The 57,671-nt window shown below is 34.5% G+C and carries 47 protein-coding genes and 1 other RNA gene (1 of these 48 running past the window's edge); 30 read left to right on the plus strand and 18 right to left on the minus strand.

What is annotated here, in order from left to right; all coding sequences use genetic code 11:
• On the minus strand, window positions 1-3,173 hold a 3,173-nt coding region (locus H7F21_RS07180), incomplete at its 3' end, for an Ig-like domain-containing protein (protein ID WP_221892453.1).
• A gap of 325 nt (window positions 3,174-3,498) precedes the next feature.
• On the opposite strand from H7F21_RS07180, the gene H7F21_RS07185 reads away from it, so the two are divergent.
• The 4 genes from H7F21_RS07185 to H7F21_RS07200 all read left to right on the plus strand — a co-directional run bounded on the left by H7F21_RS07185 (window position 3,499) and on the right by H7F21_RS07200 (window position 7,584).
• Window positions 3,499-3,984, plus strand: a complete 486-nt coding sequence (locus H7F21_RS07185) for a SixA phosphatase family protein (RefSeq protein WP_185788597.1) — start codon at window positions 3,499-3,501, stop codon at window positions 3,982-3,984.
• Complete coding sequence (ppk1, locus tag H7F21_RS07190; RefSeq protein ID WP_185788598.1) at window positions 3,984-6,038, plus strand: polyphosphate kinase 1; 2,055 nt, start codon at window positions 3,984-3,986, stop codon at window positions 6,036-6,038. The genes H7F21_RS07185 and ppk1 overlap by 1 nt, the downstream gene beginning before the upstream one ends.
• Before the next feature lies 1 nt (window position 6,039).
• Window positions 6,040-6,951 (plus strand): Ppx/GppA phosphatase family protein, encoded by a 912-nt coding sequence (locus H7F21_RS07195; RefSeq protein WP_185788599.1) that lies wholly within the window; start codon window positions 6,040-6,042, stop codon window positions 6,949-6,951.
• Between the two features lie 102 nt (window positions 6,952-7,053).
• Window positions 7,054-7,584 carry a porin family protein gene (locus H7F21_RS07200; RefSeq protein ID WP_185788600.1) on the plus strand — a complete coding sequence of 177 codons (531 nt, stop codon included), beginning with the start codon at window positions 7,054-7,056 and terminating at the stop codon, window positions 7,582-7,584.
• A gap of 56 nt (window positions 7,585-7,640) precedes the next feature.
• Here H7F21_RS07200 and H7F21_RS07205 read toward each other — a convergent pair whose 3' ends face one another.
• The 3 genes from H7F21_RS07205 to H7F21_RS07215 form a co-directional block, all read right to left on the minus strand.
• Window positions 7,641-8,222 (minus strand): MiaE family protein, encoded by a 582-nt coding sequence (locus tag H7F21_RS07205; protein ID WP_185788601.1) that lies wholly within the window; start codon window positions 8,220-8,222, stop codon window positions 7,641-7,643.
• Window positions 8,223-8,229: 7 nt separating this feature from the next.
• Window positions 8,230-8,808, minus strand: a complete 579-nt coding sequence (locus tag H7F21_RS07210; protein ID WP_185788602.1) for a hypothetical protein — start codon at window positions 8,806-8,808, stop codon at window positions 8,230-8,232.
• Between the two features lie 93 nt (window positions 8,809-8,901).
• Window positions 8,902-10,629 (minus strand): DNA polymerase III subunit gamma/tau, encoded by a 1,728-nt coding sequence (locus H7F21_RS07215; protein ID WP_185788603.1) that lies wholly within the window; start codon window positions 10,627-10,629, stop codon window positions 8,902-8,904.
• Window positions 10,630-10,729: 100 nt separating this feature from the next.
• Between H7F21_RS07215 and rnpB the strand changes: the two genes are divergently transcribed.
• Window positions 10,730-11,046, plus strand: an RNA gene (gene rnpB / locus H7F21_RS07220) — RNase P RNA component class A.
• A 166-nt stretch (window positions 11,047-11,212) separates the two neighbouring features.
• Here rnpB and H7F21_RS07225 read toward each other — a convergent pair.
• From H7F21_RS07225 to H7F21_RS07240, 4 genes are all read right to left on the minus strand, one after another.
• Window positions 11,213-12,670, minus strand: a complete 1,458-nt coding sequence (locus H7F21_RS07225) for a T9SS type A sorting domain-containing protein (protein WP_185788604.1) — start codon at window positions 12,668-12,670, stop codon at window positions 11,213-11,215.
• 65 nt (window positions 12,671-12,735) lie between these two features.
• Window positions 12,736-13,269: an RsmD family RNA methyltransferase gene (locus H7F21_RS07230; RefSeq protein WP_185788605.1), complete on the minus strand. Its 534-nt coding sequence runs from the start codon at window positions 13,267-13,269 to the stop codon at window positions 12,736-12,738.
• On the minus strand, window positions 13,269-14,084 hold the full coding sequence (locus H7F21_RS07235; RefSeq protein WP_185788606.1) for a DUF3822 family protein: 816 nt from the start codon (window positions 14,082-14,084) through the stop codon (window positions 13,269-13,271). The genes H7F21_RS07230 and H7F21_RS07235 overlap by 1 nt, the downstream gene beginning before the upstream one ends.
• 2 nt (window positions 14,085-14,086) lie before the next feature.
• Entirely contained in the window at window positions 14,087-14,812 is a 726-nt protein-coding gene (locus H7F21_RS07240; protein WP_185788607.1) for a hypothetical protein, read from the minus strand.
• 156 nt (window positions 14,813-14,968) lie between these two features.
• On the opposite strand from H7F21_RS07240, the gene H7F21_RS07245 reads away from it, so the two are divergent.
• The 6 genes from H7F21_RS07245 to H7F21_RS07270 are packed head-to-tail and all read left to right on the plus strand — an operon-like array spanning window position 14,969 to window position 20,127.
• Window positions 14,969-16,411, plus strand: a complete 1,443-nt coding sequence (locus tag H7F21_RS07245) for an ATP-dependent DNA helicase (RefSeq protein ID WP_185788608.1) — start codon at window positions 14,969-14,971, stop codon at window positions 16,409-16,411.
• A 4-nt stretch (window positions 16,412-16,415) separates the two neighbouring features.
• Entirely contained in the window at window positions 16,416-16,991 is a 576-nt protein-coding gene (locus H7F21_RS07250) for a DUF4126 domain-containing protein (protein WP_185788609.1), read from the plus strand.
• Between the two features lie 48 nt (window positions 16,992-17,039).
• Entirely contained in the window at window positions 17,040-17,753 is a 714-nt protein-coding gene (gene kdsB / locus H7F21_RS07255; RefSeq protein ID WP_185789203.1) for a 3-deoxy-manno-octulosonate cytidylyltransferase, read from the plus strand.
• Window positions 17,744-18,454, plus strand: coding sequence for an HAD family hydrolase (locus H7F21_RS07260; protein WP_185788610.1), 711 nt, complete (start codon window positions 17,744-17,746; stop codon window positions 18,452-18,454). The genes kdsB and H7F21_RS07260 overlap by 10 nt, the downstream gene beginning before the upstream one ends.
• Window positions 18,455-18,494: 40 nt before the next feature.
• Entirely contained in the window at window positions 18,495-19,577 is a 1,083-nt protein-coding gene (locus tag H7F21_RS07265) for an iron-containing alcohol dehydrogenase family protein (RefSeq protein WP_185789204.1), read from the plus strand.
• A gap of 1 nt (window position 19,578) precedes the next feature.
• Entirely contained in the window at window positions 19,579-20,127 is a 549-nt protein-coding gene (locus H7F21_RS07270) for a 1-acyl-sn-glycerol-3-phosphate acyltransferase (protein ID WP_185788611.1), read from the plus strand.
• Here the strand turns inward: H7F21_RS07270 and H7F21_RS07275 are convergent, their stop codons facing one another.
• The 5 genes from H7F21_RS07275 to H7F21_RS07295 all read right to left on the minus strand — a co-directional run bounded on the left by H7F21_RS07275 (window position 20,128) and on the right by H7F21_RS07295 (window position 22,891).
• Entirely contained in the window at window positions 20,128-20,541 is a 414-nt protein-coding gene (locus H7F21_RS07275; protein WP_185788612.1) for a DUF3052 family protein, read from the minus strand.
• Between the two features lie 127 nt (window positions 20,542-20,668).
• A complete protein-coding gene (locus H7F21_RS07280) occupies window positions 20,669-21,145 on the minus strand; it encodes a nuclear transport factor 2 family protein (protein ID WP_185788613.1) in 477 nt (158 codons plus the stop codon).
• A gap of 164 nt (window positions 21,146-21,309) precedes the next feature.
• Window positions 21,310-22,281, minus strand: a complete 972-nt coding sequence (locus H7F21_RS07285) for a sodium-dependent bicarbonate transport family permease (protein ID WP_185788614.1) — start codon at window positions 22,279-22,281, stop codon at window positions 21,310-21,312.
• Between the two features lie 43 nt (window positions 22,282-22,324).
• Window positions 22,325-22,636, minus strand: a complete 312-nt coding sequence (locus tag H7F21_RS07290) for a hypothetical protein (RefSeq protein WP_185788615.1) — start codon at window positions 22,634-22,636, stop codon at window positions 22,325-22,327.
• Window positions 22,637-22,669: 33 nt separating this feature from the next.
• Window positions 22,670-22,891 (minus strand): hypothetical protein, encoded by a 222-nt coding sequence (locus H7F21_RS07295; protein WP_185788616.1) that lies wholly within the window; start codon window positions 22,889-22,891, stop codon window positions 22,670-22,672.
• Window positions 22,892-23,000: 109 nt separating this feature from the next.
• Between H7F21_RS07295 and H7F21_RS07300 the strand changes: the two genes are divergently transcribed.
• Window positions 23,001-23,924 (plus strand): LysR family transcriptional regulator, encoded by a 924-nt coding sequence (locus H7F21_RS07300; protein ID WP_185788617.1) that lies wholly within the window; start codon window positions 23,001-23,003, stop codon window positions 23,922-23,924.
• Here the strand turns inward: H7F21_RS07300 and H7F21_RS07305 are convergent.
• Together H7F21_RS07305 and H7F21_RS07310 are read right to left on the minus strand one after the other, a co-directional pair.
• Complete coding sequence (locus H7F21_RS07305) at window positions 23,921-25,015, minus strand: heparan-alpha-glucosaminide N-acetyltransferase domain-containing protein (RefSeq protein WP_185788618.1); 1,095 nt, start codon at window positions 25,013-25,015, stop codon at window positions 23,921-23,923. The two genes, H7F21_RS07300 and H7F21_RS07305, sit on opposite strands and share 4 nt — an antisense overlap.
• 148 nt (window positions 25,016-25,163) lie before the next feature.
• Complete coding sequence (locus tag H7F21_RS07310) at window positions 25,164-25,589, minus strand: carboxypeptidase-like regulatory domain-containing protein (RefSeq protein ID WP_185788619.1); 426 nt, start codon at window positions 25,587-25,589, stop codon at window positions 25,164-25,166.
• A 200-nt stretch (window positions 25,590-25,789) separates the two neighbouring features.
• On the opposite strand from H7F21_RS07310, the gene H7F21_RS07315 reads away from it, so the two are divergent.
• From H7F21_RS07315 to H7F21_RS07325, 3 genes are read left to right on the plus strand one after another with little or no spacing between them, the layout of a single operon-like run.
• Entirely contained in the window at window positions 25,790-27,175 is a 1,386-nt protein-coding gene (locus H7F21_RS07315) for an alanine/glycine:cation symporter family protein (RefSeq protein WP_185788620.1), read from the plus strand.
• Window positions 27,165-27,416 (plus strand): DUF4212 domain-containing protein, encoded by a 252-nt coding sequence (locus tag H7F21_RS07320; protein ID WP_185788621.1) that lies wholly within the window; start codon window positions 27,165-27,167, stop codon window positions 27,414-27,416. Before H7F21_RS07315 ends, H7F21_RS07320 begins: the two co-directional genes overlap by 11 nt.
• Before the next feature lie 19 nt (window positions 27,417-27,435).
• Window positions 27,436-29,136, plus strand: a complete 1,701-nt coding sequence (locus tag H7F21_RS07325; RefSeq protein ID WP_185789205.1) for a sodium:solute symporter family protein — start codon at window positions 27,436-27,438, stop codon at window positions 29,134-29,136.
• Between the two features lie 243 nt (window positions 29,137-29,379).
• On the opposite strand, the gene H7F21_RS07330 is transcribed toward H7F21_RS07325, so the two are convergent.
• Both H7F21_RS07330 and H7F21_RS07335 read right to left on the minus strand, forming a co-directional pair.
• On the minus strand, window positions 29,380-31,545 hold the full coding sequence (locus H7F21_RS07330) for a hypothetical protein (protein ID WP_185788622.1): 2,166 nt from the start codon (window positions 31,543-31,545) through the stop codon (window positions 29,380-29,382).
• A gap of 4 nt (window positions 31,546-31,549) precedes the next feature.
• Window positions 31,550-33,478, minus strand: a complete 1,929-nt coding sequence (locus H7F21_RS07335; RefSeq protein ID WP_221892454.1) for a transglutaminase-like domain-containing protein — start codon at window positions 33,476-33,478, stop codon at window positions 31,550-31,552.
• 178 nt (window positions 33,479-33,656) lie between these two features.
• Here H7F21_RS07335 and acs point away from each other — a divergent pair, with 178 nt between their 5' ends.
• The 15 genes from acs (at window position 33,657) to H7F21_RS07410 (ending at window position 56,418) form a co-directional block, all read left to right on the plus strand.
• Entirely contained in the window at window positions 33,657-35,567 is a 1,911-nt protein-coding gene (gene acs, locus H7F21_RS07340; protein WP_185788623.1) for an acetate--CoA ligase, read from the plus strand.
• An 819-nt stretch (window positions 35,568-36,386) separates the two neighbouring features.
• Window positions 36,387-37,043, plus strand: a complete 657-nt coding sequence (locus H7F21_RS07345) for an HAD family hydrolase (protein ID WP_185788624.1) — start codon at window positions 36,387-36,389, stop codon at window positions 37,041-37,043.
• 11 nt (window positions 37,044-37,054) lie between these two features.
• The gene (locus H7F21_RS07350; RefSeq protein ID WP_185788625.1) at window positions 37,055-38,149 is read left to right on the plus strand and encodes an adenylate/guanylate cyclase domain-containing protein; all 1,095 of its coding nucleotides are present in this window, start codon (window positions 37,055-37,057) and stop codon (window positions 38,147-38,149) included.
• A gap of 352 nt (window positions 38,150-38,501) precedes the next feature.
• Window positions 38,502-41,213 carry a tetratricopeptide repeat protein gene (locus H7F21_RS07355; RefSeq protein WP_185788626.1) on the plus strand — a complete coding sequence of 904 codons (2,712 nt, stop codon included), beginning with the start codon at window positions 38,502-38,504 and terminating at the stop codon, window positions 41,211-41,213.
• The gene (locus H7F21_RS07360) at window positions 41,210-41,821 is read left to right on the plus strand and encodes a hypothetical protein (protein ID WP_185788627.1); all 612 of its coding nucleotides are present in this window, start codon (window positions 41,210-41,212) and stop codon (window positions 41,819-41,821) included. The genes H7F21_RS07355 and H7F21_RS07360 overlap by 4 nt, the downstream gene beginning before the upstream one ends.
• Window positions 41,822-42,070: 249 nt before the next feature.
• Window positions 42,071-44,476 (plus strand): hypothetical protein, encoded by a 2,406-nt coding sequence (locus H7F21_RS07365; protein ID WP_185788628.1) that lies wholly within the window; start codon window positions 42,071-42,073, stop codon window positions 44,474-44,476.
• Window positions 44,477-44,515: 39 nt separating this feature from the next.
• Window positions 44,516-46,240, plus strand: coding sequence for a hypothetical protein (locus H7F21_RS07370; RefSeq protein ID WP_185788629.1), 1,725 nt, complete (start codon window positions 44,516-44,518; stop codon window positions 46,238-46,240).
• Window positions 46,241-46,618: 378 nt separating this feature from the next.
• On the plus strand, window positions 46,619-47,728 hold the full coding sequence (locus H7F21_RS07375) for a hypothetical protein (RefSeq protein ID WP_185788630.1): 1,110 nt from the start codon (window positions 46,619-46,621) through the stop codon (window positions 47,726-47,728).
• 366 nt (window positions 47,729-48,094) lie between these two features.
• Window positions 48,095-51,280 (plus strand): type ISP restriction/modification enzyme, encoded by a 3,186-nt coding sequence (locus H7F21_RS07380; protein WP_185788631.1) that lies wholly within the window; start codon window positions 48,095-48,097, stop codon window positions 51,278-51,280.
• A 7-nt stretch (window positions 51,281-51,287) separates the two neighbouring features.
• Window positions 51,288-52,187, plus strand: a complete 900-nt coding sequence (locus H7F21_RS07385) for a phospholipase D-like domain-containing protein (protein WP_185788632.1) — start codon at window positions 51,288-51,290, stop codon at window positions 52,185-52,187.
• 7 nt (window positions 52,188-52,194) lie between these two features.
• Window positions 52,195-52,389: a hypothetical protein gene (locus H7F21_RS07390; protein WP_185788633.1), complete on the plus strand. Its 195-nt coding sequence runs from the start codon at window positions 52,195-52,197 to the stop codon at window positions 52,387-52,389.
• Complete coding sequence (locus tag H7F21_RS07395; RefSeq protein ID WP_185788634.1) at window positions 52,386-54,257, plus strand: AAA family ATPase; 1,872 nt, start codon at window positions 52,386-52,388, stop codon at window positions 54,255-54,257. Before H7F21_RS07390 ends, H7F21_RS07395 begins: the two co-directional genes overlap by 4 nt.
• Entirely contained in the window at window positions 54,244-55,248 is a 1,005-nt protein-coding gene (locus tag H7F21_RS07400; protein ID WP_185788635.1) for a hypothetical protein, read from the plus strand. The genes H7F21_RS07395 and H7F21_RS07400 overlap by 14 nt, the downstream gene beginning before the upstream one ends.
• Window positions 55,248-56,084 (plus strand): GIY-YIG nuclease family protein, encoded by an 837-nt coding sequence (locus H7F21_RS07405; RefSeq protein WP_185788636.1) that lies wholly within the window; start codon window positions 55,248-55,250, stop codon window positions 56,082-56,084. The genes H7F21_RS07400 and H7F21_RS07405 overlap by 1 nt, the downstream gene beginning before the upstream one ends.
• Window positions 56,085-56,277: 193 nt before the next feature.
• Complete coding sequence (locus H7F21_RS07410; protein ID WP_185788637.1) at window positions 56,278-56,418, plus strand: hypothetical protein; 141 nt, start codon at window positions 56,278-56,280, stop codon at window positions 56,416-56,418.
• Between the two features lie 830 nt (window positions 56,419-57,248).
• Here H7F21_RS07410 and H7F21_RS07415 read toward each other — a convergent pair.
• Window positions 57,249-57,671, minus strand: the final stretch of a protein-coding gene (locus H7F21_RS07415) for a TonB-dependent receptor (protein WP_185788638.1). It continues 2,070 nt past the right edge of the window; the window shows 423 of its 2,493 coding nt (coding positions 2,071-2,493); its start codon lies beyond the right edge, outside the window; the stop codon is at window positions 57,249-57,251.

Consider the following 57,671-nt stretch of genomic DNA (forward strand, 5'->3'; position numbering starts at 1 on the left):
TCTCCCTCGAAGTCCTCGTCGTTGGTAAGCAAGTTACCAGAGACCGCTAGATCCACGAAGGTATTGTTGATGTCATCTATGGCATCTGTACAATTGGCAAGAATTTCTGTCGAAATTGAAGTTGAACAGCCATTGGCATCTAAAACAATAATCGTGTAGTTTCCAGCAAATAAACCAGTAAATGTTCCAATTGTTTCAAAATTAGATCCATTATCAATTGAATAGGAGTAAGGTGCAGTTCCACCCGTGCTTTCAATAGTTATAGACCCTTGATCTTGACAAACGATATTAGTTTGAGCAGTAATCAATGCTGAGACAACAGAATCAGGTTCTGAAATAGTAATAGTTTTCAAAACAGGATCACAAACTGATCCATCTAATGTTACACTTACGGTATAGTCACCAGCAATAACATTAGAAATAGAACTTGATGTTACACCAGCATCAGTCTGACCATTAGACCAGGTAAATGTAAATGTAGCCGTAGGATTGATTAAAGAACTAGCAGAAACTGAAGTTGAACCAGATGCGTCACCATAGCAAAGAACATTAGTAGTTGCTCCAGTTATTAAGGACGTATCACAGTCATTTGTGCAGTTAATTTGAACACTTTGTGTTGCTTCACACCCATTAGCATCATTTACGGTCACCGTATGATTACCAATAGGTAAATTGTTGGCTATTGCAGTGGTTTGACCTCCTGCTGAAGCACTCCATTCAAAAGTGTATGGCCCGACGCCTCCAGAAGGATTGGCAGTTGCCGATCCATTTGTACAACCTTCAATAGAAGTTGCATCTATTTTATCAATTAAAACTACAATAGGTTCGGGTTGAGATATCGTAAAGTTGACAGATACAGTACAGTCATTAGCATCAAGTATAGTGAAAGTATAATCACCAGCCACTAAATCAGTAAAGAAGCGTTCTGATTGCGTTGTTGTACCACCATCTAAAGAATAACGATATGGAGCAGTACCACCTTCCCCTTGGTATTTTATACTACCAGTACTCTCACCATGGCATTTAACGCTTTTATTATAAATAAAATCTGCACTAAGTGGATGACTTGGTTGAGTTATTGTAATTTCCTTACTGGTTTCACAGCCATTACCATCCGTAACTGATATTGTATATGTTCCAGCATTTACATTTGTTAAATTTTGACTTGTAGAACCATCGCTCCAAGCGTAAGTATAGTGCTGGGTTCCACCTTCTACATTGATAAAAACATCGCCAGTATTTTCGCCATAACAGGATACGTTAGTTATGGAATCTACAGTTATAATTAACGGGTTCGGTTGGGTTATTTCTACATCTACTGTAGATGTACACTGATTATTATCTATTATGGTCACTGTATAGGTACCTGCTGTAAATGGAGGAGGAAAAAAACCACTAGATTGTGTTGTTACTCCACCGTCTATGGAATACAAATATGGTGGTGTGCCACCAGAGCCAGCGACCTTAAAATCACCAGAATCATTGCCATGACAGTCTACATTTTTTACCCATTCCAAATGTACAGATAACTCTTCGTCTGGTTGGTCAACTTCAAATTCTTCTTTAACGGTACAACCATTAGCATCTGTAACAGTCACTGAGTACATACCAGCAAAAACTCCTGTTAAATTTGGGCTTGTAGAAGAATTACTCCATAAATAAGTATAGGGACCGGTACCGCCAGAAACTGTAAGGTCTATTCCGCCAGAATCTTCAAGTTTACACAAAGCATCAGTAATCGTTGCTGTAAGTTCTAAATCTTCAATGGTAATAGGATTACCACTGAATTCATTAATGCACTCAGAGTAAACGCTTCTTACACTAAGATTATATATGCCTTCTGGTCGAGAAAATATTGGTGAACTTTGAAAAGTACCATTATTAAGCTGATATTCAAATTCTGGACCTAAAGGGCTTGTTACTTCTATAATGTAATTATCACTAGTAGAATCACAGCTAATATCTATTTCAGGGTCCGAGGGTAAATTAACAAAGGTCATTGTCACTGTGGCCTCATCACAGACAGACTCGTTTGGAGCAGGTAAACATACACGATAATCAAAAGTGACATCACCAGTAAAATTGTCTTGAGGAATATAGCTATATGTACCATCTTGATTTAGTTCAAAATATTGACCAGCAGGTGTTGGACCTGAAATTACTTCATAAGTAGAATTTTCTGGAACATTGTTTGTTAACATTAAATCACCAAAATATTTCTCATTTATGCAGTTAGTCTGCATTTTGTCGATGGCATACTTTTGGAGCAAGAAAAATTTACCATCACCATGATCTCTTGTTGATGCATTAAATTCAATTCTTGATATTCTAGAACCAACAGGCACTATATCACTTAAATAAAATAAAGCAATACCTATAGTACCATTGTTTTCTACAACTCTATTCGTTCTCCAATAATCTGTACCTGGGTTAGGTGGTCCAAATTGAGGACCAGAGAGTGCTCCACCATTTGGCCTAACAAAAGTTTGACCTAATAACTGTTCAGGGCCTCCGCCTGCAGGCGTTCCATACATAGCAACATGATAACAATTATTAACGTTTCGCTCTGTAACAGCCAATATTCCGCCTTCATTAGATGGAATTGCAGGATCATAAAAAATACTTTGCTTTTGGGCGTCGGTAGTTTCAACCGCATCAAAATCTAAACAGATATTTCGTCCATTAGGATTTGCTGTGAAGTAATGGTTTAAGTTTTTATCTTGGAAAGCCTCTAAGGCGTCAGAATTCCAAAATGGACTACCATCGCCAGCATTATTATTATTATTATTATTATTTCCATTTCCTACACCCGTATTACCACCATTGCCATATGCATAAGCATTACCATTGGCATTGGTATTACTTCCATTTCTAATTGTAACTCCGTTTTTTAAAATTTTATTAGGTCCATGACCATCTGGTCCTAACCTTGTCAATTCATAATCCGATGGCACAACAAAAGTGCTGTAAACCTGACCATTAATTGTAATGGACTTAATGGTCGCCGGACTTGTTTGGTTAGGTTGGGTAACTTCTTCCCATTCAAATGTAACACCAGTTTGAATTGAGGGCGCTTGCTGAGCAAACATTAAACTTGGTAAAACGACAAAAAAGGCCATATATATAGCCTTAGTTATGTTTACAACAGAAATACAATTGTATTTGTTTTTCATATTCCACATAATAACTTATAATGTCTGTATTGCTGCTTTTATAAAACTGCTGCAATAACTACATAATTAGATGTAGTAATGCATTATTTAGCTTTTAAACAACAAAACTCTTATTGCTTTTATAAAAATAGAGGGAGATACTAGTAATGTAAATTTAAGCGGATTAATATATTTTTGATTTGGGGTCATTTACATTAATTTTACAAAAACAAAAGAACTTATAACCTAAATCATAAGCAAACATTAGAGTTGAACCGGCAAAATAGTCGTTAAAACGGAGATATACAACATTTTGTCGAAAAAAAATGCATTTAATCGATATTACATGAAGATACTTACACTTGTTAGACATGGTAAATCCTCTTGGGAATTTGATGTTTCTGATGACAAAAGGCCTCTCAAATCCAGAGGTCGGTCAGATGCGAAACTAGTTGCTAATCAATTTATTAATAATAATCAATTACCACAAATGGTGTTTTCGAGCCCAGCAAAAAGAGCCCTTGAAACTTGTAAGATTTTTACTCAGACCATTGGATTCTCAGAAAATTCTGTTATAATCGAAGACGATTTGTATGATTTTGGAGGAGAAAATGTTATTAAGTTTGTTAAAAGTCTTTCTAACGAGATTGATGATGTTATGATTTTTGGTCATAACCATGCTTTTACATCCATTGCTAATATATTTGGAGACACCTATATCGATAATCTTCCAACCAGTGGTTTGGTAAGACTTAATTTTGAAATTAACAAGTGGGAAGACTTAGAAAAAGGTAGAACCGAGTATATTATTGTACCAAAGGAACTTAGATAATGACTAAAGATAAAAATACTTATATAAATAGAGAATTAAGTTGGTTACAGTTTAATGCTCGCGTACTCCAGGAGGCGGCAGACGAAAATGTTCCACTAATAGAAAGGCTTCGATTTCTGGGTATATTTTCCAATAATTTAGACGAATTTTTTAAAGTTAGATATGCTACTGTAAAACGTATTGATCAAGCTGGTAAAGGTGGCAAGAGCGAACTAGGAGGTATAAAGGCGGGTGAGCTGTTGGAAGATATAACTAAGATTGTTATAGAACAACAATCCGAAAGTTTAAAAATATTAAAGTCCATAAATAGAGAACTGGAGAACGAAAAAATTCATGTTATTGATGAGACAGAAATTGATGAGCAACACCATGATTTTATTAAAAATTATTTCTATCAAGAAGTAAGCCCGGCATTGGTTGTTATTGTATTAAGTGAAGATGTCGAAATCCCAAGTCTTAAAGACAGTGCAGCATATTTGGCAGTAAAAATGTCCCATGCTACCAATCAAGATCAATTTGCACTAATTGAAATTTCTAGGGCTATGGATAGGTTTGTAGTTCTGCCAAGCAAAGGTGATTCAAACTATATTATTATGCTTGACGACTTACTTCGTTATTGCCTGAATGACATCTTTAACATTTTTAATTATGATAGTATTTCTGCTCATATGATTAAAATTACTAGGGATGGAGAACTTGATTTCGATAGTGATTTTAGTAAGAGCTTCATAGATAAATTGTCTGACAGTGTCAAGGACAGACAAGTTGGAGAACCTGTTCGTTTCGTTTATGATAAAAGTATTAATGAGGATACATTGACCTTTCTTATGGCTCGTATGGAGATCGATTCAAAAGATAGTATCATACCAGGTGGACGCTACCACAATCGTAGGGATTATATGGATTTCCCAAGTTTAGGTCGTAACGATTTGTTATACAATAAGATTAAGCCATTACCAGTTAAGGGGTTAAGTTTTGAGCAGAGTATTTTTAAGACTATTGCCAAAAAAGACTACTTGGTCTACACACCTTACCATACATTTTCGTATATCGTGAAATTTCTAAGGGAAGCAGCCTTAGACCCCAAGGTCAAAACAATTAAAATTACCATATATAGGTTGGCCCAGATTTCGCACGTTGCCAGTTCATTGATCAATGCGGCTAAAAATGGCAAGAAAGTTACTGTTTCTATTGAACTTAGAGCACGCTTTGATGAAGAGGCTAATATTAACTATGCCGAGCAAATGCAAGATGCGGGCGTGAACATGTTGTTTGGTGTTACTGGCCTAAAAGTACATTGTAAAATGTGTGTTATTGAACGCGATGAGGACAATAAATTGGTACGTTATGGTTTTATAAGTACAGGAAATTTCAATGAATCCACGGCAAAAGTCTATACTGATTTTACGTTACTAACTGCTAATTCAAAAATCCTGAAAGATGTTAATAAGGTGTTCGGTTTTTTTGAAGTCAACTATAAAATATACAGATATAAGCATATTATTACTTCACCTCACTACACCAAATCCAAGTTATTTGCGCTTATTGATGACGAAATTAATAATGCAAAGCAGGGTAAGCCAGCTTATATAAAGTTAAAAATGAATAGCATTAGTAGTTATAAGATGGTAGACAAACTTTATGAAGCGAGTAGAGCTGGTGTTAAAATACAAATGATCGTTAGAGGTTTATGCTGTTTAGTTCCTGGAGTTGAAGGTATGAGTGAAAATATTGAAATAATAAGTATTATCGATAAATTCCTAGAGCATACTAGACTATTCATATTTTGTAATAATGATGATTCAAAAATTTATATTTCTTCAGCCGATTGGATGACAAGGAATATTGATAATAGGGTAGAGGTAAGTTGCCCGATTTATGACAAGGATATTAAACGAGAATTGCAGCATTTGTATGATATTTGCTGGAACGACAACGTAAAAGCGCGTTGGATAAATGAAACCCAAGATAATAGGTATCGTAGAAATGATTTGCCAAAAGTTAGAGCACAGTTCGATACCTATAACTATTACTTAAACAATCTGGAGGGATAGTATGCTGAAGATACAGAAATATGCTGCCATAGATATAGGTTCTAATGCCGTAAGGTTATTAATTTCCAACATTATTGAGCAAGATGATAAACCTGTGGTTTTTAAAAAGAATTCCTTGGTTCGAGTACCAATTCGATTGGGTGCCGATGTTTTTCTAAATGGAGAAATATCAGAATACAACCAACTGCGTATGGTAGATACGATGCAGGCGTTTAGTTTACTCATGAAATCTCATGGTGTTGTTCGTTATAAGGCTTGTGCTACATCTGCAATGCGTGAGGCAAAAAATAGTAGCCCTCTCACAGATAAAATATTGGAAAGCTGTGGAATTAATATCGATATTATAGATGGTGAAGAAGAAGCTGCCATTATAGCCGAAACGGATTTGCATTTATTTATTGATTCTAACAAAACTTATCTTTATGTTGATGTAGGAGGCGGAAGTACTGAGTTTTCCATTATTCATAATGGTAAGAAGATTAAATCAAAGTCTTTTAGGATAGGAACCGTAAGATTATTGAATGATATTGTCAAAAATGAAACTTGGGTTGAATTGGAGCACTGGATTAAGGAGAATACAAAAGACTATTATAAAATAGAACTTATAGGCTCAGGTGGTAATATTAATAAGATTTTTAAAATTTCAGGTAAAGATGTTGGCAAACCCTTAACCTATTTTTACCTAACTACTTATTATAAGATGTTACAGAATTACTCTTATGAAGAGCGTATTACTGAATTAAATCTTAATCAAGATAGGGCAGATGTTATTATTCCAGCGACGAGGATTTACCTTTCTGCAATGAAGTGGAGCGGAGCTAAGGATATTTTTGTACCAAAAATAGGACTGTCTGATGGTATTATTAAAAGCATATATTATGAAACAGTTTCTAGTGTTGAAGTTGAAGAATAAATTCAGAATTTCACCATTAAACGCCTTTTTCTCTATTAAAATCCATAATTTTATTTAAAAATTATAATTTAAAATTATATTCGCTTTTTCAAATTTATGATTATGAAGAAATTATTACTTGTATCGGTTTTAATGTTTTTTACAACTATATCTTTTTCACAAGATGTGAGATATGGGGTTAGGGTAGCAATAAATAACTCTAACTTAAAATTTGACCCAGATGTTGATTTTGAAAATGATACCCGAAACGGTTTTGCATTTGCTGGTTTTGTAGATTTTGGATTCTCAGAAGAGCTGTCCTTAAGAACAGAATTACAATGGTCTGCAGAAGGTGGAAAAGATGAAAGTATAAGAGCAGATTATATACATATGCCTCTGCTTTTAAAACTTTCTACATCAGACCGTTTCTCTCTTATGGCTGGACCACAAGCATCTTTAAAGACTTGGAAAGACACAGATGGGTTTGCAACGTTTGCTTTTTCTGGGGTTATTGGTGCAGAATATATGATAACTAGCGAGCTATTTATTGATGCCAGATTTGCATATGGTTTTACAAATATTCTAGACGAAGACTTGACAGATGTTGAGGCCAAAAACCATGTTTTACAAGTGGGCTTTGGAATAAAAATTTAATAAACGTTCTATAAACAAAATCGAGAAGCTTCAGCAATTATTAGTTGGAGCTTTTTTTATCCGTGAATGGTTTCTTTATTACCTAAACCTTTCATGATGTCGGCTTCATAGTTAAGGAGTTCTTTCCATTTGTTATCCACCTCTTCTCGATCTCCATATTTTCTTGCAAAATTCAGGAACATGGTATAGTGGCTAGCTTCGCTAATCATTAGTTTTCTATAGAATTTTGCTAGCTTTTTATCTTCTAATTCTTCAGATAGTAAACGAAAACGTTCGCAGCTTCTTGCTTCAATTAAAGCGGCGTACAAAAGTCTGTGAACCAATTGTGTTGTTCTGCTGCCACCTTTAGGGAAAAACTTTAGTAAGGCAATGACATAGTCATCTTTACGGTCACGACCAAGCGTCCAGCCTTTTTCCAATATTAAGTCATGAACCATTTTAAAGTGGCTCATTTCTTCATTCACCAAGTCTATCATTTCCTCTACCAATTCCGTGTATTCTGGAAAACTTACAATTAGGGAAATAGCCGTGCTTGCTGCTTTTTGTTCACAATAAGCATGGTCAGTTAAGATGTCTTCAATATTTTTTTCAACAATATTTACCCATCTTGGATCTGTTGGTAATTTAAGTCCTAACATTTATATTTTATTTGATGTAAACAACATTAATCTGTCCTGTATCATCAATAATTAGTTGATGTAAGGAGCGTTTATTTGTATTTGGTATCTCATACATAACATCAATCACAATATTAGTATTGGATAGCTCATTGTTATTTATTTGTATCGATTTGAGAACAGCCAATTCATTAAAATTATGAAGAGGAGAGTCCGAAGTACTATGAGGTTTAAAATTCAATAATGTATTGGCTCTGTCCTTATCAAAGCTTTCTTTATAAATTAACTTATCGTTTTTTTCAACAAGAATATCATACTTGTAGTATCTATAGTACGTTTGATAGTTAATGGTGTCTTTTACTTTTGTAAAGCGTACACTATTTTCCATATCAGTATATGTCCTAATCTTAATATGATAACCGTTACTCAGTAGCGTATCAACTTCCCGCTCTACATAACTTTCAGGTTCATAGACATCTATTTCAATAGTGACTTTTTTATTAAATTCCTCAATATCCTCAGTTAATGCCTGATACTGTGTTTTCCTGCCTTCACAGCTCGTGAAGACTATAATTAGAATAATAAATAGCCCTAGTAATCTTTTCATCTGTTTATTTTTATTGTTTTTTAATGGTCAGATGGAATTCGCCTATAATCAACTCGCTTGTTATAAAGAGTTGTTATGGCTCATTTCATAAGCTTATATATCTAATCCAAAAGTTTTTTTAAGTAATTCAATATTTGGATTTTTTTCTTTTAATTTTTCATATTTCTCCTGAGGTGTAAAAGCATATTTTTTTGCTATCTCTTCATTAACGGTAATTTCCAAGTGTAAATCGTAATTTTTAAGTGTTTTACGTAGATAGGCTAATAAGGGAAATTGTGAACGTTCTAATTCAATTTTATTAGTGTTGTTGGAATAGGTTAGATGAATGGTAGTCTCATTTAGTTTTGGTTCATCCATTTGTAAAATAGACGCTAAAATCTTTTCACCCTTTTTATCCATAGAAGCCGCATAGGCATTCCATGCTTCAGTAAGCGCTTCTTGTTTTACAGGTTCCTTTGGTAAGTCTTCCTCATCAATAATAACATCCAACTGACGAATTTGATGTTCTTTTTTTTCCCTAATGCTTTTTAACGATAAGCCAGATGTTGTTTTTTTGGCGCTGTCGATAGAAATTTTTGGAATAACCTTAGGCTCTGCAACGGCTGTAAGTACTTCTTCATTTGTACTATGCTGCACTTCAGTTTTGTTGATGTCTTGAGCAACTTTCCGTTCTTGCTTTGGCTTTTGAACAGGAATAGGTGTTATACCCTTGACTTTAAAATACGATGGTGGAATTATGAAGTGCTTATTGTTTTTTTTTTCTCCATCATAAGTGATAGAGGCCAATTGCATCAATGTAAGTTCAACCAGTAAACGCTGATTCTTACTGGTTTTATATTTTAAATCACAATCATTGGCTAGTTGTATGCCTTTCATTAAAAAGGCATTAGAAGTTTTAAGGCACTGTTCAACATACTTTTGCTTAGTTTCTTCACCAACTTCTAGCAGCTCTATAGTTGCTTGATTCTTACAAACCATTAAATCCCTAAAGTGAGAGGCCAAACCAGCTATGTAATGATGTCCATCAAAACCTTTAGATAAAATAGAATTAAATTGTACTAGCAACTCTGGAATCCTGTTGTCAAGAATTAAATCTGTACTTTCAAAATAAGTTTCGTAATCCAGTACGTTGAGATTTTCAGTAACGGCTTGTCTAGTCAGGTTCTTTCCGGAAAAGCTTACTACGCGATCAAAGATGGATAGTGCATCACGCATGGCGCCATCAGCCTTTTGAGCAATGATATGTAGCGCATCATCCTCTGCATTAATACCTTGCTCTTGAGCAATATACTTTAAGTATTCTTTGGCATCAGTAACTGTAATACGCTTAAAATCAAATATTTGACAACGCGATAAAATCGTTGGAATTATTTTATGTTTCTCTGTAGTAGCAAGAATGAAAATACAATGTTTTGGCGGCTCTTCTAAGGTCTTTAAAAAGGCGTTAAAAGCGGCTTGTGATAACATGTGTACCTCGTCAATAATATAGACTTTGTATTTACCCACCTGAGGCGGAATCCTAACCTGATCGGTTAAGTTTCTAATATCATCTACTGAGTTATTGGAAGCAGCATCAAGCTCAAAAATATTAAAGGCAAAATCTTCGTCTTCGCTAGTGTTGCCATCACTATTAATCATCTTTGCCAAGATACGAGCACAAGTGGTTTTACCAACACCACGCGGACCTGTAAAAAGCAATGCTTGGGCTAAGTGGTTATTTTCGATGGCGTTCAGTAATGTATTTGTAATAGCCTGCTGACCTACAACATCCTTAAAGGTCTGAGGTCTGTATTTACGAGCCGATACTACAAAATGTTCCATAAAAAACAACTGAATTACAAATTTAAGAATAACCTCTAAATAGCCCTTTATGAAGCTTAAAAATTAATAGTAGTTATTAACAATTTGATTACTTTTGCGCCAAGCAGATCGCCTTATCGATTCTAAGTATATTTAGGATAGGAAAGTCCGAACACCATAGTGTAACATAGTGGCTAACAGCCACCAGTCGTAAGGCTAGGAAAAGTGCAACAGAAAGTATGTACAGGTCATGCTGTAGTGAAATCAGGTAAACTCTATGTGGTGCAATGTCATGTAAACTAGTGCTTGAGCGTGCACGCGCGATGCTAGAGGGTAGGCAGCTAAAATTTATTGGTAACAATAAATGTAGATAAATGATAAGGGCTCTTTTCTTCAAAGAAAAGTGTACAGAATTCGGCTTATAGATTTGCTTAGTTATACGAGCTTCATGGAAACATGGAGCTTTGTTTTTATTTATTATTTTCAAAAAAAACTAAAAGCATTGCCGCCATAATTCTTGGTATGCAAATACTGTTCTAGTGCACTTAAATCCATATACTTCTCTTTTGAATAAAGCATAAGAATTTTTGTTAATGACTCAACTTTAGTGCTGGCTTTTTTTAATGATTTTCTTGAACGAAAACGTAGAACGAAGCGTTGATATTTTTAGGATGTAAATACCATCTGCCAAATCATTTATAGAGAGTGCTTCAAAATTTGAACTAAATGTTTTGACTAGCTGGCCTGTTGAGTGTATAACATCCACTTTAGCAATAGTTTGATGGTTAGAAAAGTGAATTCGTCCAGAAGTAGGGTTAGGATATATAGAAAACCCTTCTACTGCATAATCATTGGTTTCTAAATTAGTATCTAATTCAAAAATGTAGGCTGCCCCAGCTTTTTCCTCGTCATTCATATTGTTTTCGTCAGTATCATTATACGGTGAGCCGGCGAAAATGACTTCATTACTTATGCTTACAGAATTACCAAACCAATAATAATTATCTGGGTCGCTATTCGTTATACTTTGTTCTAATTCCCATAATGATGTAGAACTATTCAGTACATATGTTCTAACGGAACCTGCTTGAGGAATAGTGCTGCCATCGGTATCGCTATAAGAATGCCTGTAAGCACCAATTATTAAGCGGTTATTTTCAGCGTCCATACTTTGTCCAAAGCCAGAAGGGCCACTAATTGTTTGACTATAATCATATTGAAATGTGGTAGTATTGTACGTGTAAACATATACTTTTTGTGATTCTACAGAGGCGATGAATAGAAAGTCATTAAAAAAGAAAACTTTTTTCCCGAAACGCTGACTCGCACTTAAATCTGGTGATAGTATTTTCTGTATTTGCACCCATTGTCCAGAGTTTGGAGCTTTTTCAAAAATATATGCAGCCCCAGAGTTGTTGATGCCGTTTTCATCAAAATCAAAAGTACCAACAACAATACGGTTGTTATTTATATCTACAGCTGCATCTGATGTAAGTCCATCTGTAGTTGTAATTTCTTGTAAGAAATCCCAAGTGTTCGTGTTGGTATTGTATTCAATTATGTTGACATTTCCCAAATCGGAACCAACAACTAATACATTATTATCTAATCCTGTTTCTAAACCAAAGTTCCCATTTTGCCTTGGAGCATTAGCAAATAATTCTGCTTGTTCTGTCCAAATTCCATTGACATTTTTTTTATAAATATACACCGAGCCTATATCGAAGAGCGATGAGTTATTTGTTGAGTAATCACTAATTACCAGAGTGTTATTATCAATAATAATTCTTCTTCCGAATTCATCAAATGGTTCGGTTTCGTTACGTTGTAGTTTGTAGCTTTCCATCCAAGTACCACCTATTTGATCGAAGACATAAACTGCTCCTGTTGGTCTGTTTCTATAGGCTCCTGAAATAATTTGATTGTCATTAATAACTCCACTAAAGCCAAAATAATCGTCGTCTGCTCTATCGCTAGCAACTATTTTGTGGGTTTCTTGCCATGTCTGGCTAAATCCAAAAACTGTAAAAAGTGAGATTGATAAATGTAAATAGAGCTTCATTATTTATATTTTTGGTCAAAAATAGGAGAGTGGATTTAAAACTTCTACTGTTTCTAGAATTTTAACTATTCAAAAAAACTAAAAGCATTACCGCCATAATTCTTAGTATGCGAATACCGTTCCATATCACTCAAATCGGTATGTTTGGAATGCTCAACAATAACCAATCCATCGTCTTCTAACAATTCATTTTTAAATATGAGGTCAGGTATTTTTGCAAATAATTCGCCATCAAAGTTATAAGGTGGATCCGCAAAGATGATGCTGTGTTTTTGTTTAGAATGTTGTAAAAATTTAAATACATCACTTTTAATGGTGTGTATAGGCATGTTAAAGGACTCTGCTGTCTCATTAATAAATTTGATACAGCCATAATTGTCATCAACTGCTGTAATTTGCTCAGTACCACGAGAAGCAAATTCATAGCTTATGTTGCCGGTTCCTGCAAACAAATCTAGTACAGAGATATCATCGAAATAATATTGGTTATTGAGGATGTTGAACAAGGCCTCTTTCGCCATATCGGTAGTTGGCCTTACAGGTAGTTTCTTAGGCGCCAATATTTTTCTGCCCTTATGAGAACCAGAAATTATACGCATTAAAAGGAATTTAGTATTAAATAGTAATGATGTAACTCATAGCGTTTTTGATCGGTAACAACATCCGAAAACTTATAATTGTAATTGGATTCTACAATACTCACATGTCTGACATAAGTGTAAAGAATGTTGAAGAGTTTATCATCCTTATCTATTAAACCGCTTAGAATCACTGGCATTGATTCTACATCGAGCTGTAGTTGCTCAAAAACAAATAATACATAATAGATGAAATCTTCTTTACTGTGGTATTCAAAACTATTGAACAGCTGGAGTTTCCCATTATGAACTACTAGTACCTCCAATGTCATTTTATTGACATTAATAAAGATCTTGGATTTATCAGATGCTTGATCTTCCCCTAATATGGTTTCGATTAGAAGTGTAGAGGAGTGTTTATAGACAAATTCACCAAAGGTGTCAAAAATGTAATTATTGATGTTTACATAAGGTATATAGACATTAACACTATTGTTGATGCTAATTTCATCATGTGTGATATAATCGGTTTTTAAAATTTTAGCATTGAATTTTAGGTAATCTACTTTTTGCCTCTCATCGTATAAACTCTTAGGGACAACCGTAGATAATTCATTCTGGTGGGTCACCGTAACCGTGCGAAATTCATCAGAAAAAACCGCACTCGCGCTTAGTTCTGTCTTAAGGCGATGTAAGGCATCAAAAGGAGTAAGCTTACTTTGAAAATCAATTTTATTTAAATATTCAATAGTATTAGTGCTCCTATTTAGAATGCAAAAAGAAAGCCCATTCAAACTTACTTGAATGGACAATTCTTTGTTAGTATTTTGTTTCAAAATTATTCCTTGGTTGAAAGGTCTTTACCCCAATTTCCGCTCGTGTTTACTTCTTCCATAGATCCAATTTTAACAGTAGGACCCTTAACACCAGCTATTGAGAAAACTTGCTTTTCTTTGTCAATGAGATATTTTTCTTGACCATCTAATACGATAGCCTTATCAACACTAGCTTCGAATACTGGGATATCGTCTAGCTTGCCAGCTTGTAATTTGAACTGAGCACCATCTTTACCAACACCAACATCGGCCATACTTTTAAAACGATTGTCTCCTTTAAAGATAGAATCTTTAACTGTGTAATAACTTAGTGTATCAATAAGTGTAATGGTCTTCATGGTTTCAACACCACCGAAAGCACGGGTTCTTTCTTCATCTAAAATTAGTGTATCGCGTCTTTGCGTAATTGGTACTTTGCCATTTTCTACAAAATTAATCAGCTTGTTAAAGTCTCCCGCATATTCACCATTAACTTCTTTATATGCTAATTGCGAATCTCTAATATCCACTAATCGATCGATAACAACTTTATAGCGCTCAACTTTAAGTTTGTTGAATTTAATTTCTTCATATACGGACATGAAAGTCATATAGCCCAAGAAAATAATTAATATCCAAAGTAAAATGTTGATAATGGGTTTTAATTTTTTGGGAACAAATTTGTCAATTAACCAAACAATACCAATGGTTAATAAAATAATAACTACAATCGCTATAATTACTTTCATATTCGGAGTATATTAATTAAGGTCTCACGCAAATCTACAATTTTTTTTTGTTCGTAAAAACTATCTAAATAAAAATCACATAAAATTGCAGATGCGATCACTATAATTCATCCTAGAACTTAGAATAATGGTATATTGTTCCATATTTTTATACGTATGATACCCAATGCTTCTGCATTCTATTCGTTGCTGAAATCTAAATTTCCATTTCAACCTACATCCAAACAAGATATGGTGTTGATGCAGCTATCACAGTTTATTTTTAACACCTCCTCAAACTCCATATATCTATTAAAAGGTTATGCAGGTACAGGTAAGACCAGTATAATAGGCACTATAGTTTCAAATTTGTGGGAAGCAAAAAAGAGTGCGGTGCTTTTGGCGCCTACTGGAAGGGCAGCAAAGGTAATTTCTAACTATTCTAAAAAGGAGGCATTCACTATTCATAAAAAAATATATTTTCCTAAAAAGGAAAAGGGTGGTGGTGTAAAGTTTGTGATGCAACCCAATAAACACCGGAATACTATTTTTATTGTTGATGAAGCTTCTATGATACCGGATGTACCCTCTGATTCTAAACTTTTTGAAAATGGATCACTTTTAGATGATTTAATGCAATATGTGTATTCTGGTCATCAGTGTAAATTACTCTTAATTGGAGACAAGGCGCAATTACCACCTATAAAGTCTGATCTAAGTCCAGCATTGGATGCCGACAAATTAAGCTTAAACTTCAACAAGGAAGTTTCTGGTATCGAACTCGATGAAGTTGTAAGGCAAGAACAAGACTCTGGTATTCTCGAGAATGCCACCGAGTTAAGAGCGGTTTTAGAATCTAACTTTTACGATAGTTTTAAATTTAGTGTAAGTCCTTACAAGGATATTGTGCGTTTAATAGATGGTCATGAAATTATGGACGCCATCAATGATGCTTATAGTAATGAGGGTTATGAGGAAACAGCAATTATCGTTAGAAGTAACAAGCGAGCCAATCAATACAATCAACAAATAAGACAACGTATTTTATTTAATGACAGTGAGTTGTCTGCCGGAGACTATCTTATGGTAGTAAAGAATAATTACTTTTGGATTAAGCCCACAAGCGAAGCAGGTTTTATCGCTAATGGTGATATTATTGAGGTTTTGGAGATATTCAACATTAAAGAATTATATGGTTTTAAATTTGCAGAAGTAAAAGTGAAAATGGTCGATTATCCTCGAATGTCACCTTTTGAAACGGTCCTACTTTTAGATACCATTGCTGCGGAAAGCGCATCGTTAAGCTATGAAGAATCAAATCGCCTATATCAAGAAGTAGCTAAGGACTATGCCGATGAAAAATCGAATTATAAGCGATTTATGGGGGTAAAGAATAATAAGTACTTTAATGCTCTGCAGGTGAAATTTTCTTATGCCATCACTTGTCATAAATCGCAAGGGGGTCAATGGAATACCATTTTTGTTGAGCAGCCTTATTTGCCAAATGGGATGGATAAGGATTATATACGTTGGTTATATACTGCTGTAACCAGAGCAAAAGAAAAACTATATTTAATTGGTTTCAAAGATGACATGTTTACGGAAAATCATTTAAATTAGAGGAATGACCATAGAAACCGTGTTAAGTATCTTTTTAGGAATAGGATTGGCAGCATCTGCCGGTTTTAGGGTGTTTTTACCACTTTTCGCTTTAAGTTTGGCATCCTATTTTGATGTTTGGGAGCTCAACGAATCTTGGTCATGGATTGGAGGTACTGCAGCGCTAGTCACTTTAGGAATTGCAACTCTGGTAGAAATAGTAGCGTATTATATCCCACTAATAGATAATGCCTTGGATACTATTGCCGTTCCATTGGCAACAGTGGCAGGCACAGCGGTGATGGTATCTACAATGGTGGATTTAAGTCCTGTAATTACTTGGACATTGGCCATAATTGCTGGAGGCGGAACGGCTGCTGCAATCAAAGGATCTGCAGGAGCAACACGATTAGGTTCTACTGTTTCTACTGCTGGTATTGCAAACCCTTTGGTTTCTACTGTAGAGACTGTGACTGCTATAATAATGTCCATTATATCCATCTTTATACCTGTACTAGCTATAATTTTGGTGATACTCATTTTTTATGCTGTATTTAGGCTTTACAAAAAGTTAACACCTAATAAGCCAAAATCATCGTAAAACCTTATTTTTGATTTTATCTAAAATAGATACATGAAAATCATATCCATGATACCAGCACGATACAGTGCTTCTCGATTTCCAGGAAAGCTTATGCAGAATTTAGTTGGTAAGTCGGTTATTCTTAGGACGTATGAAGCGACAGTCGCTACAAAGCTTTTTAGCGAAGTTTACGTAGTCACTGATAGTGATATTATTTTTAATGAAATAGTAAGTAATGGTGGTAAAGCCATTATGAGCAAAACGGAACACGAGTCGGGAAGTGATAGGATTGCTGAGGCTGTGGCAGATGTAGAATGTGATATCGTGGTTAATGTACAAGGAGATGAACCCTTTACGGAGCGTGAAAGTCTCCGTAAGGTTTTGGAAGTATTTAAAGATGATGAAGCAAAGGAAATTGATTTGGCATCTCTAATGGTTGAAATAACGGATTGGGAAGAAATCAATAATCCGAATACGGTAAAAGTTATTGTAGATCAGAATAATTTTGCGCTATATTTTTCAAGAAGTCCAATTCCATTTCCAAGGGATAAAGAAGTAGGAGCGCGTTACTTTAAGCATAAAGGTATATATGCGTTTAGGAAAGAAGCATTACTGGATTTTACCGTGATGCCAATGCAGTTTCTTGAAGCAACCGAGAAGATTGAATGTATTCGCTATTTGGAATATGGAAAACGAATTAAGATGGTTGAAACCCAAGTGCAAGGTGTTGAAATAGATACACCAGAGGATCTAGAAAGGGCAAAGCGATTGTGGAAGTAGATTATGCAAACATAAAGGTAATTGGTTTTGATGCAGATGATACGTTATGGGTCAACGAAACGTATTTTAGGGAAGCTGAAGAAGAGGTCGGTAGATTGTTATCGCACTATGAAACACCAAATAAGATTGACCAAGAGCTTTTTAGAATGGAGATTAAAAACCTTCCGACTTACGGTTATGGCGTAAAAGGTTTTGTATTGTCCATGATAGAGTTGGCTATTGAATTATCCAATAGTTCGGTTTCAAATGACATCATTTCTAAAATGTTGGATATTGGTAAGGACATGATTAATAAGCCAATTGAGTTACTTGATGGTGTAGAGCAAGTATTGAAATCATTATCTAAAGACTATAGATTGATTTTAGCTACCAAAGGTGATTTATTAGATCAAGAGCGAAAGTTGGAAAAATCCGGTTTGTTACAATATTTTCATCATATTGAAGTATTAAGTGAAAAGCAAGAGGCAAATTACAAGAAGCTTTTAAGACATTTAGATATAAATCCGTCTGAATTTTTAATGGTAGGTAATTCACTTAAATCCGATATTTTGCCACTGGTCAATATAGGAGCACAGGCCATACATGTTCCATTTCATACGACTTGGCAACACGAAAAAGTCACCAAAAAAGAAACCAATGGTATGGAATATAAAACCGTTGATAGTCTAAGTGAAATTTTAAAATTATTTAAAGGCAAATAAATAAACTAAGTTTTTATTTTTGTCAAAGATTAAAGAGTTAATGATATATAAGAATTATCCGATGGTGTCCAGAGTAGTTTTTGGGCGCGGAAGTTTTAATCAGCTAGATGAAATTCTGTCGCCAAAGCGCATTGGACGCAATGCACCATTTATTTTTTATGTTGATGACGTTTTTAAGGGCAATCATTGGTTGACTTCTAGAATAACTTTGTCGTATAAGGATAAAATTATTTATGTACCTACCAAAGAGGAGCCTAAAACATCGCAAATAGATAAATATGTTGAAGATATAATTCTTGAATATAGCGAACTCCCATCAGGTATTATAGGCATTGGTGGAGGTATTGTTATGGATATTGCAAAAGCGGTATCCTTAATGTTAACAAACCAAGGAGAATCCAAAGATTATCAAGGCTGGGATTTAATAAAGAATCCTGCAATTTATCATGTAGGTATTCCAACAATTTCTGGTACAGGTGCCGAAGTTTCCAGAACGACTATTCTAACTGGTCCAGAGCGTAAATTAGGCATAAACAGCGATCACACACCTTTTGATCAAGTAATATTAGATCCGGAGCTTACGAAAGGCGTTCCGAAAGATCAGTGGTTTTATACAGGTATGGATTGCTTTGTACATTGTGTAGAATCGCTTAACGGTACTTTTCTTAATGCGTTTAGCCAAAGCTATGGTGAAAAAGCATTTGAGCTTTGCCAAGAGATATTTTTAAGAGACGAACTAACTTTGGAAGAAGCTCAAGACAAGTTGATGATGGCGTCTTGGCACGGTGGTATGAGTATTGCTTATTCACAGGTTGGCGTAGCGCATGCAATGAGCTACGGTTTAAGCTATTTACTAGGCATAAAGCATGGTATAGGTAATTGTATAGTATTTGATCACTTAGATGAATATTATCCCAATGGCGTAGCCATGTTCAAGGAAATGAAAGTCAAGCATAATATTGAATTGCCTCAAGGTATTTGTGCCCATTTGGAAGAAGATCAATTTGATACTATGATTGATGTTGCCCTGAGCTTAGAACCACTTTGGGAAAATGCTATCGGCAAAAATTGGAAAACTAAGATTACCCGACAAAAGCTTCTGGAGCTCTACAAAAAAATGTAAGATGCGCTGGTTGGCAAAATTCATCTATTTTAAATTGCTCGGCTGGAAAGTTGTGGGCAACACGGATTTTTCAAAAGACACTATTAAGAAAGCCGTTATTATTGCGGTACCACATACGAGTTGGCACGATTTCTACATGGGCTTGCTTTTAAGAAAAGTTGTGGATGTAAAAACAAATTTTGTTGGGAAAAAGGAACTCTTCAAATGGCCTTTTGGTTATTATTTTAAAGCAGTAGGCGGAAGAGCATTAGACCGAACCTCGGGCCAGAATAAGGTAGAGCAGATTTCGAAACTTTTTCAGGATGAAGATGAATTTAGATTAACTCTGGCACCAGAAGGCACTAGGAAAAAAGTCAAAGAATGGAAAACAGGCTTTTACTACATTGCTAAAGCGGCAAATGTGCCTATAATTATGTTCACGCTCGATTTTAAAAATAAGCAGAACAAGGTTTCTGAACCCTTTTACCCAACGGATGATATAGAAGCCGATTTTAAATATATGTATAACTTTTATCAGGGCGTGGAAGGCAAGATAAAAGCATATAGTTAGTTATGTTCTGTCTTTTAAGCGATACATAAACTTAAGACCGCTCCAATCTTCATCAATAGCACAAACTTTAATGTCAACTAAACCAATCTTTAAGACTTCTGCTCTTACACTTTCTCTATTGATATCTGATGTAATTTTTGAAGTTCCCTTTGGCCAGCTTACCCATAATATGCCATTTTGATTTAAATACGGCTTCAAATTTTTGATAGTGTCTTGTAATGCTTCTCTTGAAGTGAAAAAAGCATGAATAAAATCAATGGATTCAGATTTTGGAGACCTTATAAACACTAAGTCTTTCGGAAGAATATCAAATAGATTTGTATAGTCATCGGGCTCATCATGGAGATAAATTTTATAACCTGCTTTTAAGCCTAGTTTTTTTGCCAATGGTGTCTTAGAATAGCCCGAACTCATTTCAAACTTTAATTGTAATTAACATGATTTTTGGCACAAGATTTGTACTAAGTATTGTGCAATGAAACATAAAGTAAACTTTTAAGTCCCTAAAAAGAAACATTGTTATTGAAAAAGCTGTCTTTTCCTATGGAGATAGCTTTTTTTCTTCAATAAACTTATCCAACAAATAATTGGTTTGAGATTGTAGTTTGGTTTTAAAGTAGCGTGTATGGCCAATTATAAAACCTTTGAATCCCATCGCCTGTTTTGCCCATTTATGAAGATTGAATGTATCTGTATGCTTAAGAATTAATCCGTCTTTTAAGTCAAATTGGGCATCAATCTTATTATGCACAGATCTACCAGTTTTGCTGAATTTATAAAAAGCTTCCCAATGTGCAGCGCCACTTGTCTCATCTGCTTTTATATTTGAGGCGATAACCTTAAAGTCTTTTCCTTTTTGGGATGCACATAACATTTGCCACATGGCTTTAGCTTTGTCTCCTCTTAAAATCCCAAAGGCTGGATCTTCAAATACGATATTGTCATGATAACAAGAACACATCGTTTCTGAATCAAGATTGCTGAAAGCATTATAAAACTTGGCGACTACATTTTCCATAGATAATTTATTTTCCAAAAGCTTAAAACCAATTACCCTGTTTAGCAAATAACTAGTCTTTGTTATAAAGGTAATTAATATATTTTAGGATAAATATGTTAATTACTAAGGAAAAGAAAAGGCTTCTGATTTTCAGAAGCCTTTATAATGATAAGTGTTATAACTTAAAAGATACTGCATGCTTGAATAATACAGAGGTATAGCGGCATACCCAAGGTAATATTAAATGGAAATGTTATTGCCAAAGCCATTGGTAAATATAAACTTGGATTTGCTTTTGGTACTGCAATTCTCATGGCTGCCGGAACTGCGATGTATGAAGCACTGGCTGCGAGTATGGCGAAGAGTAAACGGTTACCTTCACTATCTGTAAATACAGAGCTTATTACAGCTACTAAGCTGCCATTAATAATTGGTATAACAACGGCAAATATTAATGCAAACCAACCTTTCTTTAAAAATGCAGATAGTTTCTTACCACTAGTAATACCCATGTCCAGTAAGAAGACGGCTAGGAATCCCTTGAATATATCTGTGGTAAAAGGTTTAATCCCTTGAGCCTGTTGTTCGCTTGCAAGAAAACCTACTACCAAGCTTCCTAAAATCAAAAGTACACTGCCATTGGTAAGCGCATGTTTTACGACTTTACCCATTGAGATTTTTATGGCATTTTCTTTATCATAAATAGAAATAAGTAGTAGACCTATTATGATAGAGGGTGCTTCCATCAAGGCCATTACAGCAACCATATGACCTCCAAAACTAATTTGCTCAATTTCCAAGAAAGAGATAGCGGTTACAAATGTTACTGCACTAACTGAGCCATAAGAAGCTGCAATAGCACCAGCGTTGGCCACATTGAACTTTCTTCTCAATATAAAGTACGTATAAACGGGTACAATGAGCGCTAAAAAAATGCCAAACAAAAGCGACCAAATTATTTCTAAATTAAGGTCGCTATGTGAGAGTTCCTGTCCGCCTTTAAATCCTATCGATAAAAGTAAGTACAGTGATATAAATTTAGAAGAGTTGGGAGGTATTTCTAAATCACTTTTAAGCTGTACAGCTAGTATGCCGAGAAAAAAGAATAAGAGGGCAGGATTCGTTAAGTTATCGAATAATAAATGTAAGTCCATTAAACTAATTATTGCAAGAACGAATCTATCCTTGGCCGTTTTACTATTTTACGAAGGAAATGTTCAGCGTGCCGTTTATGACTACGTTATAACCTTCCTTTCGAGCTATAGTAATATAATCTTTGGCGATTTGTTTTTCGTTTAATAATTCTTGGATACGATTATTTTCATAAGTAGTGTCTGCATCTTCACAACCCTCACAGACTCTTAATTTTTGAAGTTTATGAAAGTTAACTTTCTGTTCTATAAGTACATTTACAATGTGGTTAGCTTCGGAAGGCGTAAATAGACCTTCTACTAGTTGTACTTCTTGAGTTGCTTTTTCTACGTTTGTGTTTGTTTTGGTAATTGACATAATTCTTTTGTTTTAATAGTTGTTTGTTTATGATTAATTTGAACCCATGAGTTTTACAATGGCAACACATGAAACGATAAAGCTACATATGGCAATGTGCTCCATAAAAACGTTGTCATTCATATAAGACATGGTTAATAAGCCTGTTAGCGCTAATATTGTTAATGCTGCGCCTGCCTTTGTTCTTCTAGCAGATTTGTCAGTATCTGTATTTCGCATTCCCTTAATTGTAGCATTAGAATCTAATCTTGACATATTAAATAGATGTTTATTTGATTAATAAAAATTTATTATGATGCAAAATTGAAACAAATATTTTATTTATTTTTATATATATTTTTAATAGTATATATAAACAAAACTTATGAATTATACCTTGCATCAACTTCAGATTTTCTTAAAGATTACACAACTAAAGAGTATCACAAAGGCATCTGAGGCTCTTTTTTTAAGCCAACCAGCCGTATCTATCCAGTTGAAAAAATTTCAAGATCAATTCTCTATTCCATTGACAGAAGTTGTTGGAAGACAATTGTATGTTACTGATTTTGGATGGGAAATAGCTGAAGCAGCTCAAAAGATCATTAACGAAGTTCAAGCCATTAACTATAAAACGATGTCGTTTAAAGGGCAAATTGCAGGTAGATTAAAAATATCCGTGGTGTCGACTGGTAAATATGTAATGCCCTATTTTTTGACAGACTTTACCAACCAAAATCAAGGTGTTGATTTAATCATGGACGTTACCAATAAAACAAGTGTTATTAAAAGTTTGGAAAACAATGAAGTCGATTTTTCTCTAGTATCTGTTGTTCCAGATCAGCTGAATCTTGATAGGGTAGAGCTCATGGAAAACAAGCTTTATTTGGTTGGCGGCACCAAGGAAAAGTTTAATAAAAATATCGCGAAAGCCAAAATTTTTGAAACCTATCCCATGTTATATCGCGAGGATGGTTCAGCAACACGAAACGCTATGGAGTCATTCATTACGAGTCGTAATATATCCAATCCAAAAAAGATGGAATTAACATCTAACGAAGCTTTGAAGCAAGCGGTTATTGCAGGTTTAGGTTATTCCATTATGCCTTTAATAGGTATAAAAAATGAACTCAAGAATGGTGACTTACGAATTATTCCTTACAAAGGTTTACCCTTAGTGACTAACTGGAATTTAGTCTGGCAGAAGTCTAAAAACCTATCACCAACAGCCAAAGCGTATCTAGAATTTATTAAAGCTGAAAAACAGCGCATCATCGAAGAGAACTTTAATTGGTACGATCAATATTAGCGACTCTTAATTTTGTCAATAAGCTTACGAATACCAGAATAGATAAACATATTGGTTTTGGCGTAATAAAACGATATAAAACAAACCGTTGTTAAGAATAGGACGGCACCAATTATGGCTTGCCATGGTAAAAGGGTTTTACCAATAAGTTGATGCAGACCAATACCTGTAAAACTTCCATAAATAATGATGAAATGAATCACATATATGGACAGTGTTTTTTGCCCAATTTTAAGAATCAACGGTTGACTTATGTATTTTTCAAAAAGATAGAATATACCGAACAAAACCAATACGTTGCCCAATCTCGTAAATAAATAATTATACCATGCAACATCTTTTAATAGTTGAATATCTGTTAGGTAATATAGTTTCATCAGGACATAGGAAGATTTCAATATTAACAAAATACCAACGATAAAGAAACCTGCGACAATAGCGGTTTTAAATTTAGAACGTCCTAAATAGCGATAGAAAATAGTTGAGATAAATGCTCCAAAGCATATGTAACCAAACCATGGAATAATATTAAAAATAGAACCATAGTCCTTAGTTAGGTAATTAGAAAACAATTTGGGAATATTAGGTAAATCCAAATAGCGATATAAAGGCTCTGTTAAAAAAATCAAGATACCCAATAGTAATGTTAGTATGGAGAAAATCAAGGTTTTCTTAAACGTTAAATGGTAGATACAAACAATTAGAATCAAGGACAGACCAATGCATTGTAATACATCGACCACCAAAAAATAAATGCTGAACTTACCAAAAAGCCACTCAAAAATCGGTATGCGCAATAGATAACCAATACCAATAAGCATTAAACCTCGTATTAGTCCTTTACGCATACGTTGTTTTGTAGTGCCTTTATGTTTGGCCTTTATGAGAAGGTAAGAGAAAATCAATCCAGAAATTGTAAAAAATGTTGGTGCAGTGATACCTCTAAAGTATTCCCAAATCTGAAATACTGTGTTAGATTCATCTCTGTAGGATACATCAAGCAACGTATCAATAAAATGCCCTTGCAACATCATAAGAATGGCAAATGCACGTACAGCATCAATAAAATATAAACGTTGGGTAGTGCTCAATTATAGGTCGATTGAGTAGCAAATATAGGATTTAGAGAATTAATTGGCTTATTACAAGTCCTAATTATCGTCTTAGAATATGAATCGTAGTGCTTTGTTTTTTAATTGTTTTAAGATATACTTTTAGGATATGTTTTTATCTACGTTGTTAGTTACAGGGCTTATTTTCTCCAAATAAACCTTTTTCGATCGCCCTTTTATACTTCTTTCCGATTTCTTTATTTCTTTTGATATAATCTTTTAAATGTTCTTCTTTGGTTTCAAATTCTGCAATTATATCATCGAGTAGAATTATATTTAATATACAATGATTCAATACTTTAATGGTTTCTGATTCCTGGCCAATGCATTGAATTTTTAGAACTTTTGTGTCTTTTGGAAGGGTAATACTATAATTACCATTTTCATCCGAAGTAGTTTTAAACTGCATGTCCAAAGTATGGATAAACACTTTAGAAAGAGGTTCTAGATGTTCATTTAATACTTGACCACTAACAGTTTTTGTTTGGCCAAATAAATCAATAGGGCTAAAGAACAGAACAAGTACTGTTATAATTAATCTCAATTTACTCATACCTTATAACTAACAATTAGATAAAGTCAGTTGTCACTGACTTTATCATAAGATACTGAAACAATACTTCGACAGGCTTAGTATAGCAGTTCAACACAAATAAACGAAGTTAGATTTTTAAATTTTGTAAATCAACTACATACCATTTATTATTCAAAGAAATTATTAACAGTCCAAGGGATTTACTACTTTTAAGTCCAATGGATAAGCTTAACGATTTTACCGCTGCATTTTCGTCACTAGCCTGGGGGTTACCCTTGCTTATACTTTTGATAGGAGGAGGGTTGTACCTATTAATACGTTCTAGGTTTATACCGTTTCGGTATTTAGGACATGCCGTCAATGTTCTAAGAGGAAAATATGACGATCCCAATGACGCAGGACAAATCTCGCATTTTCAAGCCTTATCTACAGCATTATCCTCAACCATTGGTATGGGCAATATCGCAGGAGTGGCGTTAGCTATTTCTGTTGGTGGTCCTGGTGCCATGTTCTGGATGTGGGTAAGTGCCATTGTAGGAATGAGTACTAAATTCTTCACATCGACATTGGCAATTTTGTATAGAGGTAAGGATAGCAATGGTGAGTTACAAGGTGGTCCCATGTATTTTATCATGGAAGGCCTTGGTAAAAATTGGAAATTTTTGGCTGTGATGTTTAGTGTTTTTGGTATGATGGGCGCACTTCCGGTCGTGAATGTCAATCAACTAAAACAAGCCATAAACGATATCATTTTAATTCCAAATGGCGTAGAAGTGACCTTTAATACTAACCTCACCATTGCACTAGTTTTGGTGGTATTTACAAGCATGGTTATTCTTGGAGGATTGAAGCGAATTAGCAAATGGGCATCTAAGATGGTACCTTCCATGGTCATTTTGTATTTCATTTTGGTGATTATCATTCTTGTTATTAACTATGCCCAAGTACCAAAGTATTTAGCACTGATTGTAACTGACGCCTTTGCAGCAGACTATTTCCCTAAGGACAAGCCTTTCTTAGGAGGTGTTTTAGGGGCATTGATTCTACATGGTATTAAGCGTGGTGCGTTTTCTAATGAAGCAGGGCTCGGAACAGCACCTTTGGCACATGGCGCGGCAAAAACCGACGAACCCGTTAGAGAGGGTTTGGTGGCCATGCTCGGACCAGTGATAGATACATTGATAGTTTGCACGTTAACAGCTTTGGCTATATTGGTTACGGGTGTTTGGGAAACAGAAGGTGTAAATGGTGTAAGTTTAACAGCTTTGGCGTTTCAACAGGTATTGCCCTATGGACAGTATCTATTGATGATTTGTGTATTTTTCTTTAGTGTGTCTTCGCTTTTCAGTTATGCCTATTATGGTACCAAATGCATGTCATTTTTAATTGGCGCAGACAAAAAACATTACTACAATTATATATATATTCTAAGCATTATTCTTGCGGCAACGACACCGTTTGAAGCCATGATCAATTTTATTGATGGTGTTTTTGCCTTTATGGCCATACCAACAATGATTGCAACAATACTGTTAGCTCCAAGAGTGATAAAAGAATTACGGTCTTACATTGAACGTTTAAAAACCAGTAAATATGAACGCTAACGCTAAAGCCTATTGGCGCGATAATATTAAATATGTCCTAATCCTTTTGAGCATTTGGTTTATAGTCTCTTATGGTGCTGGGATTTTGTTTAAAGAACAACTCAATGCCATAAAAATTGGCGGATTTAAGTTAGGGTTTTGGTTCGCCCAACAGGGAGCGATGTATGTATTCGTAATCCTCATTTTTGTATACGTCAGATTAATGAATAAGCTCGATAAAAAATATGGCTATGATGAATAGTATCCTTTTCATGGCTCAGTTGGATGTGCAAACGTGGACTTATATCTTAGTTGGCATTACGTTTACATTGTATATAGGCATCGCTATTTGGTCTAGAGCTGGTTCTACAAAAGAGTTTTATGTCGCAGGAGGTGGTGTGTCACCACTGGCAAATGGTATGGCAACTGCTGCAGATTGGATGAGTGCTGCATCTTTTATTTCCATGGCTGGTATTATATCCTTCGCAGGATATGATGGTGCAGTATACCTTATGGGATGGACAGGTGGCTACGTACTTCTGGCATTACTTTTAGCACCGTATTTACGAAAGTTCGGGAAATTCACAGTTCCAGATTTTATTGGTGATCGTTATTATTCGAAAACGGCTAGAATAGTTGCTGTATTTTGTGCACTGTTGGTCTCTTTTACTTATGTTGCTGGACAAATGCGAGGTGTAGGTATTGTGTTTTCTAGATTTTTGGAGGTCGATATTAATACAGGTGTTATTATAGGCATGCTCATTGTTTTATTCTACGCTGTCTTAGGTGGCATGAAAGGTATAACCTATACACAGGTTGCACAATATTGCGTCTTAATATTTGCCTTTATGGTGCCAGCGATTTTTATTTCCATCCAAATGACAGGAAACCCAATTCCGCAATTAGGTTTTGGTTCAGAATTAAATGATGGCTCGGGCATCTATTTGTTGGATAAATTGGATGGTTTAAGTACCGAATTGGGATTTGCAGAATACACGGAAGGGTCTAAGTCCATGATAGATGTATTTGCTATCACTTTAGCCTTAATGGTGGGTACTGCAGGTTTGCCACATGTTATCGTTAGATTCTTTACCGTTAAGCGTGTAAAAGATGCACGTAAATCTGCTGGCATCGCATTGCTTCTCATAGTTATTCTTTACACCACTGCACCTGCAGTGGCCGTCTTTGCCAGAACAAATATGATTGAAACGGTTTCTAATCAACCTTATGCCAATGTACCAGAATGGTTTAAAAAATGGGAGACTACCGAACTTATAAAATTTGAAGATAAAAATAATGACGGCTTAATTAGTTACGTGGCTGATGAAGTCAAAAACGAGCTTACTGTAGATAGGGACATCATGGTTTTAGCTAATCCAGAAATAGCAAAACTACCTAATTGGGTAATTGCCTTAGTGGCAGCAGGTGGTTTGGCAGCTGCACTGTCTACTGCAGCAGGCTTATTGTTGGTGATTTCTTCTTCCGTATCCCATGATTTGATTAAGAAAATCATTAAACCCTCTATTTCAGAAAAAGGCGAGCTTATTGCCGCACGATTATCTGCTGTTGGAGCGGTTTGTGTTGCTGGTTACTTCGGAATCAATCCTCCTGGATTTGTAGCGGCAGTTGTGGCCTTGGCCTTTGGATTAGCAGCAGCCTCCTTTTTTCCAGCTATAATTCTTGGTATTTTTTATAAACGTATGAATAAAGAAGGGGCCATTGCTGGAATGGTGGTCGGCATAGTGAGTATGCTTCTATATATGATGAAATATAAGTTGGGCTGGTTCGATGCCGAATTGCCTGATAAAAGCGAGTGGTGGTTTGGAATTTCTCCGGAAGGTTTTGGAACTATTGCTATGATACTTAACTTTATGGTGTCCATTATAATAATGAAATTTACTAAAGCTCCACCTCAAGAGGTTCAACATATTGTCGAAGATATTAGAATACCAAGCGGGGCAAAGGAGGCTAGTCTACATTAAAAAGCCTCTTTATAAAGAAAGAAGCTTAGTTTGAGTCAATAAAGTAATGCAATATGTATCCGTTTATATTTTAAAGTAAAATTAGTTTAAATGTCAGTTCGAGTGATTTTGAGATTATTGAAATCAAAATATCTTTTGATTGAAGATGCCTTAGCGTAACTTAAAAAATCGTATCGAGAACTATTTAAAATCAAAAATTTCACTCGAAATGACGCATTTTCTTATATATGCATAACGATCAATTTATTTTTTCTTCAAAAGAATTTTTTCATTTGAGAATTGATGGGCTTCATCTAAAAACGCCATCATCTTAGACCAGTTTTCGTTAGGCTCAAAGTTGTGCTTGTAATACTTCGACGTTTTAATTTTTAGGATATTATCTTCAACTGCAGCTGTACTCATAAAAGCTCCAGTGTCGTTGTCAATAGATTTATTTAATTTATCCAAACCTGCTACGGTATAACCTTCTGGAATTACAAAGTCAATATTGTAGTTATAACTTCTGGCGTAATCTACATGGACATCGGCAGTTCTCGATCGTTCTTTTTCTTCCAAATCAATTTGGCCACCAATAAGCTTTCCAATTTCAATGATATAGTTTGGTCCAGCTTTCTTTAATAAGGCATTAGTAATACTGAAATTCTCAGTAAATGAAAAGTAGGAATCAAAGGCATAACGTCCTGTAGCATCTATGGTATAGGTATAGTCTTCAAATTCCTCTAAATTGAAATCGGCTTCTGCTGCAGCTTTAAACTTTTCTTCTTGTTTTGTTTGGAGTTTTTCTGCTAGGGCATCCAATTCCTTTTTATATCTGGCCTTGTCTTTTTTACGTCGCATCATCTCGATCCAATTCTTAGTACCGTATTTGGCATAGTCTTCATTAACATAATCATTAAACAGCAAGCGTTCATAAAGTTGTTCTGTTTTAGTATGTCCCTTAAAATGGTTAGCAGATGACACATTAATAGCGGAAAAATCATCACTAAGATTTACGGTAATATCTTTTTTAGTTTCATTGTCTAAATGTGTAGAAACGGGTAATGTTCCTCTCTTAATAACATCAATTTTCTTCTTCGTTGGAGATAATAGATAAACATCTGTACCTTCAATTAGTGGCGAGAATTCGTTGATATTAGTATGAATGCCAAAAAGTTCTGCGTATAGTGGCGTAGGCGTATTCACCCGAATTAGTACATTGACATTATTTTCTAAAAGTAAGTCATCAATGCTACCATCATAACGTTTTTTGGCAACAACGACGTCATATGTAATTTTTTCCCTTTGAAGAAATTCCGTAAAATGACGTACAAATTGCTTTTGATTCTGAATAAACACCGGAATACCATAATTCGTAAAAGGATTATACATAATATTGGCCTCCCTGGCGAAAATAGCTTCTACAAATCGTGTGAGGTAATAGTGGCGCATATAGTAATAAGCAGCTGTTACTTTCTCAGTAGAATTCTCATAGGTTTTCTGTTTAAAGAAATCCTTCACATCACCGATATTGCCATTTGGTCTAAACCTATTTTCATATAGATCTAAAACCTCTTCCTTTGAAACAGATGTTTTTATGATGTCTTCCCTTTCTGGAAGAAAGGCCATGGCTCTGTCTTCAAATTTCCCAGAACGTGCAAAATACACTTGAAACTTATAAGACGGTAATTCCAATAAAGGAAAGAACCATCGTTTGTACTCACTTTTATCAATATCTGAAGCTGATAGTTCATAACGTCTTAAATTTCGTTTTTCAGTTGGTAGTTCCTTTAGTTTTGGAGCACCATTGTATGTGTTGAAATTGATAAAAAAGTCATTCTCTGTCTCTATAAATAGCTTGTAATCTATGATTGGATATTCCTCATTCAATGTGGTTTCAACAGGATCGAAACCAAAGGCATATGTCGATTTAAAAGGTTCTAAGCGATAGAAATAAAAATCAATAATATCACCAATTTCTAAATTGGAAATAGCAATTTTATTTTCACCATCAACTTCAACAGATTCTTCCTCGACGTCAATTTCTATTTCCTTTCCATCTGGCTTCACAATTTTAATCCCCACAAAATTATTTCCCTTTTCTCTCCAAGTGATACGTCCTTTGGTAGATCGAAATCGTTTTTGGAATTTAAACTCAGAAAACTCTTCCACTGCAGCCTTATCCAAGAGTTTAATCCGCTTCCTTATCGAGGTTTTATAGGTGACATTTTTACCAAACTTATGGAAGTCATAGTTAATATTCTTGTAGAGTACCACTGCCGATTCGTTTGTCCATTTTTCTGGAATCTCAGTTGCATTTTTATAGGCATCATTAGCGCCCCAGAAAAAGTCTTTGGCCTCTAGGGCTTCCTTAGATTGCCCAAAGCTTGAAATGGATACAAATAGGAGTAGGACAGTTGAATATAGCTTCATTGATTTAGTTTTTAGTAAGTATAATTTGTTCTTTATAGACAGTGTTAAGTTCTTCGTTGAATGTGTTCCATTCGTCAAAATCCGAAGTCTCAATTTTCGCATTTTTAATCTTGAATACTTTCTTATAGCTCAAAAGACCCGTGGACGTAGTAAATGTTACGGACAAGTCGTAGTTGTCGCTGGAGATATCAATGTCCTTTGGAAGCTGACTTATGTTGTAACCATCTGGAATACTCAAATTTGTAGTGGATTCTAAGTATTTTTTTGAATTAAATATATAGTCGACATCACGTTCCTTAAAATCATAATTGGATAACTCTTTATCGATATCAAGATCAATGTAGATGGAATTATCAAAAGATGATGCAGCATTTTTAATTTCAATATCATAATCCATGGAAACATTAAGGTCTCTGTTGGATAAGTCAGAAGTTTCAATATTAGACACCTTGATGTTACTATTGCCTTTATTTAAAAAATACTCCAAGAACTCTTCCTTCTTGTCGGATTTCAACTGGTCAAAAAAGTAGAGCAAGCCCGATCTGCTTTCACCATTGTAAGTTTTGCTTGCGGTACCTTTTAGCACCTCTTTGTCAAGACTCAGATTGTAAACAAAAGCCTCTTTATTAAATTCGGCATTGCTAACGGGAACTTCTTTTAAAATGTATTTGTCATTATCTTCAATCATCACTTGTTTGCCTTGTATGCGATCAGCATATTCACCAAAGGCATTGAATTTTTCAGTACCATCAAGGAACAAGATATCACCATCTTTAAATAGTGAACAGATCATATGATTGTCTACGGATAAATTTGGTGTGGAATAATCATACGCAATATGCTTGGTACCAATCCATGTTAATCGCGCATCAAAACCAGCTTCAATCAACATTTGCTTCGTAAGATTAGCCATACCCTTGCAATCGCCATATTTCTTATTGAAGACATTTGCGGCTTCATCCGGTTGAAATCCTGCAATACCATCTTCAAAAGCGATATACCTTATATTGTCCTGGACCCAATAATAAATGCTCTTGATTTTCTCTTCATCCGTTTTGGCGTCTTTAATCAACTCAGCAACTTTTGACTTAAAAGGTGTATTATCATTTTTTAAACTCTTGGTCAACGAACTATACCAATTGTACAAATCTTGGGTGGAATTGAATATAGGCTTGGTTTCACCATTCTTGGTATAGGATTTGGCTAATATCAATAAATGCGGATATATATATGTTGGTCCAGGAGCATTAGAGGCTTTTGCCATGGCGGATATATCCTTTAGCTTGTAGATATGCCTCGTGGACTTGCTTTTTGGACTTGGCTCTGTAGTTTTTTCAATATCAAAGCCCTCAAAATTCATCTCCTTTAGTTCAATATCCAACCAATCAGGAATGTCAACACTTATAATTTTATTGGCCGTAGGATATTCATCATTAAAATAGAGTTTGGTAAAATACTTAATGTCTTTGTAGGTCTTTTTGATGTAGGTATTGTAGCGATACCCTTGAATAGGAAAATCAACAGCTGTATACTTTACACGTGCATCATTATGAAATAAATCTTCACTATTATAGGCTTCATCCTTAAAGTAGAATCGTGCCGAGCGATCATTTTTATAGTTGATTTCAAATGCTTCAATGTCTGACTGTCCATCGTAGAAGCAATATTTCTGAATATCAGCACGAGTACTCATATTTATCATTTTCTCTCTCATTTCGTGAGATACGGTCACTTTATTGTGCTTACTATCAAAATCAAAGGATACAAAATCAGTGCTTTCTTCCAAGGCAACATCATCTTCGTCATTATCGAATATGGACTTTAGTTTTTTGGCTTTTGCAATGTCGGTAGCATCGGGTTCTATTTTTCGTTGTGCATTGGTATTTGAGATGGTGATCACAAAAAATAGTAGCGGTAATAAGCGTTTAATCATAGTAAAGTTAATGAGAAGCTAATATATTTAAATGTTGTAGATATCAAAAGGAAATAGCTTAATACGTCCGTAATTTCGTTTACTGGTGTAGTATATAATGATTTTAATCTTGAAGTATTTATGAAGACATATTGCGCTTATTTTATTAAATTCACGTCCAAAATATCTAGAATTTACCATGAGTAACTATCATATTAAGCAGTTTGAAGAATATTTTCAGGTCTATAGAAAATCGGTGCGACATCCTGAAGTGTTTTGGGAAGAAATAGCAGAAGAGCACTTTTATTGGCGAAAGAAATGGGACAATATTTTAAACTGGGACTTTTCAAAACCAGAAGTAAAATGGTTTGAAGGTGCTAAACTCAACATTACCGAAAATTGTTTAGATAGGCACTTACATACGAGAGGTGACAAAACCGCTATTTTATTTGAACCCAATGATCCAAATGAGCCTGCAGAACACATCACTTACAAGCAACTGCATGAACGTGTCTGTAGATTCGCGAATGTGCTTCACGATAAAGGCATTAAAAAGGGAGATCGGGTTTGTATTTATTTACCAATGATTCCTGAATTGGCGATAGCAGTATTAGCCTGTGCAAGAATTGGTGCTATACATTCCGTAGTGTTTGCAGGTTTTTCCTCAACAGCCTTATCGACAAGAATTAATGATTGCGATGCCAAAATGGTAATTACTTCTGATGGCGCTTTTCGAGGACCCAAAACTATTGATTTAAAAGGTATCGTAGATGAAGCGTTAGAAGATTGTCCTGGAGTGGTATCTGTGTTGGTGGCTAAGCGCATTAATTCGGATATCAATATGAAAGAAGGTATGGATGAATGGTTACAGCCTTTATTGGACGAAGCTTATAAGGATTATACGGCTGTTGTTATGGACGCCGAAGATCCTTTGTTTATTCTCTATACCTCAGGATCTACAGGTATGCCTAAAGGAATGATGCACACCACTGCAGGATATATGGTCTACACCGCTTATACCTTTAAGAATGTATTTCAATATCGAGAAGATGATGTGTATTGGTGTACGGCAGATATTGGCTGGATAACAGGACATAGCTATATTGTCTATGGCCCTTTATGCAATGGTGCAACCACGGTAATGTTTGAAGGTGTACCTAGTTATCCAGATTTTGGACGTTTCTGGAATATTGTAGAAAAGCATAAGGTGAACCAATTTTATACAGCACCAACGGCCATTAGAGCTTTGGCAAAACATGGTACAGAACTCGTGGATAAGCACGATTTATCCTCGCTAAAAGTATTGGGAACCGTTGGCGAACCTATAAACGAAGAAGCCTGGCATTGGTACAATGAAAACATAGGTAAAAAGAAAAGCCCTATCGTAGATACATGGTGGCAAACTGAAACAGGAGGTATCATGATTACGCCAATTCCGTTTTCAACACCAACCAAGCCCACTTATGCAACCTTACCGTTTATTGGAATTCAGCCAGCCTTAATGGACGAAAATGGTCAAGAGATAAAAGGCAACCAAGTAGAGGGAAGACTTTGTATTAAATATCCATGGCCATCCATGGCAAGGACGATTTGGGGCAATCACCAACGCTACAAGGAGACCTATTTCTCTGCTTTTGAAAATATGTACTTCACTGGAGATGGTGCCTTGCGCGATGAGGTAGGTTATTATAGAATAACGGGTCGTGTTGATGATGTTATTATTGTATCTGGCCATAATCTGGGCACGGCACCGATTGAGGATGCCATTAACGAACACCAAGCTGTCGCTGAGTCTGCCATTGTTGGGTTTCCTCATGATGTTAAGGGTAGTGCATTATATGGCTACATTACACTAAAAGATGCTGGAGAAACTAGAGACCATGATAATGTTCGTAAAGAGATCAATCAATTGATTACGGATAGAATAGGGCCAATCGCGAAATTAGATAAAATTCAGTTTACAACAGGATTGCCAAAAACACGTTCGGGCAAGATTATGAGACGTATTTTAAGAAAAATAGCATCTAATGACACGAGTAATCTTGGAGATACGAGTACGTTGCTAAATCCCGAAGTCGTTCAAGATATTATGGATAACGTACTTTCTTAAGCAAGACCTGTTTTTAAATCTCCAAATTCCAAATGAACAACAGAAACCTTGGAATTTGGAGTTTGTTTTAATTTTTTTCTGGTCTATTAAAAATGAAAGAAGAGACAGATTGCCACACTCGTTCCTCGTTCGCAATGACATTACAATTTAATTTCGAGTTTATTCTTCAATAACCCATAAACCATCATCATACTTGAAATTCCGATAAGGTCGGAATCTGCTGAAAGCAGAAATAATGAGCTGTATGAAAATTATTACCAGCAGTATCAAGGATGGAAGATATTATCATCATTGAATTTAATAATACTAATGCACTAAAGCGAGAGGTACAGAGTAATTTCCTCTTTCAGCAAAAGACTTTTTGTTTCGTTTTTGGTCTTTCAAAAATGAAAGAATAAAAAAATTATGACCGTTCAGCCTGTCAAAGTCTTATTAATGATAATATATTAGCAGTAATATTCCTTCTCTTCATTTTGTCTTGAAACAAAAGGAAGCAAAAATTCAAAACGATTTTTAGGAAATTGCAAGGCACCATTCGCTAATTCATTAATGTGGTTTTGGTTTTATAATAACAGGATTTCAATCCCTGATTTTCGAGTTTAAAATATCTATGGCTCATTATTTCTTAAAATCGTTGCTTCCGACTATGTCGGAATTCCAAGTGTATGGAAGTTTCTAAATAATATTTGTTTCTTGAAATTCCGATAAGGTCGGAACCTGCTGAACGCAGAAATAATGAGCTTTAAAAACAGTGCTGGTAACCAACTCAAGGATTGGAGATCTAATTAACTTTTTTATCTTCGCCCCAAATTAAAACCAATGCTCAAAGCCGTTTTATTCGACATGGATGGTGTCATAGTAGACACAGAACCTTTACATAGAAAAGCCTATTTCCAAATGTTTCGGGATGTCAATATTAATGTTAGCGAAGACTTATACACGTCATTTACGGGGCAATCGACCATTAATATTTGTAAACGCTTGGTCCAACATTTTCAGCTAAAGGACACACCAGAACTTTTAATGCGTTTGAAGCGTCAGCATTTTAAGTATTTGTTCGAAAATGATACGGATTTAGCCTTAATTGATGGAGTTTTGGAGCTGATTAAAGATTATCATGACAACGGATTAAAGTTAGTTGTGGCCTCTTCGGCATCCATGACTAATATCAATCGGATTTTTGAGCGTTTTGACTTGAACCCGTATTTCATGGGTAAATTCAGTGGTGCGGACTTGCAGCAATCCAAACCACATCCAGAAATTTTTATAAAAGCAGCAGCACACACAGGTTGTGATACGTCCGAGTGCATGGTGATTGAAGATTCTACCAACGGTATAATAGCAGCACACGCCGCAGGCATATTTTGCACTGCCTTTAAGAGTGCCCATTCCACCGGACAAGACTATGCCAAAGCCAATTTGGTAATTTCTAATTTTAAAGAGATTAAATCCACAAAGATAGAATCACTAGTATAATCTAATAAACCATGCTTAGCCCAAAGGTCAAGAGAAATATCAAACGCATCATTCCTTTTGGGATTATCTGGTTATGCACAAGTTTAGTGTTTTTATGGACAGAATATGCGGTCATAGGTACGCCATCTCATACGCCCGAATCTGCTATTTCAATTAGTTTCGAAATCATAGTTTTTGCCAGTATTACCACCTTTTTTATAGGGGCTCTAGTGGGGTTAATAGAATTAGTTTTTTTAAATCGGTTATTTATAAAAAAGAGCTTTAGATCAAAAATTGTCTATAAGTTTCTGTTTTATGCTTTGGTGATGTATGTCATAGTACTTATAGCCTATCTAATAGCGGCAAGTATGGAATTAGATGTGTCCATAAGTGATAGCAAAGTGTGGGATAAATACAAGCTTTTCTTTTTTAGTATTACACATATAAGTACAGTAGTTCAGCTAGGTTTTTCATTACTATTATCATTGCTTTATGCCGAAATAAGCGAGCATTTAGGGCAAAATATTTTGCGTAACTTTTTTACAGGGAAATATCATAAACCTATTTCTGAAGAGCGGATATTTATGTTTACTGATATGAAATCCTCTACAACGATTGCCGAAGAATTGGGCCATGACACCTATTTTAAATTACTGCGTGATTATTATCACGATATGTCTGATGCAATTATAAAGAGTGAAGGGGAAGTTTATCAATATATTGGAGATGAGGTTGTTATTTCATGGCCATTAAACAAAACATCTAAGTCTGTGTCGTGTATTAATTGTTTTTTTAATATGAAAAGCGATCTAAATAAAAGGAAAGATTGGTATATGAAGACCTATGGTTTTTTTCCAGACTTTAAAGCGGCTTTACATTATGGTGAAGTCACTAGTGGCGAAATTGGAGCTTTAAAGAAAGAGATATTTTTCGTTGGTGATGTATTAAACACTACCGCAAGAATCCAGGACCTTTGTAATGCTTATCATACGGATCTATTACTATCGGAACAGCTCGCATCTTTTTTAGAATTGGATAAAACTTACGTTTTAAAACATCTAGGCACTTCTAATTTTAGAGGCAAACAAGAACGCTTAGCCTTGGTAACCCTAGAAGAGCGTGCTTAAAAAAAGCTCAGCAGAGCTATCTGGAAGTTATTGGTAATAAAATATTTGTCTCACGTCTTGCTCACTTATAGGCTTTTATTATCTTTAAGTCCCTTAATTAATAACAGCGACTCATTATGAGGCGCTTTATTTTTTTAACTAATATAAATTTGTCTTATGGGTAACAAAAAGTGTATGAAACCCAACAGTGTGAAAAGAGTTCTTGCAAAACATGTTTATGTTAAGAGCAAGTTATTGGAATATGATAATTGAAGGCTAATTAATCCAACTTAAATGCAACAACACTAAATTATTTTGTAACACACTAAATATGAGATAGATTTATACTAACCAACTAACCATTATTTATAAAATGTATTTTTATTTATACCAAATAGATGAAGATGAAATAAAAAATTGGATTCTTGATTTTTTTTCAGATCATCCTGTTCTGGCCTCAATTTTAATTTCATTTGTTATAATAGCCTATTTCGTATTTCAGAATTTGCCTAAACTAAAGGATTTTTTAGAGAGCTTAGACTTCTTTAAAAAGATATTGACAAGAAATAGCAATGCAGATATTGTAAAGAGTAAGCTTATAGATCATTCTAATAGAATTCCAATAACCAACTCGTCTAACAGGTATATTGAAAATGAGCATAATGTAAATCGATTACTTGAGCTTATTCGAAATGATAATAATCGCATCATTACGGTAACAGGTGAAGCAGGAATTGGAAAAACAAAATTGGTAGAATATGTCAGTACCAACTTACTTAAAAAAGAGTATGTCAACCAAATTTACATGGATTTTGAGAATGTAAATAGTAGAGATTTTACAAAAGCTACAGATACTACAGAAGACATATTAAAAGACACTAAAACAAAGGTTGTTAATAACGCGTTGGGTGCTAAAGAAAGTATTGAAGAGTATGGACATATTGCAAAAGACTACCAAAGACCAACACTTATTTTTATAGACAATTACGAACAAGTATTAGATAATAGCGAACTTAGTTTAAGCATTTTTAATGATATCATTAATCCTTTAGTGGATAATAATCCTCTCATCAAGGTTATTATCACAAGCCGAACAAATATAGAAGAAGCAAGTGTAAATTTTAAAGTACAACCACTATCAAATATTCCGCTAGAAGATCTTAAAGACTTTAAAGGCGACTTAACACAGCATTTCACAGCTATTGAGCTATTTTGTAAACTTTACAATCAAGATAGTGTTCATGATGATAAGGATTATAAAGATGATAAGTTTACCAAAGAACAATTTGAAAATATAGTTATGTTATGCCATAAGGTGTCTAATTTACCCTTAGGTATTCATCTTATTGCCACGTCGAGCGCACATGGAGAAATTTCGTTTGCTGAGATTTTATCAGACTTAAAGTCTCATTTTAATAAGCAAATTCCTAATCTGTTTAGAGAGTTTAGTGATAGGCATAAATCATTATACAATGTGTTTGATTGGACCTATGGATTATTATCAGACTCTGAGAAGGAATTCTATAAGCACCTCATGTATTTTCCAAATGGATTCTTTTTAAATAATCTTCCACATTGGGAGGGTTTTAAAAACCATACTGAGACCAAGCAAAAGGTATTAAAACTTAATAAAGGAAGTTTTTTAAGAGACCAGAAATACCATCCGAGACTAAGAAATCGATACGAAATAATTATTCTATTTAGGGAGTTATTAGGTATTGATACTAAAAATAGCCGTGATAGCTTTTCTAAAGATTATGTACAAGCCATTCATTTAGCCGCTTATAAAAGAGTAAAGGAAATTGATGATTTGATCCATGACAAAAACACTGACATGGCAAATGTAGATTTAATAAAGGAGGAAATAAGATTGGAGTATGAGAATATTACTTACTTTATTGAACAATCTGCTACAACTAACCTAAAATTGGCAGTCGATATGTTGGTAAGTCTTGAGAGAATTCTTAATGAGTTTGGACCTTACATACTATTGGAGGATATGTACGATCCATTACTAAATCGAGTTACTGACCCAGTGCAAAGGGCACGTTTATTAATGTCAAAAGCGAGAGTTTTAAAGAGCACAAAAAATAGAGAAGCTAGTATTCCACCTATAGAAGAAGCTATTGAGCTATTAGAACAAACCGATGTGAAATCTGAAATTTTAGGTGAAGCCTACAGAATAGGAACATATTTATCGAGCCAAATAAGTGGAAATCAACTAACAGATACCATTTTTGATAAATTCAATGATTTAGATGAATCTGATAAAGCAAAACTGGGAGAATTAAATCTAGCGTTTATTACCTTAGAGCAAGCAAAAAAATATGAAAGCTCCGGAAATATGAAATTAGCAATAAGCAGTTTTGATAGAGCCATTTCATTTATGGAAGGTTACAAGGTACAACAAGCTCAAGCTTATAATTTTGTTGGAATGACCTATTGGCGTTATGGCGAATCAAAGAAAGCAGAAAAGTACTTTCTTGAAGCCATAAAAAAGTATAGTGGAATTGGAGAAGAACGATGGATATTAGGCTTTAATACCAACTTAGGACTATTATACTGTGATGAAGGCAATCTTAATAAGAGCTTGGAATATACTCAGAAGGTATCCGAAGCACTTAAAGTCCAAGGACCTTTCGGCTGGTCCATGATAAACATGTTAGGTTTAGGTAGAGTTTATTGCCGTAAACGTAAGACTACTAGTTATTTCAATAAGTCAGAAGAATATTTATTACACAGTTATAGAAACTTAAAGGATATAAAGTATGCAGAATCTGCTATACTGGCATCGGTTGAGTTGGCTGAGCTTTATTATAAATACGATAAATATGACTTGGCTAGAGAGTATTCTGAAAAGAGTATAACGTATGCAAAGGAAGAAGGCTACACTAATTATATGAGATATTTTAGAGCAGTTTGTCTTTTGGGGCTTATCAATGCGAAAGATAAAAAAAATGAAGAATCTTTTCAGAACTTAGAAGAGGCAGAGAATATTCTTAGCCGTATAGAGGACAATAAGTGGTTAACTTATGAACTAACTAAAGAAAGATATAACAGCTTAAAAAAAATACATGCAAAATGAATGACTTAATCCCATATCCTTGGAAGGATTTTTTAAAAGGCAACAACGGTTTTAATTTGTTTGGTTATGGTAGCTTAATAAATCAATTTTCTTCCAAGGAAGCAATTAGTAATTCAACACAGCTAAAACCTGTCATGGGATTTGGGATAAAACGTGTATTAAATTATGATCCAGATGAGAACGTTCGCAGTAGACCTATTTATCAAGATCCAGAGCGAGGTGATGAATATTTTGGTGTGTTCAACATAGAATATTCGGGCAATGGACTGGATAGAGCAAATGGAGTCATGAGAACAGTCGAGCCAAATGATTTCGAAAATTTTGTAAAAAGAGAAGTGGGTTATTCATTAGTTAAAATAAAGTGTCAAGATTTTTATAATCCTAGCTCACCAATTATAGACGCCTATACACTTGTAGCACCAAAAGTATTTAATGGTAGGCAACTAGTAAATAATGAATTATTACCAAATGTACCTTATTATAAAATATGTAGAGAGGGTGCCGCAGAAGTCTCAGATGCGTTTTTACAAGTCTGGTTAGATACGTCTTTTTTAGGCGACGGAAGAGGTGTAAGGACATGGGAACAGGAGGAAGGTCTTGACTTTTAATTTTTTAATTTCTAGGAATACCAACTAACCATTTAATAGAATAATTATACCTTTAGTCTAGTAAAAGCCACTAGTTTTAAAAATGTTAGTAATTTCCATTTTATCCCCTCGAGTACCATCGCCTTAATGGTACCTAATGACATAGTTCGTTGTTGACTGCACGACATGCAATTTACCCTTTACTGGGTATGGTTTGCTTATAGTGCTTGTGCTTAATTTTGAGTATTAATCAACTAAACGCTATGGATTATGAAATTTGTTTCCAAACCTGCAAATAACCTTGGTCATTGGCTGAGCTTGATATTAAAAGAAGTGTCAAATCGTGCCATGTCGGTGATTTTTGTGCTTCTAATATTCATTCTGCTTTGGTTTGTACCTCAAATAAATGATCTTATTCTTGTATTAAACCAAAGCTGTAATCATTGGATTACGACACCGGTTTTCTTTACAACCTTGGTGGTCTTTGCATTTTTTATAAGTGCGCTTGGTGACTATTTTTCCCCTCCAGGACTTAGGCAAACCAACAATGGTATATTCCCAGACTATCCAACTAAAAAAATGTATTATTTCAGGGTGCCAAAAGATGCCATGGAAGTTTTTATCGATGCTAAGATTAGGGGAGTGTATCCTCAAAATGCAACACTTCAAGAAAGTAGCGGACAATATATAAGACGTGTGTTTCCAAAATTGCTCGGAAGCTTATTGATTTTGGTAGCCACCTTTGCTGTCAATCATACATTTACTGAAGTTTATGGCAAAAGCATAGCTGGTGGTAATACCATTTTTTATGTGTTTTTGGTGGCATTCCTGTTGTTGTTGCACCAAAATATTGCGCTATGGATTACGGAGCAATTGGCAAAATTCCCGAAGCTTATCACATACGGACCTATAGTATTAGCGTCTGTCTGTATCGTGGTTATTGTAATATTGGGCTTTTTTAACAGAGGCGGTACAAGGGAAGATTCTGTCCGTTTGTTTTATGCCTTACTATCATTAACTATGCTATTCTTGATATTGTCCTTATCCTACAATACCTATGTGCTATGGTTGAAACAAAAAATAGGAGGTCGATTAATTGTCCTTTGTATAATGTTTATCTTATTGGGATATCTTGCCTTGTTTTTTGACCCTACACTATTTGAAGCTTATTTCACGCCTATTTCGATTATCATGATTTGTTTAATAGGCATTTACACGGCCCTTAATGTGGTTAAGATTTTTGGTAAGCTATTGGATTTACAATTATTGGGCATTACGACTATAATAGCCATTGCATTGGCGACCTATAACGCTGGAAAAAAGGACTTTGATCATTATGAAGCGAGTCATACAAGCGAGATGAAACATCAGCCCTCAGACCGTCTCAGCATAAAGGCATATAGTGAGGCATGGGTTGCGGATCGACTAGAGTTAATAAAGCAGCAAAAGGCAGGTGAGAAGTTCCCCATCATTTTAGTGTCTGCCGAAGGTGGTGGATCTAGGGCGGGCTTATGGTCGTTTTTGGTACAAAGTTATTTGTTTGATCATGACCCAGATTATTTCGAAAAGTACCTTTTCGCCATGACGGGTGCCTCTGGTGGTGGCGTAGGCAATAATATGTTCTATGTGCAGGCCAATGAGTTGTTATCGAACCCCAATGCCAAACCCTTAAAGTTCGATAATTGGTCGCCTAAATATAGTTGCGAAAATGACACTTTAGGTTTTAAATATAGAGCCAGCCGTATCTATAACAACGATTACTTATCGAGTTCCGTCGCTAGCCTTTTGGGTAGGGATCTACTGAAAAGTATCACCAATATTTGTATTGATTATGAAGATAGAGGTCGCATGCTAGAGCAGCAATGGTCTAGTGCATTTAATGAGGTCTTTGACCGAAATGACGACCCTTTAAATAAGGCCTATTTGGATATGATGCCACAAAAAGGGGTTCATGATTATATCCGGCCATTGCTTATTACAAACACAACGGAACTAAAATCAGGAGAGCGCATGGTCATTAGCCCAGTCGCTATTGCAGAAGACAAGAATAACATGGCCGCTTTTAAGGATATGCTGGCGCTATATCCACATAAGGATAAAATGATAAGACGGTCTGCGGCGATGTCTATGAATGCACGTTTTCCTTATGTGAGTCCAGCGGCGCGTATCACAGGTTTAGGGCAGTATGGTGATGCTGGCTATTATAACAATATAGGCGGTGAGGTTACGGTAAGACTAAAAAATGCATTAGTAAAAGCCTTGACCTTGGCTATCGAAAACGATAGTACCATAGCCGATAAATATATAATAAAGCACCTTGTGATCTCCAATTTTGAAAAGCACACGGCGCTGAGCTACAGCAGTCAGCTTTTGGCCCCTTTAAGCTTGGTGGCCAGTGCGACCTTTGCACATCCCAAACAAAATGAAAATAGCTTTTCAAATCTTATAGATATAGAATCCAAACGCGTTAAAATTCCTATAGAAGCCCCAACGGGTATTAGCAAATGGGTACGCTCGTTTACAAGTGATACCGAAACCGATTCCATAGAACCTGTAATTCCATTAGGACGCTATATGTCTAGGGCAGCCGTGCGAGCCTTAGAGTATCGACTAGAAGATAAGGCCGTTGTAGACTGTCTTAATGAGGTCTTAGAAATGCGCAACCCAAATCCATAATCATAACAGCCCTAACCAATTATTTAAAACATACCAATCATGAAAACCATAAGATTAAGCCTTTTAGTAATAGCAGTGTCATTAGTCAGTTTTGCCCAAGACGGACCAAGGCTTCAGGTCACCGGAAATGGGGCCTTTATCCAAAGGGGTACTATAGATACCGAGCTGTTAACAGCCCTCATTCAACAAAAGCAAGAAGAAGTTAAGCAACGTGTTTTTAGAAATACGATTATACGCCAGTTTAATCACAGTTCTTATACCAAACGTCTAAACAACTTTACCACCTACAGCTACTTATATAGCCTTATGGATGTTTTAACCAGTGGTAAGAACAAGACGGTAATGACCAAGCAAATTGTAGAACGCTCCGCAGAGTTCGCGGCGGTTTATGGCATTATACTATTGGCGAATAGTAGTTTAAATGAATCCGCGAAGGTCCAATTTACACCAGGCGATCGTGGTGCCATGATACCCATGGAAAGCGTCAAAGATTTTAATATTAGAATAGATATGTGTCTTGATATTTTACTCAAAAACGAGAGCACGTTATTAGAGAAGTTTAAGTTTAAGGAAACCTTGAGCAATAATAAATACTATCAATCTTGGTATATCAATGATAATACCTATTTAAAGGCCTTAGAAAGTAATGATGGTGCAGATGCCGACTTCTGGATGAATGAGCGTCGTATTCTTAAGGATAAGATCGATAAATTCATAGAATATTATGAAGCCATTGAGAATGTAGCAGAAATCATAGGAAACAATTATGCCCTAAAAACAGAGCTAAAAACCATCAAAGACGGCTTTTTTGAAGGCTCGCAAGAGGATTTTAGCGATGTCCTAGCAGAGATTGAAGAGCGCTTAGCGACCACAATACCAGACGATTTAAAGCAGGACTTATTGAATATTAAGAGTTACCTCGATGACAAGACCGAAGTATTTGGGCAGCTGTATAACTTTTATAAAGATTTGGAGAAATCTAGGTTTAAGGATTTTACCATGACCAAGGCGCAATATAACGCCATGAAGTACATACTGCTTGAGTTTATTGATTTGGCTAGAAACCAGTATGTGAATAATGATGTCATCTCTAGCATTTTAGAATTTATGCTAGAATATACATCGATAGAATACACCACAGATAACGGCATATCCATGTTAGAAGAACAAGCTGAGGCGCAACCGCGGAATGCAAAAGGTTATTTGTACTTGGATGTCCCCTCATTAATCACGGCAATAGATGCCAATTTAGGTTCTGTAAAGCGCAAGGGTATTTTAAACTACGTCACACCATTTTTTAGTATTGGTACAAATTATGCCTCTTTTGATAATGACAATGCCCTAATGGTAGATGGCGAAGAAATTAACGATTTGTATTTTGCCTCGGAGAAGTTAGGCTTAAAATGGAAGGTCTGGAACTGGAAATACACACATAGTTTTGAAGCCGGAGAAACCTTTAATTACTATGGCTATAAAAAGCGCAAGTGGAATAGACCACAGCAAGAACCTTTGCTAAGCGACCTTTATGTGATGGCTTATGGCTCTGGGCTATTATACAATTTGGTAGACTTAAAATCCCAAGATGGCTTTGATTATGCCGTTTTTGGCGCAGGTGTAGGGATTACTTTTTTTAATGGACTCTCGCTTAATGTAAGCTATGCGAGTCCCTTAGTAGATAAACAACTTGATAACGGTTTCTTTAATGTAGGGTTTGATATCCCTATCATAGATTATATTTCTGCCTTAAGCAAAAAAGGGAGTTAATGCTTGGTGCGGCAGAAGACGTATAAGAGTTTATTGGTGAAATGGTATAGTTATAAAACTTGTGTATCACTTCGATTAATTCGTCGTAGACGAATTGTACTTCGACTGCGCTCAGCAGAACTATCGAGAAGCTTTTATCCAATATAGACCAATTTTAACATTTCATAGATTTTCTAGTCCTTTTATCTAATTAACGACCAGAGTACTATAAAAATTTATAATTTAAGTGTATCCCTTTTGAGTGCCATATCCTTAATGGTACATAATTATATAGTTCGTTGTTGACTGCACGAAATGCAATTTACCCTTCACTGGGTATATTTTGCTTATAGAGCTTGTGCCTAATTTTGAGTATTAATCGACTAAACGCTATGGATTATGAAATCAAGAAATGTTCATTCCACCAAAAGAAATGCTTTTAAGGAATTAAAAAAAATTCTAACGAAAAAGATTTTTTGTACCATTTATTTATTCTCTTCATTTTTAATAGGTCAAGATGTTTTATCAGTGGCTAAAGTAAATACACCTGAACAAGTCAGCACAACCAGTAAAGAGAAAATACATATAGATTTCGTTGGAACAGGAAATTTACAAGGATCTTTATCAAAAGGTGAGGCTATTGATGGTAGTGCTGGAATAGGAGTTATTTATGAAAGATTTAGAGGCAATACTAAACAGTATAAGGGTAGATTTTGGAATATGAGAGAGCGGTTTATTGATACGGCTGATATAGACAATGATAATGATACTACAGAGTTAAAAACCAGACGATGGAAAGAATGGAGAGCTTCACATGAAAGAAGTATCATCGGAGTAAAAAGCTACGAAATTGAGGCTACTATAAATGTTGCTGCAACAACTGATACCATATCTGCAGAATTTAATGAGAATATGTTAATAAGAAATCAAAGAGATTTCGGATTTTTTATTCTAAATCCTTTTACAAATGATCAGTCTCTATTTATAAATACAAATGTATATCTAAATCCTGATGGCGACCATTGGATGAACAATGTAGCCAAGATTATTAGTGGTTTTAATGGTCGTGTTATAGCATCCAACAGTGTATGGAATGTGGGTGAAAATCAAAATATAAACCTTGGTGTTTTAGCTCTACGCTGTGGTATTTTTCATGAATTTTTACCAGATAATAAGATTAGAGATGAAGATGGTAAGACAAAATACAGTGTCTTTTTAGGCTTGAATATGGGTTATAGAGGAATTTTTGGTGATATCATTTCTGAGAATAATAGAGATTTAAGAATAGCCACCTTAGGGACGGATAGAACGGATTTTTCTGGACTTGAATTTAATTTTGGATTTAGACTTGAAAACATCCGCGCAGAATTTCAAATGCCTTTTTTATTTGGTAGCGATAGAAATTCTATACTTGGTCTAACAAATACCCAATTTTTGTTTACTATACGTTTTGTTGGCGGATTTGGTTTAAAGTTAAACACAAAAAATCCAAAGAAGGAAGAAGAGTAATACTTAACTGGTAAGCAGACTTTAATGGATTGGATAAATGTCATCCTGGCAAACCAGATTATTGTCTTTATGATTTCAGTTCGTTAGAGACTAAATACTCATAATGTAAAACAGAAAGTGAAACTTTAGTTATCCGTTTTGTAATTTAATTTAACAATAATACTTTTATTTATATAATATAAATCTGCCCTTGCACACCCAAGGGCTTTTCTTATCTTTAAGTCCCTTAATTAATTTCTCATTGACTCTATTATTTTAAATCATTAAACAGGTTGCTTCTTAATACGAAGTGACTGTGGCTAAAAAGTACACTGTAAATTCAAAGATTTAATCTAAATCATCATTAATAAAGATTGAAAATAGAAAATGACAATAAAAGAATACTTAGAAATAGTAAGTAAAAGACTTCAATCTGGAATATCAAGAGAACATTCGTATAGAGGAGATTTAGAAACACTAATCCGAGAATTAGTAAAAGGAATTGAAATAACAAACGAACCTGCAAACGTAACTGATTGTGGAAACCCAGATTATGTAATCACAAAAGGAAAAATTCCTGTTGGTTACATTGAGGCGAAAGATATTGGAAAAGACCTAAACAGTAATTCTTACAAAGAACAATTTGGACGTTACAAAAAAGCTCTTGAAAATCTAATAATTACAGATTACATCTGGTTTCAATTCTTTCAAAACGGAGAATTAGTTCACGAAATCAAAATTGGAGAAATTGAAAACAATTCAGTCAAACCAATTCCTGAAAACTTCTCAAAATTTGAGAACTTAATAAAAGACTTTTCCACTCACATTGGCCAAACCATAAAATCGTCAAAAAAATTGGCGGAAATGATGGCTGGTAAAGCTCGTTTATTACAAGACATTCTAGAACGAGCAATTACATCTGATCAAGAAACACAAGAAAACACTTCCTTAAAAGGACAATACGACACTTTCAAACAGATATTAATTCACGATTTAAAACCTAAAGATTTTGCAGACATTTATGCTCAAACTTTGGCTTATGGAATGTTTGCAGCTCGTTTGCACGATCCAACTTTAGACGATTTCAGCCGACAAGAAGCAGCAGAATTAATACCGAAATCAAATCCTTTTTTACGTAAACTATTTGGCTACATTGCTGGACCAGATATTGATGAAAGAATTGTAACTGTAGTTGACAACCTTGCAGAAGTTTTTAGAGCTACAAACGTTGAACAACTTTTAAAGAATTTTGGAAAGGCTACTCAAATGCACGACCCAATAATTCACTTCTACGAAACCTTTTTGGCAGAATACGACCCAAAATTACGTAAAGCAAGAGGTGTTTGGTACACACCAGAACCAGTTGTAAACTTTATAGTTCGTGCAGTTGACGATATTTTAAAAAACGAATTTGATTTACCACAAGGTATAGCAGACACAAGTAAAACCAAAATAAAATTAGACACACAAACACCTGATAAACGTTCTGCAACAGGCTATAAACAAATAGAAAAAGAAGTACATAAAGTACAAATACTTGACCCAGCAACAGGAACTGGAACATTTTTAGCAGAAGTTGTAAAGTTCATTTACAATAAAAACTTTAAGGCAATGAAAGGTGCTTGGAGTGGATATGTAGAAGAACATTTAATACCAAGATTAAACGGTTTTGAGTTATTAATGGCATCCTACTCGATGGCACATCTAAAATTAGATATGTTATTAACCGAAACAGGTTATAAATCAACTAAAAATGAACGTTTAAATATTTACTTAACTAACTCTTTAGAAGAACATCATAAAGATACTGGAACTTTATTTTCTAATTGGTTAAGTAGTGAAGCTAATGAAGCTAATCATATTAAGCGTGACACACCTGTAATGTGTGTTGTTGGAAATCCACCATATGCATCAAGTAGCACAAATAAAGGGGCTTGGATTGAAAACTTAATCTCAGATTATAAAAAAAATCTAAAAGAAAAATCATACAATTCTCTTTCAGATGATTATGTGAAATTTATAAGGTATGGACAATATTATATTCAGAAAAATAATGAAGGAGTTTTAGCATATATCTCAAATAACAGTTTTATTGATGGTTTAATCCATCGACAAATGAGGAGAAATTTATTAGAAACGTTTGATAGTATTTATATTCTAGACCTACATGGTGATTCTAAAAAAAAGGAAGTATGTAAAGATGGTTCACCTGACCAAAATGTATTTGATATTATGCAAGGGGTTTCGATTAATATTTTTATTAAAACTGGAGTTAAACGAAAAAATGAACTAGGTAAAGTTTATCATTTTGACTTGCAAGGGAAGAGAAATGTTAAATATGATTTTCTAAATAAAAATTCTCTCAAAAATATTAAATGGTCTTTGTTGGAAACTAAGGAGCCTAATTACTTCTTCATAAACAAGGATTTTTCTGGTCAAAATAAATATAATAAAGGATTTAAAATTGATGAGATTTTTTTAAAGTATAATAATGGTATAGAAACTGGGAAAGACCTATTTTTCTATGGTAAATCAAAGGAGGAGCTAAAAGATAAATTAGAGAATGAATTCTCTAACAAACCTGAGACTATTAACAATTATAAAATCACTAATACATCAAGTTTTCAATTTCAAGATAAATTTAATTCATCTACTTTCGATTACAAGAAAATTAGACCTGTAAGTTATCGACCATTTGATATTATTTCATCCTATTATGATGAAAAACTACAAAGAAGACCTGCATTTACTACAATGAAACATATGTTTTCTGAAAATATTGGTCTTTTAGTACCAAGACAGTTTTCAGGTGATTTCAAACACATTTTTATATCTAAATACCCTACTGATTGCAACTTAACTGGTACGGCAAAAAAGTTTGGTAGCTCACCTTTGATTCCTCTTTATTTATATGAGGAAAACAATGGACAACAAAGTATTGCAAATGAACTAGAAAGAACCCCAAACTTAAACAAAGAAATCGTAAATAAAATTGCAGAAAAGTTAGGCTTAAAATTTACCAACGAAAAAGAAGAAACTAAAGACACTTTTGCACCAATTGACATTTTAGATTACATCTATGCTGTTTTACACTCACCAACTTACAGAGAAAAATACAAAGAGTTTTTAAAAATAGATTTTCCAAGAGTTCCATATCCAAAAGACGAGAAGACGTTTTGGAATCTAGTTAAACTAGGAAAAGAAGTACGTGAAATTCATTTGTTAGAAAACAACAAAGTTGAAGATTACATTACAAGTTATGAAATGGCAGAAGATGCAGAAAACGATCATAACTTAATTACCACAAAAATTGTAAAGAAAGATTGGGAAATAATTGACAACGAAAAACAACTTGGTAGAATTTGGATAAACGAATGCAAATATTTCGACAATGTTCCAGTAACTGCTTGGGAGTTTTATATTGGTGGATATCAACCAGCACAAAAATGGTTAAAAGACAGAAAAGAAAGAGAATTAAAGTTTGAAGATATTTTACATTATCAGAAAATCATAGTTGCTCTCAATGAAACAGATAGAATAATGAAAGAAATAGACAAAATTGAAATTGAATAGATTATAGATGAGTAAATTTTTAACAGGAAACGACTTAGAAAGTAAACTCACAGATATTATTTGGAATGCCAAAAAGTATGTGGTTATAGTATCACCTTTTATAAAGCTAGACGAACACACAAAAAGTGTCCTAGACAAGATTAAGGATACACCAAAGATTGCTCTATATATTATTTTTGGTAAAAATGAAGATTCTACATATAACAGCTTTAAAGAAGAAGATGTTACTTATTTTAAGTCTTTTAAAAATATCGTAATTCTATATAACAAAAATCTTCATGCAAAGCATTATGCTAATGAAAGTGAGGGACTAATAACGTCTTTGAACTTATATGGTTATTCAATGCTACACAATATTGAGTATGGTGTTTATTTTTCAAAAACACCGCTTAATCCAATAGATAGACTTTACGAGGAAACCTATGAGTATACACACCGATTAGTTTATCAATTAAGTGATGTTGTTTTTCTGAAAAAGCCACAGTTCTCTAAGTCATTATTCGGTTTAAAGAAAGAAACCCTAGGTGCAAGAGTGATTTTTGACGTTACCGAAGAATTTTTTAATTCATCGCGCAATTATGAAAAGAAGAGCTTTGATGATTTTGATGTTGAAACTGAGACTATAATACAAAAGAAGTATGCGGTTAAACCCGAAAGAAGTATAGCGGTAAATAGCAATTCAGCCTATAAAAAGAATAGAATTAATGAGGTAAAGAGTACAGTGAAAATAGGTTATTGTATAAGAACAAGAGTAGAGATACCTTATAATCCAGAACAGCCTATGTGCTTAGATGCTTGGAAAGTATGGAATCAGTATAGAGACCATGATTTTCCTGAGAAATATTGTCATAAAACTGGGAAAGCGTCTTATGGTAAAACTAGTATGGCGAATCCTATTTTAAAATGAAGTTATAATGATAATATTAGATAGGACTTATAAGAAAATTGAATACAGTAGCTTGACTTTAGAGCAAAAAGAAAACCAAAAACTCTCGGCCTTACGAGATTGGTTGTTGCCTATGCCAATGAATGGGCAGGTTACGGTTGGTGAGGTCAAACAAGAGTTGGATATGGTTGCGGAGGAGAGTGCTAAATATGGTGAGGTATGAGGTTAGCGGCGATTTACATACCAGAAGGAGTTCTTAAACATATTTTCGGGAATGATCATAAAGGGCAAACTTTAAATTTAGGAGGTAAATATTTTTATAAGATTGAAGAGCCAAGAGATAATTATTATGTTATCAAAAGTCGAGAAGAAAATCCGCTGTATATAAAAGACTTTTGGAGTGAAAAAATAGAATCTATTTCTTCAATTGTAGGAAAGAATGGTGCAGGAAAGTCCAGTTTATTAAATGCATTTAGAGACCGTTCTTTCTGCCAATATATAGTTGAAGACACTAATGGTGAAAACCCAGAGATTTGGGAGGATACAATTGATCATTTTGATTTAATTTACTACACCCCCTTTTTAAATATTCACAACGCTGATTACGAGCATAATAATTTCTACGATGTTTCAAAGTATTCTACAATGTTGGATGATACGGGATATGAAAATTTAGAGCTTAGTTCACTTTTAGAAATTCATAAATCTGAAAATATAAAAAGGTGGATAAAATTTAGAAAATTAGAGAGTATCGAGCAATATTTGGAGAATATAGGCTTACCAATTTTCAATAAGATTCAAATTAAAATGAATCACATATCAGTGACGAATAATGATACATCCTATAATTTTCGTCCATTTTTTGAAAGTTTTAAAAAAATTAAAGACAATGAAATAGGAAAGAAGTATGAAGAGGCTAGGAAAGAGAAAGGGGAGCTTGAGTCGCCAATTGAAAGAAGGAATTATTTAAACAAACTAAGACTAAAGCTTTATATCATAGAATGTATTATCGAGAAAGTTCATAAAATACTTGAGAGTAGTGGAAACAAATATTTAAAAGAAGGGTATATAACTTCAAATTTTAATGAAGGAAGTGAAGAGTTTATAAAAATTGGAACCTTAAAAGAATCTTTTTTTTGGTTCTTAGATAATGCATACGTGCAACTCACCAAGGAGTCTCAAAAAATTAAACTACCATCCGAGGAGGTAAAATTATTAATAGAACTGTTAATAGAAGATTTGCCTATTGATGAGGAAATTGAAGATTGGTCAGAGTATTATGTAGATATAGAAAGAGCACCAAAAATTATTAATGCATATGAAGCATTCATAAAAGCATTTCAAAAAGACTTTACATATGATAGAAGAACTCCATTGATTTTTAGACCAGATGTAAATTTAAGCTCTGGCGAGAAAGTCATGTATGATTTGTTTTCTTCATTAAACGAAAATCAGTATAGACTTTTAAATAATCTTCAGAACACGCATCATTTATTTAATAAAAGTAAAAAATCTTGTAATAACTGTATTATTCTTTTAGACGAACCCGAAATGGGTTTTCATCCACAATGGAAGAAAAATTTTATAAAGTCAATTACTTCGATTTTCCCATTAATATTTAAAGGAAAACAAGTTCAAATAATTTTCACAACCCACGATCCCTTGACTTTATCAGATATACCAAATTCTTGTATTACATTTTTAGATAAGACTGATGATGGAAAAACAATCATTAATGAAAATAAAATTCGGCAAACATTTGGCGCAAATATTCATGATTTATTAGCACATAGTTTTTTTCTCGAGAATGGATTTATGGGAGAGTTTGCTGAAGAATTAATAACAGACTTAATTAACTATTTAACTTACAATAACGACGAAGATATCTCAGAAGAAAATACTAAACCAATAAGAGATTGGGATAATAAAAAAGCAGAAAAGGTTATTCAAATTATAGATGAACCACTGATAAAAGAGCGAGTGCAATCACTTTTTAATAAAAAAGTCCTTTATAATGATAAAGAATTACTTCGTCTAAAGATTAAGCAATTGAATAATGAACTAAATAGATTAGAAGATGAGAAAGATTAAAATCACCAAAGATCTTCGTGATTTTGTTAAGGCTTTTAATGTTGATCTTTTTACAAATACAAGAACGAAAGGTTTTAAAAGCCCTCAAGATAAATTAAATGATCTTCTTCTTAAGATAAAACCTCGTAAACATAAAGAATTTAGACTTTATGTTGAAAAAATAATAAACAAGTACGATGATATTTTAAATGCGGATCCTACTAAAATGGAAATCTTAATTTCTGAATTTGATTCTATTGTGCATAGTTCACAATTAGGCAGAAAAATAGCGAGTAAGAAATATAGCTTCCATGAAAATGTAGTTGAAGCAATGCGTTATGAAGATTTAAGAGATAAAGAATTTCCTGAGTATCTAATAAATTCTGATTTACGTACATGTGTTTATTGTAACGCTCAATCTGCTATTACAATTGAACCTGTTTACTATAACAAAGAGAAAAGAAAGAAGAGAAAAAAAATTTTGTCCAAATTGCAACTAGATCATTTCTATCCAAAGTCTAAATACCCTTTTTTAGCTACAAGTTTTTTTAATTTATATCCGACGTGTGCTAATTGTAATTTAGCCAAAGGTAAAGAAGATGCAAAATTTGAGTTATATACTTTGGGCAATGATCTTGACCCATTTCATTTTTGGATTGATGACGAATCTATTATAGATTATTGGATCAGCCTTGATATAAAAAGTCTAAAAATTCATTTAGATTCTTTGGATGGTGATATTGAGTTACTTCAAAATCATAATGAGTTATTCCAAATTCAAAAGATATACGATGCCCAAAAAGATATAGGTGAAGAATTAGTTTGGAAATTTAAAGCTAATCCAAGTACTTACAGAAGTTTACTTAGTAAGTCTTTTAATAAAATTTTCCCTGATTCCTCAGTCATTGATAGGATGATTATTGGCAATTACAGCAAGCCAGAAGAAACATTTAAAAGGACTATGGCAAAATATACTCAAGATATTGCAAGGCAACTTAAATTAGTAAAATAATGAACAAACCTCAAACCATACAAATTTTTTTACCAGATGGTTCACCAACGAGTATTCGTGAAGCAGAATTAACCAATAGGTTAGTAAAAGCCATTTTATTTCCAAGAAATAAAATACAAGAAGTTGCTAAACGTGATATGGTCCATTTTACAGGTGTATATTTCTTATTTGGTAATACAGGAGATGGAGCTAAACCATTAGTTTATATAGGTGAAGGCGAAGATTGTTTTAAGCGTATTCAATCTCATAATCGCAATAAAGATTTTTGGACACACTGTGTTATTATATCTACCAAAACAGATGAGTATACCAAAACAGATGGTAAATACCTAGAACACCATTGTTTAAATAGGGCACAAGAAATAGGTCGTTATGAGATAGATAATGATACTGGGTCTAAGAAGCCATCCATTTCAGAAAGTCGAGAGTATGACTTGTTAGATAATTTTCAGACTGCCAAGATTCTATTGGCAACTTTAGGCTATCCAATTTTTGAAGAGAAACGCAAAGCAAAAAGAACAGACTTATATTATTGCTCAGGCAAAAAAGCAAATGGTATAGCTGAGTACACAGATGAGGGATTTTTGGTACATAAAGGCAGTATTTGCAATTTTGAGTTATCCAAAGGTGCAGGTAAATGGGCTCGTAGTATAAGAGAAAAGCTAGTGTCTCAAGAGATCTTAATTGTTCAAAATGATGTTTATATTTTTCAGAAAGACTACCTTTTTAATTCGCCAAGTGGAGCTGCTGCGGCCATTTTAGGTAGAAATGCTAATGGCTGGACATCTTGGAAAAATAAAAACGGTAAAACTCTAGATGAATTAAAACGAAAGTAAAAAGGATAGGAGTTCAGTTCTTTGTTTTCAAAACCCAAACCCTCACTAGACTACCACGACTCCAAATAACCATACCGAGTATTGCGAGTTTATAATATAAATGTTAAATCCATGCTAAATCTTTGATTTCTAGCGCTTAGCAGCATCTAAACCTTTCTTGTTTTTCGTATCTTTAGAACAAAAGAAGCACGTTATGAAAACAAGGGATTATTTACAGGCAACATTAGAGCGTTTAGGTTGGCGTTGGTTTCGCAAGGCTACAGCAAAGCCAGTAATAGCACAACAGCAAATTAAGCCTAAGATCACGGACGAGGATACGTTTATGTTTATATAGTCCGTTGGACATTTTAATAAAATTCATCACTTCGAGTGATTCGTCTTGAGACGAATTGTACTTCGACTGCGCTCAGCAGAACTATCGAGAAGCAGAATTTTTATATAGTAGTTCTCGATACAAATTTTTCTCATTGCAATCTAAAAATCCACTCGAACTGACAGTAGTGTCTGATTTGATGCTCAAAGGGCACAAGGGGTTCATTTAGGTTTTTTTCTATTAAAAAGTTCTCGATAGTTCTGCTAGGCTCGCCTGTGCTGAGCGTAGTGGAAGTATCAAAGTATAATTTTCTATCAAAAAGTTCTCGATAGTTCCACTGAGCTTGTCGAAGTGCAATTTTTCTCATTTCCAATCGAAAAATCCACTCGAACTGACAGTAATATACAATCGAAAAATCCAATCGAAGTGACAAATTTTTCTTCCAACAAGTTCTCGATAGTTCTGCTTAGCACGCCTGTGCTGAGCACCGCCGAAGTATCGAAGTGCAATTTTCTATCAAATAGTTCTCGATAGTTCCACTGAGCACGCCTGTGCTGAGCCTAGTCGAAGTATCGAAGTGCAATTTTCTATCAAATAGTTCTCGATAGTTCCACTGAGCTTGTCGAAGTGCAATTTTTCTCATTTCCAATCGAAAAATCCACTCGAACTGACAGTAATATACAATCGAAACATCCACTCGAAGTGACAAATTTTTCCAAATGCACACCACGTCATTTAGGAATTTTATCTCATCATTGGCAGATTGCTTCACTTCCTCCTCCGCTGAAGTTTCGGTGGACGAGGTGTTCGCATTGACGGTTCGATTTTTTCTTTTGCAATGACGGTTTAAACTAGCCCTCAAAATCAAAATCATCGCCACCACCGCCATTACCATCACGTCCTGAGCGTTCGCGTTTTGGCTTTTGATTAAAACGGTAGGTAAAGGCCACATTATAAGAGCGCACACGTCTTTGGAACTCACCATAGTTTTCAAAGGTATCTGTAAAATTATCACTACGACGTATACGAGAATTAAAGACATCCCTAACATTAAACGCTATGGAGGCTTTGTCCTTAAATAAGTCCTTACTAAAGGCCAAATCCGTAGAGAAAATGCCTTTGTTACGACTTTGTGCCGTTTCGCTTGGGCCCCGATAAAAAATACGGGTTTGCCAATCGATATTGCCAGGTAAAGTATACTTGTTGTTCAGTCTTACAAACCAACTCAGGTTATCGGCATCAAAGTTCTGGCCTTCAAAATCACCTCTGGTCAC

This window comes from Winogradskyella flava, assembly GCF_014243395.1.
GTDB classification, from domain to species: domain Bacteria; phylum Bacteroidota; class Bacteroidia; order Flavobacteriales; family Flavobacteriaceae; genus Winogradskyella; species Winogradskyella flava.

What these genes read in the sequence shown, in the direction of transcription:
- H7F21_RS07185 (WP_185788597.1), top strand. Translation starts at nt 3,499, where the DNA reads ATGAAGATACTTACACTTGTTAGACATGGTAAATCCTCTTGGGAATTT.
- ppk1 (WP_185788598.1), top strand. Translation starts at nt 3,984, where the DNA reads ATGACTAAAGATAAAAATACTTATATAAATAGAGAATTAAGTTGGTTA.
- H7F21_RS07195 (WP_185788599.1), top strand. Translation starts at nt 6,040, where the DNA reads ATGCTGAAGATACAGAAATATGCTGCCATAGATATAGGTTCTAATGCC.
- H7F21_RS07200 (WP_185788600.1), top strand. Translation starts at nt 7,054, where the DNA reads ATGAAGAAATTATTACTTGTATCGGTTTTAATGTTTTTTACAACTATA.
- H7F21_RS07205 (WP_185788601.1), bottom strand. Translation starts at nt 8,222, where the DNA reads ATGTTAGGACTTAAATTACCAACAGATCCAAGATGGGTAAATATTGTT.
- H7F21_RS07210 (WP_185788602.1), bottom strand. Translation starts at nt 8,808, where the DNA reads ATGAAAAGATTACTAGGGCTATTTATTATTCTAATTATAGTCTTCACG.
- H7F21_RS07215 (WP_185788603.1), bottom strand. Translation starts at nt 10,629, where the DNA reads ATGGAACATTTTGTAGTATCGGCTCGTAAATACAGACCTCAGACCTTT.
- H7F21_RS07225 (WP_185788604.1), bottom strand. Translation starts at nt 12,670, where the DNA reads ATGAAGCTCTATTTACATTTATCAATCTCACTTTTTACAGTTTTTGGA.
- H7F21_RS07230 (WP_185788605.1), bottom strand. Translation starts at nt 13,269, where the DNA reads ATGCGTATAATTTCTGGTTCTCATAAGGGCAGAAAAATATTGGCGCCT.
- H7F21_RS07240 (WP_185788607.1), bottom strand. Translation starts at nt 14,812, where the DNA reads ATGAAAGTAATTATAGCGATTGTAGTTATTATTTTATTAACCATTGGT.
- H7F21_RS07245 (WP_185788608.1), top strand. Translation starts at nt 14,969, where the DNA reads ATGATACCCAATGCTTCTGCATTCTATTCGTTGCTGAAATCTAAATTT.
- H7F21_RS07250 (WP_185788609.1), top strand. Translation starts at nt 16,416, where the DNA reads ATGACCATAGAAACCGTGTTAAGTATCTTTTTAGGAATAGGATTGGCA.
- kdsB (WP_185789203.1), top strand. Translation starts at nt 17,040, where the DNA reads ATGATACCAGCACGATACAGTGCTTCTCGATTTCCAGGAAAGCTTATG.
- H7F21_RS07265 (WP_185789204.1), top strand. Translation starts at nt 18,495, where the DNA reads ATGATATATAAGAATTATCCGATGGTGTCCAGAGTAGTTTTTGGGCGC.
- H7F21_RS07270 (WP_185788611.1), top strand. Translation starts at nt 19,579, where the DNA reads ATGCGCTGGTTGGCAAAATTCATCTATTTTAAATTGCTCGGCTGGAAA.
- H7F21_RS07275 (WP_185788612.1), bottom strand. Translation starts at nt 20,541, where the DNA reads ATGAGTTCGGGCTATTCTAAGACACCATTGGCAAAAAAACTAGGCTTA.
- H7F21_RS07280 (WP_185788613.1), bottom strand. Translation starts at nt 21,145, where the DNA reads ATGGAAAATGTAGTCGCCAAGTTTTATAATGCTTTCAGCAATCTTGAT.
- H7F21_RS07285 (WP_185788614.1), bottom strand. Translation starts at nt 22,281, where the DNA reads ATGGACTTACATTTATTATTCGATAACTTAACGAATCCTGCCCTCTTA.
- H7F21_RS07290 (WP_185788615.1), bottom strand. Translation starts at nt 22,636, where the DNA reads ATGTCAATTACCAAAACAAACACAAACGTAGAAAAAGCAACTCAAGAA.
- H7F21_RS07295 (WP_185788616.1), bottom strand. Translation starts at nt 22,891, where the DNA reads ATGTCAAGATTAGATTCTAATGCTACAATTAAGGGAATGCGAAATACA.
- H7F21_RS07300 (WP_185788617.1), top strand. Translation starts at nt 23,001, where the DNA reads ATGAATTATACCTTGCATCAACTTCAGATTTTCTTAAAGATTACACAA.
- H7F21_RS07310 (WP_185788619.1), bottom strand. Translation starts at nt 25,589, where the DNA reads ATGAGTAAATTGAGATTAATTATAACAGTACTTGTTCTGTTCTTTAGC.
- H7F21_RS07315 (WP_185788620.1), top strand. Translation starts at nt 25,790, where the DNA reads ATGGATAAGCTTAACGATTTTACCGCTGCATTTTCGTCACTAGCCTGG.
- H7F21_RS07320 (WP_185788621.1), top strand. Translation starts at nt 27,165, where the DNA reads ATGAACGCTAACGCTAAAGCCTATTGGCGCGATAATATTAAATATGTC.
- H7F21_RS07330 (WP_185788622.1), bottom strand. Translation starts at nt 31,545, where the DNA reads ATGAAGCTATATTCAACTGTCCTACTCCTATTTGTATCCATTTCAAGC.
- H7F21_RS07335 (WP_221892454.1), bottom strand. Translation starts at nt 33,478, where the DNA reads ATGATTAAACGCTTATTACCGCTACTATTTTTTGTGATCACCATCTCA.
- acs (WP_185788623.1), top strand. Translation starts at nt 33,657, where the DNA reads ATGAGTAACTATCATATTAAGCAGTTTGAAGAATATTTTCAGGTCTAT.
- H7F21_RS07345 (WP_185788624.1), top strand. Translation starts at nt 36,387, where the DNA reads ATGCTCAAAGCCGTTTTATTCGACATGGATGGTGTCATAGTAGACACA.
- H7F21_RS07350 (WP_185788625.1), top strand. Translation starts at nt 37,055, where the DNA reads ATGCTTAGCCCAAAGGTCAAGAGAAATATCAAACGCATCATTCCTTTT.
- H7F21_RS07355 (WP_185788626.1), top strand. Translation starts at nt 38,502, where the DNA reads ATGTATTTTTATTTATACCAAATAGATGAAGATGAAATAAAAAATTGG.
- H7F21_RS07360 (WP_185788627.1), top strand. Translation starts at nt 41,210, where the DNA reads ATGAATGACTTAATCCCATATCCTTGGAAGGATTTTTTAAAAGGCAAC.
- H7F21_RS07365 (WP_185788628.1), top strand. Translation starts at nt 42,071, where the DNA reads ATGAAATTTGTTTCCAAACCTGCAAATAACCTTGGTCATTGGCTGAGC.
- H7F21_RS07370 (WP_185788629.1), top strand. Translation starts at nt 44,516, where the DNA reads ATGAAAACCATAAGATTAAGCCTTTTAGTAATAGCAGTGTCATTAGTC.
- H7F21_RS07375 (WP_185788630.1), top strand. Translation starts at nt 46,619, where the DNA reads ATGAAATCAAGAAATGTTCATTCCACCAAAAGAAATGCTTTTAAGGAA.
- H7F21_RS07380 (WP_185788631.1), top strand. Translation starts at nt 48,095, where the DNA reads ATGACAATAAAAGAATACTTAGAAATAGTAAGTAAAAGACTTCAATCT.
- H7F21_RS07385 (WP_185788632.1), top strand. Translation starts at nt 51,288, where the DNA reads ATGAGTAAATTTTTAACAGGAAACGACTTAGAAAGTAAACTCACAGAT.
- H7F21_RS07390 (WP_185788633.1), top strand. Translation starts at nt 52,195, where the DNA reads ATGATAATATTAGATAGGACTTATAAGAAAATTGAATACAGTAGCTTG.
- H7F21_RS07395 (WP_185788634.1), top strand. Translation starts at nt 52,386, where the DNA reads ATGAGGTTAGCGGCGATTTACATACCAGAAGGAGTTCTTAAACATATT.
- H7F21_RS07400 (WP_185788635.1), top strand. Translation starts at nt 54,244, where the DNA reads ATGAGAAAGATTAAAATCACCAAAGATCTTCGTGATTTTGTTAAGGCT.
- H7F21_RS07405 (WP_185788636.1), top strand. Translation starts at nt 55,248, where the DNA reads ATGAACAAACCTCAAACCATACAAATTTTTTTACCAGATGGTTCACCA.
- H7F21_RS07410 (WP_185788637.1), top strand. Translation starts at nt 56,278, where the DNA reads ATGAAAACAAGGGATTATTTACAGGCAACATTAGAGCGTTTAGGTTGG.